Source organism: Vibrio sp. R11-SG3-ISO3-SZ, assembly GCF_059834345.1.
Genome location: NZ_JCBDGX010000078.1, coordinates 1 through 53,623, shown reverse-complemented (window position 1 = coordinate 53,623; position 53,623 = coordinate 1). Strand labels below are relative to the sequence as shown.

At 49.0% G+C, this 53,623-nt stretch carries 50 protein-coding genes; 24 read left to right on the top strand and 26 right to left on the bottom strand.

What is annotated here, in order from left to right:
* Nucleotides 1-7 precede the first annotated feature (7 nt).
* Nucleotides 8-643 (top strand): M15 family metallopeptidase, encoded by a 636-nt coding sequence (locus AC6R1O_RS10250; protein WP_500656935.1) that lies wholly within the window; start codon nucleotides 8-10, stop codon nucleotides 641-643.
* Nucleotides 644-650: 7 nt separating this feature from the next.
* Entirely contained in the window at nucleotides 651-920 is a 270-nt protein-coding gene (locus AC6R1O_RS10245; protein ID WP_500625983.1) for a DUF2897 family protein, read from the top strand.
* 104 nt (nucleotides 921-1,024) lie between these two features.
* Here the strand turns inward: AC6R1O_RS10245 and AC6R1O_RS10240 are convergent, their stop codons facing one another.
* Complete coding sequence (locus AC6R1O_RS10240) at nucleotides 1,025-1,801, bottom strand: Zn-ribbon-containing protein (RefSeq protein ID WP_500633864.1); 777 nt, start codon at nucleotides 1,799-1,801, stop codon at nucleotides 1,025-1,027.
* On the bottom strand, nucleotides 1,788-2,351 hold the full coding sequence (gene syd, locus AC6R1O_RS10235) for a SecY-interacting protein (RefSeq protein ID WP_500630642.1): 564 nt from the start codon (nucleotides 2,349-2,351) through the stop codon (nucleotides 1,788-1,790). Before syd ends, AC6R1O_RS10240 begins: the two co-directional genes overlap by 14 nt.
* Nucleotides 2,352-2,433: 82 nt before the next feature.
* On the opposite strand from syd, the gene queF reads away from it, so the two are divergent.
* The 5 genes from queF to xni all read left to right on the top strand — a co-directional run bounded on the left by queF (nucleotide 2,434) and on the right by xni (nucleotide 9,652).
* Entirely contained in the window at nucleotides 2,434-3,279 is an 846-nt protein-coding gene (gene queF / locus AC6R1O_RS10230; RefSeq protein WP_500625980.1) for an NADPH-dependent 7-cyano-7-deazaguanine reductase QueF, read from the top strand.
* A 42-nt stretch (nucleotides 3,280-3,321) separates the two neighbouring features.
* Nucleotides 3,322-5,592, top strand: a complete 2,271-nt coding sequence (locus tag AC6R1O_RS10225) for a tetratricopeptide repeat protein (protein ID WP_500633865.1) — start codon at nucleotides 3,322-3,324, stop codon at nucleotides 5,590-5,592.
* A gap of 111 nt (nucleotides 5,593-5,703) precedes the next feature.
* Nucleotides 5,704-7,269 carry a diguanylate cyclase gene (locus AC6R1O_RS10220; RefSeq protein ID WP_334555224.1) on the top strand — a complete coding sequence of 522 codons (1,566 nt, stop codon included), beginning with the start codon at nucleotides 5,704-5,706 and terminating at the stop codon, nucleotides 7,267-7,269.
* A 171-nt stretch (nucleotides 7,270-7,440) separates the two neighbouring features.
* The gene (gene ppnN, locus AC6R1O_RS10215) at nucleotides 7,441-8,802 is read left to right on the top strand and encodes a nucleotide 5'-monophosphate nucleosidase PpnN (protein WP_334555223.1); all 1,362 of its coding nucleotides are present in this window, start codon (nucleotides 7,441-7,443) and stop codon (nucleotides 8,800-8,802) included.
* A gap of 70 nt (nucleotides 8,803-8,872) precedes the next feature.
* Nucleotides 8,873-9,652, top strand: coding sequence for a flap endonuclease Xni (xni, locus tag AC6R1O_RS10210; protein WP_500633866.1), 780 nt, complete (start codon nucleotides 8,873-8,875; stop codon nucleotides 9,650-9,652).
* A 49-nt stretch (nucleotides 9,653-9,701) separates the two neighbouring features.
* Here the strand turns inward: xni and rlmM are convergent, their stop codons facing one another.
* From rlmM to pomA, 7 genes are all read right to left on the bottom strand, one after another.
* Nucleotides 9,702-10,793 (bottom strand): 23S rRNA (cytidine(2498)-2'-O)-methyltransferase RlmM, encoded by a 1,092-nt coding sequence (rlmM, locus tag AC6R1O_RS10205; RefSeq protein ID WP_500633867.1) that lies wholly within the window; start codon nucleotides 10,791-10,793, stop codon nucleotides 9,702-9,704.
* Nucleotides 10,790-11,188, bottom strand: a complete 399-nt coding sequence (locus AC6R1O_RS10200) for a DUF423 domain-containing protein (protein WP_500633868.1) — start codon at nucleotides 11,186-11,188, stop codon at nucleotides 10,790-10,792. Before AC6R1O_RS10200 ends, rlmM begins: the two co-directional genes overlap by 4 nt.
* On the bottom strand, nucleotides 11,178-11,801 hold the full coding sequence (locus AC6R1O_RS10195; RefSeq protein WP_500630648.1) for an alpha/beta fold hydrolase: 624 nt from the start codon (nucleotides 11,799-11,801) through the stop codon (nucleotides 11,178-11,180). The genes AC6R1O_RS10200 and AC6R1O_RS10195 overlap by 11 nt, the downstream gene beginning before the upstream one ends.
* Nucleotides 11,794-12,702 (bottom strand): transcriptional regulator GcvA, encoded by a 909-nt coding sequence (locus AC6R1O_RS10190; RefSeq protein ID WP_334555218.1) that lies wholly within the window; start codon nucleotides 12,700-12,702, stop codon nucleotides 11,794-11,796. The genes AC6R1O_RS10195 and AC6R1O_RS10190 overlap by 8 nt, the downstream gene beginning before the upstream one ends.
* Before the next feature lie 411 nt (nucleotides 12,703-13,113).
* On the bottom strand, nucleotides 13,114-14,562 hold the full coding sequence (gene thiI, locus AC6R1O_RS10185; protein WP_334555217.1) for a tRNA uracil 4-sulfurtransferase ThiI: 1,449 nt from the start codon (nucleotides 14,560-14,562) through the stop codon (nucleotides 13,114-13,116).
* Between the two features lie 221 nt (nucleotides 14,563-14,783).
* Nucleotides 14,784-15,731: a flagellar motor protein MotB gene (locus AC6R1O_RS10180; protein ID WP_500625972.1), complete on the bottom strand. Its 948-nt coding sequence runs from the start codon at nucleotides 15,729-15,731 to the stop codon at nucleotides 14,784-14,786.
* 9 nt (nucleotides 15,732-15,740) lie between these two features.
* Nucleotides 15,741-16,505, bottom strand: coding sequence for a flagellar motor protein PomA (gene pomA, locus AC6R1O_RS10175; RefSeq protein ID WP_334555215.1), 765 nt, complete (start codon nucleotides 16,503-16,505; stop codon nucleotides 15,741-15,743).
* 216 nt (nucleotides 16,506-16,721) lie between these two features.
* Between pomA and xseB the strand changes: the two genes are divergently transcribed.
* The 3 genes from xseB to dxs are packed head-to-tail and all read left to right on the top strand — an operon-like array spanning nucleotide 16,722 to nucleotide 19,773.
* On the top strand, nucleotides 16,722-16,964 hold the full coding sequence (gene xseB, locus AC6R1O_RS10170) for an exodeoxyribonuclease VII small subunit (RefSeq protein WP_500625971.1): 243 nt from the start codon (nucleotides 16,722-16,724) through the stop codon (nucleotides 16,962-16,964).
* 20 nt (nucleotides 16,965-16,984) lie between these two features.
* Nucleotides 16,985-17,869, top strand: a complete 885-nt coding sequence (ispA, locus tag AC6R1O_RS10165; protein WP_500633869.1) for a (2E,6E)-farnesyl diphosphate synthase — start codon at nucleotides 16,985-16,987, stop codon at nucleotides 17,867-17,869.
* 20 nt (nucleotides 17,870-17,889) lie between these two features.
* Entirely contained in the window at nucleotides 17,890-19,773 is a 1,884-nt protein-coding gene (gene dxs / locus AC6R1O_RS10160) for a 1-deoxy-D-xylulose-5-phosphate synthase (RefSeq protein ID WP_500633870.1), read from the top strand.
* Between the two features lie 123 nt (nucleotides 19,774-19,896).
* Here the strand turns inward: dxs and truC are convergent, their stop codons facing one another.
* Nucleotides 19,897-20,631, bottom strand: a complete 735-nt coding sequence (truC, locus tag AC6R1O_RS10155) for a tRNA pseudouridine(65) synthase TruC (RefSeq protein WP_500633871.1) — start codon at nucleotides 20,629-20,631, stop codon at nucleotides 19,897-19,899.
* Complete coding sequence (locus AC6R1O_RS10150) at nucleotides 20,628-20,942, bottom strand: YqcC family protein (protein ID WP_500633872.1); 315 nt, start codon at nucleotides 20,940-20,942, stop codon at nucleotides 20,628-20,630. The genes truC and AC6R1O_RS10150 overlap by 4 nt, the downstream gene beginning before the upstream one ends.
* 76 nt (nucleotides 20,943-21,018) lie before the next feature.
* On the opposite strand from AC6R1O_RS10150, the gene AC6R1O_RS10145 reads away from it, so the two are divergent.
* From AC6R1O_RS10145 to AC6R1O_RS10135, 3 genes are all read left to right on the top strand, one after another.
* Nucleotides 21,019-22,062 carry a DUF3549 family protein gene (locus tag AC6R1O_RS10145; protein ID WP_500633873.1) on the top strand — a complete coding sequence of 348 codons (1,044 nt, stop codon included), beginning with the start codon at nucleotides 21,019-21,021 and terminating at the stop codon, nucleotides 22,060-22,062.
* A 12-nt stretch (nucleotides 22,063-22,074) separates the two neighbouring features.
* Nucleotides 22,075-22,374 carry a DUF3301 domain-containing protein gene (locus tag AC6R1O_RS10140; protein WP_500628853.1) on the top strand — a complete coding sequence of 100 codons (300 nt, stop codon included), beginning with the start codon at nucleotides 22,075-22,077 and terminating at the stop codon, nucleotides 22,372-22,374.
* Between the two features lie 731 nt (nucleotides 22,375-23,105).
* Nucleotides 23,106-23,387 (top strand): hypothetical protein, encoded by a 282-nt coding sequence (locus tag AC6R1O_RS10135; protein WP_500633874.1) that lies wholly within the window; start codon nucleotides 23,106-23,108, stop codon nucleotides 23,385-23,387.
* An 82-nt stretch (nucleotides 23,388-23,469) separates the two neighbouring features.
* Here AC6R1O_RS10135 and sucD read toward each other — a convergent pair whose 3' ends face one another.
* The 8 genes from sucD to sdhC form a co-directional block, all read right to left on the bottom strand.
* Nucleotides 23,470-24,342, bottom strand: a complete 873-nt coding sequence (gene sucD / locus AC6R1O_RS10130) for a succinate--CoA ligase subunit alpha (protein ID WP_334555206.1) — start codon at nucleotides 24,340-24,342, stop codon at nucleotides 23,470-23,472.
* Entirely contained in the window at nucleotides 24,342-25,508 is a 1,167-nt protein-coding gene (gene sucC / locus AC6R1O_RS10125) for an ADP-forming succinate--CoA ligase subunit beta (RefSeq protein WP_334555205.1), read from the bottom strand. Before sucC ends, sucD begins: the two co-directional genes overlap by 1 nt.
* A 206-nt stretch (nucleotides 25,509-25,714) precedes the next feature.
* A complete protein-coding gene (gene odhB / locus AC6R1O_RS10120) occupies nucleotides 25,715-26,923 on the bottom strand; it encodes a 2-oxoglutarate dehydrogenase complex dihydrolipoyllysine-residue succinyltransferase (protein ID WP_334555204.1) in 1,209 nt (402 codons plus the stop codon).
* A 28-nt stretch (nucleotides 26,924-26,951) separates the two neighbouring features.
* Nucleotides 26,952-29,777: a 2-oxoglutarate dehydrogenase E1 component gene (gene sucA, locus AC6R1O_RS10115; RefSeq protein WP_500633875.1), complete on the bottom strand. Its 2,826-nt coding sequence runs from the start codon at nucleotides 29,775-29,777 to the stop codon at nucleotides 26,952-26,954.
* Between the two features lie 96 nt (nucleotides 29,778-29,873).
* Nucleotides 29,874-30,584 (bottom strand): succinate dehydrogenase iron-sulfur subunit, encoded by a 711-nt coding sequence (locus tag AC6R1O_RS10110; RefSeq protein ID WP_334555202.1) that lies wholly within the window; start codon nucleotides 30,582-30,584, stop codon nucleotides 29,874-29,876.
* A gap of 14 nt (nucleotides 30,585-30,598) precedes the next feature.
* On the bottom strand, nucleotides 30,599-32,365 hold the full coding sequence (gene sdhA, locus AC6R1O_RS10105) for a succinate dehydrogenase flavoprotein subunit (protein ID WP_334555201.1): 1,767 nt from the start codon (nucleotides 32,363-32,365) through the stop codon (nucleotides 30,599-30,601).
* The gene (gene sdhD / locus AC6R1O_RS10100; RefSeq protein WP_334555200.1) at nucleotides 32,366-32,710 is read right to left on the bottom strand and encodes a succinate dehydrogenase, hydrophobic membrane anchor protein; all 345 of its coding nucleotides are present in this window, start codon (nucleotides 32,708-32,710) and stop codon (nucleotides 32,366-32,368) included.
* Nucleotides 32,704-33,096 (bottom strand): succinate dehydrogenase cytochrome b556 subunit, encoded by a 393-nt coding sequence (gene sdhC, locus AC6R1O_RS10095; protein WP_500633876.1) that lies wholly within the window; start codon nucleotides 33,094-33,096, stop codon nucleotides 32,704-32,706. The genes sdhD and sdhC overlap by 7 nt, the downstream gene beginning before the upstream one ends.
* A gap of 394 nt (nucleotides 33,097-33,490) precedes the next feature.
* Between sdhC and AC6R1O_RS10090 the strand changes: the two genes are divergently transcribed.
* Nucleotides 33,491-34,780, top strand: a complete 1,290-nt coding sequence (locus AC6R1O_RS10090) for a citrate synthase (RefSeq protein WP_500630659.1) — start codon at nucleotides 33,491-33,493, stop codon at nucleotides 34,778-34,780.
* A 71-nt stretch (nucleotides 34,781-34,851) separates the two neighbouring features.
* On the opposite strand, the gene AC6R1O_RS10085 is transcribed toward AC6R1O_RS10090, so the two are convergent.
* Nucleotides 34,852-35,610, bottom strand: coding sequence for a Nif3-like dinuclear metal center hexameric protein (locus AC6R1O_RS10085; protein ID WP_487903179.1), 759 nt, complete (start codon nucleotides 35,608-35,610; stop codon nucleotides 34,852-34,854).
* A gap of 85 nt (nucleotides 35,611-35,695) precedes the next feature.
* Here AC6R1O_RS10085 and AC6R1O_RS10080 point away from each other — a divergent pair, with 85 nt between their 5' ends.
* Nucleotides 35,696-36,445 carry a DUF1853 family protein gene (locus AC6R1O_RS10080; RefSeq protein ID WP_500633877.1) on the top strand — a complete coding sequence of 250 codons (750 nt, stop codon included), beginning with the start codon at nucleotides 35,696-35,698 and terminating at the stop codon, nucleotides 36,443-36,445.
* A 166-nt stretch (nucleotides 36,446-36,611) separates the two neighbouring features.
* On the opposite strand, the gene pgm is transcribed toward AC6R1O_RS10080, so the two are convergent.
* The gene (gene pgm, locus AC6R1O_RS10075) at nucleotides 36,612-38,258 is read right to left on the bottom strand and encodes a phosphoglucomutase (alpha-D-glucose-1,6-bisphosphate-dependent) (protein ID WP_500633878.1); all 1,647 of its coding nucleotides are present in this window, start codon (nucleotides 38,256-38,258) and stop codon (nucleotides 36,612-36,614) included.
* A 110-nt stretch (nucleotides 38,259-38,368) separates the two neighbouring features.
* Nucleotides 38,369-38,908, bottom strand: coding sequence for a replication initiation negative regulator SeqA (gene seqA, locus AC6R1O_RS10070; protein ID WP_334555194.1), 540 nt, complete (start codon nucleotides 38,906-38,908; stop codon nucleotides 38,369-38,371).
* 105 nt (nucleotides 38,909-39,013) lie between these two features.
* On the opposite strand from seqA, the gene AC6R1O_RS10065 reads away from it, so the two are divergent.
* From AC6R1O_RS10065 to fldA, 3 genes are all read left to right on the top strand, one after another.
* The gene (locus AC6R1O_RS10065; protein WP_500630661.1) at nucleotides 39,014-39,778 is read left to right on the top strand and encodes an alpha/beta fold hydrolase; all 765 of its coding nucleotides are present in this window, start codon (nucleotides 39,014-39,016) and stop codon (nucleotides 39,776-39,778) included.
* A gap of 92 nt (nucleotides 39,779-39,870) precedes the next feature.
* Entirely contained in the window at nucleotides 39,871-40,092 is a 222-nt protein-coding gene (locus tag AC6R1O_RS10060; RefSeq protein WP_053440537.1) for a DUF2788 domain-containing protein, read from the top strand.
* A gap of 62 nt (nucleotides 40,093-40,154) precedes the next feature.
* Nucleotides 40,155-40,688 carry a flavodoxin FldA gene (fldA, locus tag AC6R1O_RS10055; protein ID WP_500626425.1) on the top strand — a complete coding sequence of 178 codons (534 nt, stop codon included), beginning with the start codon at nucleotides 40,155-40,157 and terminating at the stop codon, nucleotides 40,686-40,688.
* Nucleotides 40,689-40,746: 58 nt separating this feature from the next.
* Here the strand turns inward: fldA and AC6R1O_RS10050 are convergent, their stop codons facing one another.
* On the bottom strand, nucleotides 40,747-41,250 hold the full coding sequence (locus tag AC6R1O_RS10050) for a DUF4442 domain-containing protein (protein ID WP_334555191.1): 504 nt from the start codon (nucleotides 41,248-41,250) through the stop codon (nucleotides 40,747-40,749).
* A 203-nt stretch (nucleotides 41,251-41,453) separates the two neighbouring features.
* Between AC6R1O_RS10050 and fcrX the strand changes: the two genes are divergently transcribed.
* On the top strand, nucleotides 41,454-41,903 hold the full coding sequence (fcrX, locus tag AC6R1O_RS10045; RefSeq protein ID WP_334555190.1) for a ferric iron uptake transcriptional regulator FcrX: 450 nt from the start codon (nucleotides 41,454-41,456) through the stop codon (nucleotides 41,901-41,903).
* 120 nt (nucleotides 41,904-42,023) lie between these two features.
* Here fcrX and glnS read toward each other — a convergent pair whose 3' ends face one another.
* A complete protein-coding gene (gene glnS, locus AC6R1O_RS10040; protein WP_500633880.1) occupies nucleotides 42,024-43,694 on the bottom strand; it encodes a glutamine--tRNA ligase in 1,671 nt (556 codons plus the stop codon).
* Between the two features lie 269 nt (nucleotides 43,695-43,963).
* Nucleotides 43,964-45,451, bottom strand: coding sequence for an N-acetylglucosamine-specific PTS transporter subunit IIBC (gene nagE / locus AC6R1O_RS10035; protein WP_487903173.1), 1,488 nt, complete (start codon nucleotides 45,449-45,451; stop codon nucleotides 43,964-43,966).
* A gap of 516 nt (nucleotides 45,452-45,967) precedes the next feature.
* Here nagE and nagA point away from each other — a divergent pair.
* The 4 genes from nagA (at nucleotide 45,968) to asnB (ending at nucleotide 51,876) form a co-directional block, all read left to right on the top strand.
* The gene (nagA, locus tag AC6R1O_RS10030) at nucleotides 45,968-47,104 is read left to right on the top strand and encodes an N-acetylglucosamine-6-phosphate deacetylase (protein ID WP_500633881.1); all 1,137 of its coding nucleotides are present in this window, start codon (nucleotides 45,968-45,970) and stop codon (nucleotides 47,102-47,104) included.
* A gap of 2 nt (nucleotides 47,105-47,106) precedes the next feature.
* Entirely contained in the window at nucleotides 47,107-48,321 is a 1,215-nt protein-coding gene (gene nagC, locus AC6R1O_RS10025; RefSeq protein ID WP_334555186.1) for a DNA-binding transcriptional regulator NagC, read from the top strand.
* A 76-nt stretch (nucleotides 48,322-48,397) separates the two neighbouring features.
* Nucleotides 48,398-49,987 carry a cation:proton antiporter domain-containing protein gene (locus AC6R1O_RS10020; protein ID WP_500633882.1) on the top strand — a complete coding sequence of 530 codons (1,590 nt, stop codon included), beginning with the start codon at nucleotides 48,398-48,400 and terminating at the stop codon, nucleotides 49,985-49,987.
* A 224-nt stretch (nucleotides 49,988-50,211) separates the two neighbouring features.
* Nucleotides 50,212-51,876, top strand: coding sequence for an asparagine synthase B (gene asnB, locus AC6R1O_RS10015; RefSeq protein ID WP_500656934.1), 1,665 nt, complete (start codon nucleotides 50,212-50,214; stop codon nucleotides 51,874-51,876).
* Between the two features lie 104 nt (nucleotides 51,877-51,980).
* Here the strand turns inward: asnB and rfaH are convergent, their stop codons facing one another.
* On the bottom strand, nucleotides 51,981-52,472 hold the full coding sequence (rfaH, locus tag AC6R1O_RS10010; RefSeq protein ID WP_500628873.1) for a transcription/translation regulatory transformer protein RfaH: 492 nt from the start codon (nucleotides 52,470-52,472) through the stop codon (nucleotides 51,981-51,983).
* A 216-nt stretch (nucleotides 52,473-52,688) separates the two neighbouring features.
* On the opposite strand from rfaH, the gene AC6R1O_RS10005 reads away from it, so the two are divergent.
* Nucleotides 52,689-53,555, top strand: a complete 867-nt coding sequence (locus tag AC6R1O_RS10005; RefSeq protein WP_500633883.1) for a TraB/GumN family protein — start codon at nucleotides 52,689-52,691, stop codon at nucleotides 53,553-53,555.
* The last annotated feature ends 68 nt before the right edge of the window (nucleotides 53,556-53,623 follow it).

The window sequence follows — 53,623 nt, the reverse complement described above, 5'->3', positions numbered from 1 at the left end:
CGATCACCTGGAAGAGGTGTTGGTGGGAGAAAAAGCGTTTCTGGTGCACCCGAACGCCACACACGCCTTGCTGACGTTAAGAAAAGCGGCACTTGAGGCTGGATTTGACCTGTGCGTTGCGAGCGGTTTTCGGGATTATGATCGGCAAAAAGCGATTTGGAATCGAAAAATGAGCGGAGAGGCTGCCGTGCTCGACAGCCACAGCCGTCCGCTCGACGCTCAATCGCTCACCATTGCAGAGCGCATCCATATCATCATGCGCTGGTCAGCGGTGCCAGGCGCGAGCCGCCATCATTGGGGTACGGATTTCGACGTGTATGCACGTAACTTACTTCCTCGGCATACTTCTCTAAAACTGGAACCTTGGGAATATCACACCGGTCACCAGCAACCTTTCTATCTGTGGCTTAGTCACACCCTGCAGGACTACGGTTTTTTCTTCCCCTATCACACCGATCGTGGCGGTGTCGCTCCCGAGCCTTGGCACATCAGTCACCGAGCGACTGCAGATACTTGCCTTAGCCACCTCACCCCAGCCTTGCTGACTGAGCAGTGGCACGATCCCGAGCTACTGGGAAAAGAGTACCTGATCTCAAACGTCGATACGCTGTATACTCAGTTTATCACCAATATTAGCGCGTAGGCTTGCAATGGAACTGTTCACTAACCCTTGGTTTATCATCATTCTGGTCGTCTGTTTTATGGTCGGCAACATCGCGGCACTGCGCTATGTCTCCTACTTGAAACTCAAACCAACTAGCAAAACGCAGCCAACAGACGCAGAGCAAGAGCGACGCAGCGATGAAGCGCTACTCAAAGAGCTACTCGAAGAAAGCGAGGAAAGCACGCCAGAGGGCAGCGACCCAATGACCAATAATAGTGCCACTAGCAACACCACTCACCCGCAGAACAAAGACTAAGCTACCTCCCTAATTCTGAACATCTCCAATTCAGATCATCTCCGATTCAGAGCATTACGCGGAGCCATCTCCGCGTATCAGCCAAGTCGGTTTAGCCCGGCGATCTATTTGATATGATCCCACGACATGTTTGAGACCAATCGGCACTCGTCGCATTTAAAATGAAACACGTCATGAAGCGGCTCGTCTAAGCGCCAGTCGCCACCACACTTGGGGCATAACCTAGCCTGCTCAGTCGCGAGGCTCTCGCCTCCGACGCGATACTGATAGTAGTAAGTGGGGATTTGCGTGATGTACTCAATCCGGCCGCGCAAATCCCAGCCACGCTTAAATAGCACGCTGTCCACGTCACCAATCTCATGCAAGGCCGCATGTTCAGCGCGGCACGCACCGGCCATTTGCAGCTCATCGCACGCTTGCCATTCCGTCTGCCATTTGATCACCGCTTTATGATCGCCATTGAGCGTTGGGCCATTGCGGTATAAAGGGATAGGCAGCAAGGTATCGCCACTACGAAGCGGCGAGCAAGTATGCACATACGTGGTGTAGAGCACCTGCCAGCTTGGCGCACTGTCATCGGCGGCCTCTTCCGAGTTAATGTCTCGGCCCAATAGACGCATTTTTGGGGCCAGCAGCGCCGCCTCAGCTAGGCGCTTGAGACACACTTTGACAAAGTCGGAGTGGTGTCTTGGGTGTAAGCTCTCTTTCTCTGGGCAGACGACACGGACAAAAAACTCGCCATCGCCCATCACGATAGGGAACTCTCTGCCGAGCACCTGACCGTTGTAACGTAGCGCATCCATCAGACCGTTAATGGCTTTGTCGACCGCACTGATGGTGGTGTTATCAAAACACTCAAACTGTAACTCAACTACGTACATCGCTTGATACCACCGGCTCTAACTGGGAAAGAAATTCATCAATACTTGGTGCGAGGACGTCTCGCTTTGCCGTGCCGAGGCGCTCAAGAATCACGTTCCCCGTCAAATTGCAGATCGAGACCACATCGAGCTCCGCCTCTGTTGCTCCGATAAACACCGTAGGTTTGAGTTTTAAACGACGCTGGGTAACCAAATGCCCCAGAATGTTCTCTTGCAGGCGCTCAAAGTCGTCATCACTCCACACTTGCAAGAGCGTCAAGTCATTGCCTTGCCAGGTCACGTCCATATCGGCGCTGTATTGAATACCGTAAAAGATTTTGATGTCATCGTGAAGGGTCAGCTCAATCGCTTGTTCAACGTTGGAAAAATCCGCTTGACGCTCTCTCGGCTGAGCTTGCCACCAGACTGTGTCCTCATCCTTGTGTACAACACAGGGTGAGACCAAGTCCGCCAACTCTGCGCTTTTCGGCAAATGACCTTGACGGTCAAGGTAGGCTTGGCGGTAGCGGTCACTCAACGAGAGTAACGCCTCAGCTGCGATATCTTGCATTCAAATCTCCAACATCAATGTTCGCTTTTAGGGGCGGGATTGCGTAAAATTCTCGCCATTCTAATGGAAAATGAACAAAAGTATGAGCAAATATTCTGATGCCAAAGAGCTGGCTGGCCTAACCCTTGGACAAAAAACCGACTACGCCAACCAGTACGACCCAAGCTTGCTTCAACCGGTCCCGCGCAGCCTCAACCGCGACGATCTTCAGCTGGGTGACACCTTGCCATTTATGGGCTGCGATCTTTGGACTTTGTATGAGCTCTCATGGCTAAACAGTAAAGGGCTGCCTCAAGTTGCGATTGGTGACGTCGCCATCCCTGCCACTAGCGCCAACTTGATTGAGTCGAAGTCGTTCAAGCTCTACCTTAACAGTCTTAACCAATCCCGCTTCGACAGTTGGGATGAAGTCGAACGCACGTTGACCCGCGATCTTTCGGCCTGCGCAGGTGAAACCGTATCCGTCACCCTGCACAGCGTTGAGGACTATACCGACAGCGTGATTGTGACCATGAATGGCGAGTGTATCGATCACCAAGACATCGAAATCACCCACTACGACTTTGATGCGAGCCTGCTGGAAAATGCCACGCTCGCGGAGGACGTGGAAGAGAGCCTCCACAGCCATCTATTGAAATCGAACTGTTTGATCACCAATCAACCTGACTGGGGCAGCGTCGAGATTCAATATCAGGGCAAGCAAATCGATCGCGAAGCACTGCTGCGTTACCTTGTCTCTTTCCGTGAGCACAATGAGTTTCACGAGCAGTGTGTGGAACGAATCTTTACCGACATCATGACCTACTGCCAACCAGAGAAGCTCACGGTCTATGCCCGTTACACGCGCCGTGGTGGTCTTGATATCAACCCATATCGCTCGAATCAATACCCAGAACCGTTGCACAACCAACGCATGGCGCGCCAATAACATTCGCTCCACTTAATTTGGTCAACAAGGATAGCTACCACCATGATTTCACTTCGCTGGCGCTCGATTGTCTTTGCGTTTGTTTTGCTGATTTCTCGCCCGTTATGGGCCAACACGATCTACTCATCCGCCGTGTTGAACGAGGCCAGCGGCGTGGTGGATGTCGTGCCAGCGCAAGCCCGTCAGTTGGTGCAAAATTTCTTAGAGCAGCGTGATTTAATTGGTCAGACGGAGCAAAGCCCGAACGCTTTATCCCGTGATGATTCTGAGAGCCGCACTCGCTCACCAGGTAGCACCATTGACGCTCTGCGAATTCTGTCAAAAGCCGAATACAATCTGCACAACCCAAGAAACGCGCTCCTGCACCTTGAGCAAGCGGAAGAATTAGCGGCAAAATACCAACTCCCCTATCTGCTGCTTGACGTGCGTATTGATGAAATTCAACTGCGTTGGCAAATCAGCGCTGATGGCGCCGCTGCCCGTGAAGGGCTCGAGTTGGTCGAGCAAGAAATCAGTCAAATCGCCAATCCACAGCAATTTGCTCGCGGATTGCAATACCGCACAGCCATGTTGCGCGCCGCGATAGCGTCACAGGAAGGGAAATTGGATCTCGCCAATCAACTCTACCTGCAAAGTAAAGAGTATGTGGACAACTCCAATTCGGACCGTACGTTTATCCGCTTTCACACCACCTATGGCCAGCACTTACTCGCGCATAAACAGTACAACCAAGCGCTCTCCGAGCTTCTTGCCAGTTATTGGAAAGCGATTGAAGTGGACTCAGGGCAACAATTGGCAGAGGTCAACCAAGTGCTGGGACAACTCTTTTTTGAGCGCCGAGTGCTGGATAAAGCGGCGGACCACCTCTCCCAAGCAGCGGATTTTTATGACAACTTTGACTCATCACCTCGATTAGCCCCCTTGCTCAAACGTATGGGCGATATCTACTACCAGCAAGGGAAATACAACTTGGCGTTGGTGCACTACTTCAACGCCATGGACCATGAAAAGATGCGCACCAATATCGAAAGTGTCATCGACATTCGTCTCTCGCTCGCGACCACTTATCTAAATTTGGTCAACTACCCACTGGCAGAGCAATATTTAGAGCGCGCGCAAGATCTGTTGCAGTACACAGATACCCCACGTCTAAAGGCACACGCTCTGTTGCTTGAAGCCGGTTTGGCACGTCATCAAAAGCTCGCAAAAGTGGTGTTGGATCGCGCCTTCAAAGCGCTCTCTATCGGTGAATCGCTCAATGACATCACCATTCGTAAACACGCGTTCCAACTGCTCTACTACGGCTATGAACTGAGTGGGGAATACAAAGAAGCGTTAGAGTTTATGAAACAATTTAACTCCCTATCCATTATTGAGCAGCAGCAACTCGACATCATAAGCGAAGACGCGTTTCGCCAACAAAAAGAGTTCGTCGAGCAATCGCTTCATCTAGCGGGCCAAAAAGAAGAGCTGATTGAAACCCACGCCGAGTACCTCAAATTTCAGAAAATCACAGTGACGCTGTTTGTGGTGTGCGCGCTGCTCTTTATCTTCTTAATACGTCGAGGGCATGTCATCAATGTTCAACGTGAGGAGTTGGATCTGCTCAACGAGCTGATCTACACCCATTCACGTTCTGGCTTGAAAAACCTACGCATGTTGAACGCGAAACTACCGGCGTCATTGGAAGAGAGCAGCCACAAATTTGAGAAATGGCATGTTGGCGAGCTGATTCATGAACCACTCAATGACCGCCTGCGCTTCGTCATGATTGACGTCCCCTTCCTGCGTAACATGTATTTGCAACACGGCTACGCAGAGGGGTTAAAACTGGAAAAAGCCTTTGGTGACTATCTGCACAGCCGAATTGAATCTCCGGCGCGTATGTATCACTTTTCCGATGCCAACCTCCTCTACATTGAGCCAGCCAGCGAAGAGAACCGAGATCCTGAACGACTGTTTGAACGCATTCAGCAGTGGATCTGTGAGTTTGAGCCTCAACGCTCGCTTAACCGCATCGTACGAATTGGTATGGCGGATTACCCCTTCCTACCAAGGGCTTATACGGCCGTGAATGATAAAGAGTTGATTGATGTGTTGTTGATGTCCACCAGCACGGCGCGTACCTTAAGTATGAAAGAACACAGTAGTCAGTGGGTTTACCTCAAGGCGATTGAGAATGCTCCGGCAGCGAGCCTTGCAACTGGTAACATACGTAAAGCGTGTAAACATTCCATTAATCAAGGGTTAATAAAGGTCCATTCATCGTTCAAGAATGAGGACAGTATCAAAAAACTATTAAAAGATGAGTAAAACCTGGGCAAACGACGTCGGTATGTCGTGACGGGCGGATTTATTTTGATATTATCGTTAAATTCGTTATTAAGGTTAGGCTTTTCCTATCCGTCTTAAGTTTAGATTTTCATGGGCGTTCTTGAGCAAGATCTTCAGTCACAGCTGTACAATCTGAAATCTCAATTGGAACAAGTCCGATTGAATCACAGAGATACCTCGTTCAAGTTTCAACGAGAACAAAAGGTATTGAAGCGAATCGTCGCGTCCCTAAGTAGCGCCTATACTTATGAGAACCCTAGGCTTCAAGATGGCTTGATAGAACTGCGTCGAGCCTTAGAACAGCAGCAAGATGTCACTACCATGATACCGAAGCTCGCCGTTCTTGAACGCCTGCTTAAACAGCAGAGCATAGCGATGGACAAACAGAGCGACAATTTAGACTCGAAAATCAAAGCAAGCGGTGAGACCCTGCTACGCTTGACAGGTTTGCCTGCCAAGATTAAGCGTGATCTACGCGATTTACTCAGTTATTCCAACGGCATTGAGCGGCCAAAAGCAGAACAAGCTTTGACTCTACTTGGCCTCTACGAACGCTCCATCAAAATCATTACTTCCAACCCTGACACTTCCATCAATCAAATCGCCAACAGCTCGGATCGCGAACTGCTTTTGCGCCTTTCGGATGAGCTGCAACACCTCATCACTGAATTGGATTTTGAAGGTGAGTCAGGGGATCTCTTAGCGGATATCCGTGCCAAACTGCTGATTGGCGTCTCTTCACATGTATTGCTTGAGCTCACCTTACAAACGCTCAAGCTGGTCATCGAAGGCACCAAGTATGAGCGCAAGACCTCTGAGCAGTTTTTAGAGCAAGTGAACGCTTCTCTCGCGACGACACTCAAAAGTAGCGCGCAAAATACGCAGCAGTCGGAAAGCTACTTTGAGCAGCGCAAAGAGATGAACATCGAGCTCTCCGAGTTACTGGGCAGTACTCAATCTAAGGTCAACAACGCGCAGTCGCTCGATGATCTCAAGCAAGATCTCAATCCACTGTTGAGTCAGCTCAATGCATTAACCGAACGGTTACACTTAGCGGAGCAGCGTGAGCAAGCCCTCATCGAGCGGATGGAATATGGCAATAATCAGTTGGAAGCGCTGTTCGAAGTGACGCAAGATTACCGTCGTCGACTTGAAGATCAAGCGCAGCGCATGTTGCTTGACCCGCTGACCAAGGTCTACAACCGCACCGCCTTTAACGATCGTTTAGAGCTTGAATATCGCCGCTGGATTCGCGCGCAACATAATCTTCGCGTGGTGATGTTTGATATTGATGGTTTTAAGGTCATCAATGACAGCTTTGGGTATTCTGCGGGCGACAAAGCACTCAAGATCATTGCACGCACCATTAAGAGCCAGTTGAATAGCACAGACACTGTCGCCCGTTTCTCAGGCGAAGAGTTCATCATTTTACTGCCTGAATCCGATGACAACGCCAGCTTTAAGCTCATCCAAACTGTTCAGTCTCAGGTCTCGAAGCTGCCATTCAAATTCCGCGACCAAAACCTCTCTATCACCTTGTCGGCGGCCAGCACCTCCTTCAAAGAGTCCGATACACCAGAAGAAGTACTCGAACGCCTAAACCTTTCACTGAAAGAAGCGAAATCCGTCGGAAAAAGCCAACTGGTTTGGAAATAACCCACCCCCTCATTTCTCAGCTTGATATAAACATATCAAATACTTAGCCTTTATTATCTGTTAAAGCATGCTAAGCTAGTAGTAACTCAGTTATTCACTCCCTCTCCATTTTCCACTGAGCACTAACAATAATAAATCACCGCATGAAACAATTCTGGTTAAGGAGACTTCATGATCACACATATCAGCCCAGCCGGTAGTATGGACTTACTGTCTCAACTTGAAGTTGAGCGCCTTAAAAAAACGGCCTCGAGTGATCTCTACCAACTGTATCGCAACTGCACACTGGCGGTGCTTAACTCCGGCAGCCACACGGACAACTCAAAAGAGCTACTCGACAAATACAAATCCTTTGATGTCAATGTATTACGCCGTGAGAGAGGCATCAAACTCGAACTCATTAATGCTCCAGAGCACGCCTTTGTTGACGGGGAAATCATCAAAGGTATTCAGGAGCATCTCTTCTCTGTGCTGCGCGACATTGTCTATGTCAACATGCACTTAGCGGACAATCAACGTCTAAACCTGACCAATGCCAGCCACATTACCAACTTGGTGTTTGGCATTTTGCGTAACGCCGGAGCCCTAATCCCCGGGCTTGAGCCTAACTTAGTCGTCTGTTGGGGCGGCCACTCTATCAATGCGACGGAGTACCAGTACACGCGCGAAGTGGGTAACGAGCTTGGTCTGCGTGAAATGAACATCTGTACCGGCTGTGGTCCTGGTGCGATGGAAGGCCCCATGAAGGGGGCTGCGATCGGTCATGCCAAACAGCGCTACTACGAGCAGCGTTATCTTGGCCTCACTGAGCCATCGATCATTGCTGCTGAGCCGCCAAACCCGATCGTCAATGAACTGGTCATCATGCCGGACATTGAAAAGCGCCTCGAAGCCTTTGTGCGTATGGCGCACGGCATTGTGATTTTCCCCGGCGGCGCGGGCACAGCGGAAGAGCTGCTTTACGTGTTAGGCATTATGATGCACCCAGAAAACGCCGATCAGCCGCTGCCCATCGTACTGACTGGGCCAAAAGAGAGTGAAGAGTACTTCCGCTCCATTGACCAGTTTATCGGTGCCACGCTAGGTAAAGCTGCACAACAACACTACGAAATCGTGATTGATGATCCCGCGCGTGTGGCGCAAATCATGAAACATGGAATGAGTGAAGTGCGTGCTCATCGTAAAGAAACCGGCGATGCATACAGCTACAACTGGTCACTTAAAATTGAGCCTGAGTTCCAACTGCCCTTTGAACCGACCCACGACAACATGGCGAGTTTGGATTTGCACCTCAATCAACGACCTGAAAACCTCGCCGCTTCTCTGCGTCAAGCATTCTCGGGCATTGTGGCGGGTAATGTTAAGGCAGAAGGTATCCGTGAGATTGAACGCCACGGCCCGTTCGAACTCGATGGCGATAGTGAGCTGATGAAAAAGATGGACAGACTATTAAAAGACTTTGTCAGCCAAGACCGGATGAAACTGCCCGGAGGCAGTGCCTACGAACCGTGCTATCGGATTAAGACCGCCTAGCAATCTATCACTCAATCATTACAATAAGGGCCTTAGAGCCCTTATTTTATGCCGTTTTGGTAACGCTGTTATGTCTATACACCTTGTGATCATCGATGCCCTCAATTTGATTCGCCGAGTCCACTCAGCGCAGCCCGATGCGTCAGACATCGCACGTACCGCTCAAACCACCTCGCGCACTTTAAGTCGCATCATCAACGAAAGCCAACCCACCCACATTATTGCGGTGTTTGATCATCACCTGCAAGAGCGAGGCTGGCGCGCCGAACGGTTGCCTGAGTACAAACAAAACCGCAAACCGATGCCCGAACCACTGCAAGAGGGCCTAGAGAGCATTCAAGAAGCATGGTGGCAATTGGGGGTGGATTCGCTGTTATCTGAAGGGGATGAAGCGGACGATCTGGTCGCTACACTGGCGATGAAGGTCGCGAGTCACGGCGAAAAAGTGACCATCATTTCCACCGATAAAGGCTATTGCCAATTGCTCTCTCCCACCTTGCAAATTCGCGACTATTTTCAGCATCGTTGGTTGGACGCGCCATTTATCGAACAAGAATTTGGTGTCAAACCCGAGCAACTGGCCGACTACTGGGGATTGGCTGGCATTAGCTCAAGCCAAGTGACTGGGGTTCCGGGCATTGGCCCGAAAGCCGCCAAAGAGATCCTGACCCAATTTGCCAACATCGATGAGGCCTACGCCAGCGAGAGTTTAGCGCCCAAATATCGTAAAAAATTGGACGAGCATATTGAGCAAGCCAAACTGTGCCGCCAAGTTGCCGCGCTGAAAACCGATATCGAGCTTGGATTCAACTTACAAGATTTGCGCTATTCACCGCCCGAAAAAGGATAAAAAACAGCCCTGACAATGCAGGGCTGTAACTTGACCTTAATCGGTTAGCTTAGTGCGGCGAGATGTTCGATAAACACTGGACGTGTACGGTGATCTCTTCTCGATCATGATACAAGTGCTTCGCTTGCAGCTTGAATTTGACCTTGTTTTCAATCAAGAAAATCTTCAAGTTTTCAATATCTTCCAACACTTCATCGTAGCGCCCTTTCATCGGCAGCTTTAAATTGAAGATCGCCTCTTTCGCCCAGCCACTGATGATCCATTCACCCATCAATTGCGCCACGCGTGACGGTTTTTCAATCATGTCACACACGAGCCAAGTGACGTTTTTACGCGCGGGTTCGAACTTAAAACCATCTTCTTGATGGTGTTTCACCTGCCCTGTTTCCATCAAGCTGTCCGCCATCATGCCGTTATCAACCGCATGGACAAACATCGAACGCTTGACCAGTTGATAGGTCCAACCGCCCGGACACGCACCTAAGTCCACACCCCACATGCCAGAGGCAAGACGCTCGTCCCACTCTTCTTTTGGGATAAAGACATGGAACGCTTCTTCAAGCTTCAACGTCGAACGACTAGGCGCATCAGCAGGGAACTTAAGACGCGGGATGCCCATAAAGAATTGGGAGTTGTTGCTAGGTAACGAGTAGCCAACAAAACAGTGCCCCGGCGCTACAAAGCAGAGGTGCAATACTGGTTTTTTCGGGCTCTCTCTATCGAAAAGAATGCCTTTGCCGCGCATCGCTTGGCGCATCGGTACGGTAAATTTTCGGCAGAACTTGAGTAGCTCTTTGGCCTCATTGGTGTCTGGCGTCTCAATTCGGATATCGCCGCAACGAGGAAAATCTTCGACCTCAGCCAGAGATTGCAAAATCGGCGTGATACGATCTTCACGAGGCAGCTCGTCAATTTCTACCGCCACCGCAAACATCTGACGGGCAAAAATGAGCGACTTAAAGTCGAGCTCTTTGACCAACTTCTCGGCATCGCCCTCTTGATAGCATTCAAACAGCACGTATCCCGAATTCTTTTTCAGGCGAGGGAAACCATACACTTCCAACTGGGTGGCGCGATCTTGAATTTCTCCGGCACACTCTTTCTCAAACCCAGAACGGCAATAGAGCATTAACTGTTTCACTGATTCACCTCGTTACTTTGCAGTGCGGCGACAACAAACAGCGCCCAACCAATCAAAAACATCACTCCACCGAACGGAGTGATCGGGCCAAACCATTTGATGCCCGTGATCGCCAGTGCGTATAAGCTGCCGCTAAAACAAAAGATGCCGATGATAAAGCAAATTGCCGCACGTGCGAAATTTTTTTCTCCGGCGGAAAATGACGTCAACCGAAGGAAAAGCGCACAGAGGATGATCGCGACAGCGTGGAGGAATTGATAATGGACGCCGGTTTGAAACACCTCCAGCAGATAAGGCGGCAGCATGGCTTTTAAACCATGGGCAGCAAAAGCGCCTAATGCGACACCAAGACCGGCAAACATGCCACCCAAGGCAAGTAAGTAGTTACTTTTCACTGTAGACTCCTTGAATAAACTCGGCCAACTTCTCGACCGCTAAGGCGATATTGCTTTGCTCAGTATGCCCAGAGCGTTTGCGAGGTTTAAAGCTATGATCGCCATCTGGAATGAACACAAGCTCGGTACATGACGACAAAGAGAAATTCACGCACTCATCTTTTGAGCCGAACGCATCACGCTCACCTTGCAAAATCAAGGTGGGTTTGTGGATAGTGCTTAGGTGGTCGCCCTTAAAGTTCTCTGGCTTGCCCGGCGGATGAAAAGGAAACCCCAAACATGCCACCGCGCGCACCTTATCGTCATCAGCCAATAAACTCGCCATGCGTCCTCCCATCGACTTACCGCCGATCACCACAGGGGAAGCGGCATGTTGCTCAAGTACCTGTTGATAGGCTTCCAGTAACTTGGGCGCTCTGTCTGGCGGGCGGCGCTTGCCATCTTGTTCGCACTTTTCCATATAGGGAAAATTAAAACGAATCACTTGAATACCGTGACTCGCGAGCCCCTTGGCGACGGCATCCATGAACGCATGATCCATTCCCGCCCCCGCGCCATGAGCAAAAATAAACACAGGATCATGGCTATCGCCGTCAATACGTCGATTATTCATCCAGCAATACCTCTTGTTCTTTGTGCGCCTTGGCCAGCATCCAATCACGGAAAGTGGCAATACGCCCCATATCCGCCTGCTTCTCATGGCAGACCACATAAAAGGCGTTCTTGGAGACCAATACCTCATCGAATGGGGCAATTAAGCGTCCTGCCTCCAACTCTGGTTGGGCAAGAACGTTGTTACCCAAGGCGACCCCTTGGCCGTGAGCAGCCGCCTGCAGCACCATGGTTGAGTGGCTAAAGATGGGGCCGTGGTTGACATTGACGCCTTCAATGTCATGCTCTTTCGCAAACTGCTTCCAATCTTTGCGCGAGGTATCGTGAAGTAGAGTATGCTGCTTGAGGTCACTTAATGTTTCTAATGGTTTGTTACCTAAAAGTAACGACGGGGAACAAAGTGGGATTAAAAATTCTTGGTAAAGTTTGTCTGCTCGAAGCCCGGGCCAATTACCGCGCCCGTAGTAAATGGCCACATCGACATCATCGGTCAGAGACCCCTCATCCATATCAACGGCTTTAATACGCACGTCGATATCTGGCTCTTGCTGGTTAAAGTCCGCCAGTCTTGGAACAAGCCATTGGATCGCAAAGCTCGGCGGTAAGCTGATGGTTAGGGCACCTTTCTCACTTCTTTCCAGAACTTTATCTGTCGCTTCGGCCAGTGAAGAGAAGATATCTTTGATATCAAGGAAATAACTTTGACCTTCCTCGGTGAGCAGTAACGAGCGATTTCGGCGACGAAACAGTTTCAAGCCGAGAAACTCTTCCAGCGCTTTAATCTGGTGGCTCACTGCCGCTTGAGTCACAAACAACTCTTCGGCAGCACGGGTAAAGCTCAAATGACGTGCGGCGGCCTCGAACACTTTTAATGAGTTCAAAGGGGGCAATCTTCTGGACATTAGGGTCGCCTCTATATGGATTAGTTTTTTTAATCTGAAACATTATAAATTGTCCATTGCCTGACGACTAGAGAAATTCTATATTTCTCACCGCACCAAGAGCCTGAACGGCTTGATATTTCGGTATCAATTGGCTTCTTGTTGCGATGTTGTGTTTGCAAACTCGAATTTCGAGTTCGGTAGTATTCTACCCGCTTTGATAACTATCAAAGCGCATACTTCCTGTATTTATTTTGACCTGTCTGTCAAATTTTTTAGCACCGCCTTATGGCGGTGTTTTTTTATGCCCTGTATTCGTGTTCTTCAGACAATAACGGCTTAACGCTTCCTTATCTGCTCATTTACCCAGTCAAACAAAAACGCGCAGCGTGAGACAACTCAGGCTGCGCGTTTATAGGGTTTAAAAAACCACTATGGGCGATAGACTTTGACGTTACTAAAGCCTTGCTCTTGCAGGTAGAGCGCTTGTAAGCGACTCATCACCCCACGCTCACAGTAAAGCAGATACGTGTGCGACTGATCGAGATCGCCAAATTGCGTGGCTAGCTTGTAGAACGGGATGTGCTTAACCTCAACACCCTCTATTTCTAATGGCTTATCGTCTTCCTCTTCTGGACTACGAATATCCAAAACCACTGCGTGATCTTCCACCGCTTGAACTTGCTCAACTTCAGGCGCCGCTTGCTCTGTCTCTTTCGCAATATCTCGGATATCCATTTGACGCGCTTCGCGCACCACTTGCTCAAGAATATCAAAGTTGAAGTTGGCCTCTTCCGCTTCTAGCTTGCCTTTCACCGCTTTGACGGTTGGCTTTTTAGAGATCACCCCACAATATTCTGGCATGGTCTTAGCGAAATCTTCGGTGCCGATGTTACGCGCTAGGTTGATGATGTCTTCTTTGTCCCAGTTGATCAGCGGACGAAGAATCAAGGTATCGGTCACGCCGTCAATATGACGCAGGTTGGTTAAGGTTTGGCTTGATACTTGGCCAAGCGCCTCACCTGTGACCAAGGCCTGAATACCAAACTTCTCAGCGATCATACCGGCTGCGCGCATAAACATACGCTTTAGCACCACGCCCATTTGACCATCGTCGACCTTTTCCAAGATCTCTGCGACCACAGGTTCAAAATCGACCGAAATAAAGCGCACTTTGGCCGACGAGCCGTATTTGTTCCACAAGTAATAAGAGACTTGTTTAACGCCGATTTCATGCGCCGGACCGCCCAAGTTAAAGAAGCAGTAATGCACTTTTGAGCCACGCTTGATGTGCAGGTAGCTAGAAACACCGGAATCAAAACCACCTGAAATCAGGCTCAGCACATCTTCTTGCGTCCCTAATGGGAAGCCGCCCAAGCCTTTGTGGCGTGCGATCACTTGGTTAAGTTTGTCGCCTGCGACTTCAACCTTGACTGTCACATCTGGGTTTTGCAGCTTAACGCTGGCACTTTCCACCGCTTGGTTAAGGCCACCACCGACATAGCGTTCCAGTTCGATAGAGGTGAAATCATGCTTGCCACGACGCTTTGCGCGCACCACGAACGTCTTACCTTCAATGTTGGGGCGATTAAGTTCTAGCACTTGCTCGTAGATGTCGTGCAAGTCTTTAAACTCTGACTGCTTAACCTCTAAGACATGATGAATGCCCGGCGTGTGCGTCAACACTTCGATGGTTTCGTTGTAGTACTTATCAGACTCGGAGGTCACTTCGATGTGATCACGACGGTTAAATACCGCTACAGACTCCGTTCGGCTTTTGATAATGTTGCGAATATTACACTCTAGAATCTTGGTGAAGCGCTTGCGCACCGATTCACTTTTTACGAAGATTTCTGGATGGGGCTTAACGATAAATTTCATAGTTCACTTCACAAGTTCTGTTTCGCACATAAATAGAGGTTAGCCTTAACGCGTTGCGCTGGCTAAGGGCGCAGGATTATACACGAATGAGTGCGCATAAAAAAGACGAGCCATCGCTCGCCTTTTGACCATTCTCGATGACGCTAAGTTTCCGCCTCTCGAATCGCGCTTTTATCCCAACTGTTTTTGCCCTGACTACTTTTGCTTACTTTTGCTTTAGCTTAGTTGTCCAGTACAGGCACTTCATCGCTGAGCAGGGCTTCCCCTTGCAAGATGCTGATTTCAACTCGGCGATTGCGTGAGCGCTGCGCTTCGGTGTCATTAGGTCCGAGCGGCTGAGTATCCGCCATACCACGCACTTCTAAACGGCTATGGTCAAACCCTCTCACACGTTCCATTTCCTGTGCTACTGATACCGCACGCTGAGCGGACAGATCCCAGTTCGAGCGGTAGAGCTCCGAATCCAACCTTTGGTTGTCCGTATGGCCAGAGACGCGCACCACACCAGGAATGTCTTTAACAAGATCCGCTATCTGGCGCACTAAAGGACGGAACTTAGGCTGCAAGAAGGCAGAACCTTCAGGGAAGGCACCTTTTTCACGAATTCGGATATCGATTTGTTGGCCAAGATTTTCTACCTCAATCGCCCCTTGCTCAATTTCACGTTCTAGCGCTTTCTTGATACTTTCCATCAAGGTTTCAAGCTCTTGCGACTTCTCTGCCGATTGCTGTTGTTCGTTGTCTGATTCAGAGTTCTGGTTGTCTTGCGTTGACGTGTCGGGTGATTTACCGCCAGTCAGCTTGCCTTTGTCACGTTGGGTTCCCCCGGCGCGATCGGACTCGCCTTCATGAAACTCCAGCGTTTGCTGAGTGATGTCGATGGTTTGCTGCATGATGACGTCAATCGGCGTTGGTTCAGGTCGACCTGGTCTGAACTCTTGAGCAATGATGCTGGTCCCCTTCGGGATGTCTTTCACTTCCAAGCGGTTCTGTACACCAAACGCAAACTTCATTGATCCCGCGATCTGTTTGAACTTCAGTACGTCCATTTCAGAGAATGACAACAGCAGTACGAAGAAACACATGAGCAGCGACATCAAGTCGGCAAACGTCCCCATCCACAAGGGCAAACCAGGTGGCGGACATTTGCAATCGTTCTCATCGTCCATCTTTATTCCTTACTCGTTATCGACGTCAAGGGCACGCTTACCTTCATTGAGGTAATTTTTCAGATAGCTGTCGATAACACGAGGGTTTTGACCGTCTTGAATAGCCAGTACGCCATCCATGATCAAGCGACGGTTTAACTTCTCTTGCTCTCGGCGTAGGGAGAGTTTGTCGGCAATTGGGAAGAACACCATGTTAGACAAGATCGCACCGTACAGCGTTGTCAACAACGCCACCGCCATAGCAGGACCGATCGCTTTAGGATCGTCCATGTTCGACAGCATCGCCACCAGACCGACCAAGGTACCAATCATGCCCATCGCCGGCGCTACGTCACCAAAGGCGCGAAATACGCTGGTACCAAATTCATGTCGTTCGTCCGTCAAGGAGATGTCTTTTTGTAACGCGGCGCGCACGACATCGGCGTCATGACCGTCAACCAATAAGTCGATGCCCTTTTGCATGAAACTGTTGGTGATTTCCATCTCTTCGAGTGCAAGGAAGCCACCTTTACGAGCAGCGTCAGCCATTTCGACCACTTTAGCGATGAGATCTTCTGGCTCGTCCACCTTGAACATGAAGGCTTTGCCAGCAATCTTCGCCGCGCCAAAGAATTGCCCCATGGTAAACTTCATCAGTACAACAAAGGTCGAACCGCCGACCACGATCAATATCGATGTAACATCGATAAACATCATGATGCTTCCGCCAAGTATCATTGCCATGATGACGAAGGCAAATCCGCCAAGCAATCCCAAAAGCGTTGCTAAATCCACAAAGCACTCCTCATGCTAACTCCAAGCTTCTACCAAATTATATCGGCAACATGTTCAGATCTTTAGTTTTTTATAAGTTGCGCGTCACAACATCCATCTTTGCTTGACCAGAGTCACCGCGCAAGCTCGATTTTTCTGACAAATTTACTCGGTTAAATTTGACCATCATTGGCGGCTAAGGTAACTTTCGTCCATCTTTACAAATGTAGAAAAGTTATGGCGAGCAAGAAACCCGAAAATATGACATTCGAGGCAACAATTGAAGAACTGGATACAATTGTTGCAAATTTAGAGAATGGCGATTTGTCGCTCGACGACGCATTAAAGAAATTCGAACGCGGAATCACTCTTGCTCGTGCTGGTCAAGCTAAATTGAGCGATGCAGAACAACGTGTCAGCCTGCTACTTCGTAATGACGATGACGCGCCGCTCGTTGATTTTGATGCCCAGCCTGAATAACGGTTTTAGAAGATTCTCCTATGATTGAGGCCTTAACCTCTCTTCAACAGCGCAACAACGCTCAGCTGCAAGCTTGGCTCGATAGCTACCCACACCAGCATCTTCCGCTACTGGAGGCCATGCGCTATGGCTTACTGCTCGGCGGAAAACGCGCGCGACCTTTTTTAGTGTACATCACCGGCCAGATGCTCGGATGTGAGTTGGAATCATTGGACACGCCCGCAGCGGCGGTGGAATGTATCCACGCTTATTCCTTGATTCATGACGACCTACCCGCGATGGATGACGATGAGCTTCGCCGTGGCCAACCGACTTGCCACATTAAGTTCGACGAAGCGACCGCTGTGCTCACGGGTGATGCATTGCAAACGCTCGCCTTTACCATTTTAGCGCAAGGCCCATTACACCCTGAGGCCGAAAGTCTACGTATAAAGATGGTACAGGAGTTGGCGAATGCCTCGGGCGCCAATGGCATGTGTTTAGGCCAAGCGTTGGATTTAGCAGCGGAAAACCGCGCTGTGTCTCTTGAGGAGCTCGAAACCATCCATCGGAATAAGACGGGGGCACTGATGAAGTCTGCAATTCGTCTTGGCGCCCTCGCCGCCGGTGAACGAGGGGTCGAGGTACTGCCACATCTTGATCGTTACGCCGATGCCATTGGGCTGGCGTTTCAAGTCCAAGATGACATTTTGGACATCATCAGTGACACGCAAACGCTCGGCAAACCGCAAGGCTCAGACCAAGCGCTCAACAAAAGTACCTATCCCGCTTTGCTAGGATTAGAGGGAGCTATCAACAAAGCTCACACTCTGTTTAATGAGGCGCTTCAAGCATTGGAAGTGATCCCCTACAATACAGAATTACTGGAAGAGTTCGCCCGATATGTCATCGAGCGCAAGAACTAACACTATAAGCGCGCATAACTATGACTCTTGATATTTCAAAGTATCCGACACTTGCACTGGCTGACACGCCGCAGGAGCTACGCTCGCTGCCGAAAGATGTGCTGCCAGCGTTGTGTGACGAGCTACGCACCTACTTACTCAACTCGGTGAGCCAATCGAGTGGTCACCTTGCCTCCGGCCTTGGTACGGTGGAACTCACGGTCGCTTTACACTATGTCTACAATACGCCATTTGACAAGTTGATTTGGGACGTGGGTCATCAAGCTTACCCGCACAAGATTCTGACGGGTCGCCGTGAGCAAATGCCAACTATTCGTCAAAAAGACGGTCTGCACCCCTTTCCTTGGCGTGAAGAGAGTGAGTATGACACCCTCTCTGTCGGACACTCATCCACATCGATCAGTGCTGCGCTCGGCATGGCGATCAGCGCTGGGCGTGAAGGGAAAGATCGTAAAGTCGTTAGTGTAATTGGTGATGGTGCCATCACCGCAGGTATGGCGTTTGAAGCTATGAACCACGCCGGTGACGTTCACCCTGACATGCTGGTGATCCTCAACGACAATGAAATGTCCATTTCAGAAAACGTTGGTGCACTTAACAACCATCTTGCGCAAGTGTTGTCTGGCAGCTTGTACACCTCGATTCGTGAGGGGGGCAAAAAAGTCCTCTCTGGCGTGCCGCCGATTAAAGAACTGGTTCGTCGTACCGAAGAGCATCTAAAAGGCATGGTGGTACCAGGGACTCTGTTTGAAGAGCTGGGCTTTAACTACATTGGTCCTGTTGACGGCCATGACGTTAATGAACTAGTGAAAACGCTGAAAAACATGCGTGAACTCAGTGGGCCGCAGTTTTTGCATATCATGACCAAAAAAGGCAAAGGTTATGAACCCGCAGAAAAAGATCCCATCGGTTATCACGGTGTGCCTAAATTTGATCCAAGCCACAGCTCGCTGCCAAAAAGCAGCGGCGGTAAGCCGACATTCTCAAAAATCTTCGGTGACTTCCTGTGTGACATGGCGGCCATCGACCCGAAATTGATGGCCATCACGCCAGCCATGCGCGAAGGCTCTGGTATGGTGCGCTTCTCTAAAGAGTTCCCCAAACAGTATTTCGACGTTGCGATCGCAGAGCAACACGCTGTGACCTTAGCAACGGGCATGGCGATTGCGGGCAATCACCCTATCGTCGCGATCTACTCGACCTTCTTGCAGCGCGGTTACGATCAACTGATTCATGACGTCGCGATCATGGATTTGCCCGTCATGTTTGCCATCGATCGCGCTGGTCTGGTGGGCGCTGACGGTCAGACCCACCAAGGGGCGTTTGACTTAAGCTTTATGCGTTGCATTCCGAATATGGTCATCATGGCGCCGAGTGATGAGAATGAATGCCGACAAATGCTTTACACCGGCCATCAGCATCAAGGTCCTAGTGCCGTTCGTTATCCGAGAGGCAGCGGCATGGGCGTTGAGATTGAAACCGAGTTCACGGCACTGGAGATCGGTAAAGGGCGAGTGGTTCGTCAATCTCGCCACTCTCAAGAGGGCCCGAGTGTCGCTATCTTGAGTTTTGGTACCTTCCTTGCGAACGCACTCGAGGCGGCTGAGGGCCTAGATGCCACAGTTTCTGACATGCGCTTTGTTAAACCGCTTGATGAAGCTCTGATTCGTGAACTGGCAGCGCAACACGATGTGCTGGTTACCATTGAAGAAAACGCGATTGCCGGCGGCGCAGGTGCAGGCGTGATTGAGTTCATGATGAAGAATAAGCTACTCAAACCTGTGCTTAACCTGGGTTTACCGGATGAGTTTATTGCTCAAGGTACACAAGAAGAGTTGCATCAAGAGCTTGGCCTAGATGCAAAGGGCATAGAGCGCGCGATTCGCGATTATCTTGCTTGCTAAGCGCGTACTTTACCATTTCACGCACTTGCCCTAACAATTCAAGCCATAACAATTCAAGTCATAACAATTCAAGTCATAAAAAGAGCGCAGACCCAGTCTGCGCTCTTTGCGTTTGTGTTCTCATCAATCCGTTAAGCGTTCGAGCGGCCAAGACATCGACGCCATGATCCTCAGCCAACACTCATCGACTGGCGCAACGATGGTGATGGGCTCTTGGGTATAAGGATGAACAAAACTCAACCGCGAGGCATGCAGCATCAACCTGTGTGCATCAAAGACGTCACGAAACAATCGATTATGCTTACCATCACCATGTGTAGTATCACCGACGATAGGGTGCCTCAGGTGGGCCATATGGCGTCTAAGCTGGTGCTTGCGACCGGTAAGAGGCTTTAACTCCATTAACGCGTAGCGAGACGTAGGGAACAGTCCTGTGGAATAAGGCACCTCCGCTGTTGCCAGTGGACGATAATCGGTAATGGCCTCTTGCGCTTCCTTTTCTTGGCTCGCGAACTTGTCGGCGATTTTATCCAACTCTAACTTAAGCGCGTAGTCGAGGCGAGCCGCCTCATGAATCCAACCGCGCACAACGGCATGGTACGTTTTCTCCATTTGATGTTCAGCGAACATCGGCATCGCCTCTGCTGCCACTTCACTGGACAACGCAAACATCAGCACGCCCGATGTTGGTCTATCTAAGCGATGAAGAGGAAATACATGCTGACCAATTTGATCGCGAAGCGTCTGCATCACAAATTGCGTTTCGTGCTTATCCAACCAGCTGCGGTGTACCAACATACCCGCAGGCTTATTGACCGCGACAAAATACGCATCTTGGTAAAGAATCTCTAGCGTCATTGACACACCTCATCCACCTGTCTTATCAGTTCAAGCAACGGCTGATAGTCGCTGTTTGACTGCCAACACTGCTCAAAATAGGGCGCGATAGCAAAACCGCTCGGAAGAGGCTCACCGTTCTCGATCATTGCGGTCATTTTGTCGACAAAGATCCATTGAAGCCAAGCTTCAGGAGCAAGCTTATCCATCGCAAAGGGCTGTGCGATCACAAGTTGTGACTCATCAGGTCGAGTATGTTGCCAAAGTTGTAATGCTTGCAGTTGCGCTTGAATAGACGCAAACAAGGTGAGCAATTGTTGTTGCTGTGTCATAAACCTAAACGTGAAACCTTGAAATTAATGATAAGAGTACCATTTATAGAGGAAAGAAAGTTAGGACAATTCATCGATGGATACCATTCACTCACTCACTGACCTGCTGAAAAACAGCCATTGCGACTACCGTGTCTTCGATTTAGGCCGTCGCATCAGCGTCATTGATGCTCAGACATTTTCTGATGTGGAACAAGGACAGAAACCCTACCCTTACCCACTTCAACGTAAAGCACACCTCGCGATCGCCTATTGGAATGAACACAAGCAACCTTGGATTTGGTTTTTAAAATTCGAGTTGGATGAGCGCGGCTTGTTTCAACAATCGGACATTGGCCAATTTATTAAATACGTCATCGAGGCGATGGGCTCACGCTTAAATCAAGAGATGAGTGAGGAGCAGCAACAGAAGCTATCCAACAACCCCTATACGTTCAAACCCAGCGATGACAAAATGGCGGTTTTCCATAGTCAAATTCGTGCCGAGCTCGACCTTCCTTGTAGTCAGTACTATGAACACGCGCAACACTATTTCTCAGGTGGATTAGGCTTTGAACAATGGCAGACTGTCGGGCTTCAAGGCATCAGTGATATGTGCGCACGTCTAGGACGTGACCAAAATGGCGTGCATATACGTAAGTCCCTCACATCGCTGCCTAGCCAGCCCCTGTATGCTCTGCTTGGGGTGCTCGAACATACGTCACCACTACCAAGCAAATTAGCCGAGCGACTCAGTGAAATGGCGCACAAGGAGATGGAGGCCAAAACGCCGGATCTGTTTTTGCTCTCCGCACTGACTCGTGCGTTATCGGGCAGTCACCATCAACTGAGTCACCGCTTGGTTAAAACCCTCTTAGCCTCTCCGCGGCTCAGTCATCAAGAAGTGCTCATCGCTATTGCTGGCCGCTGCTGGCACTGGCTGTCAGATCAAGACATCGCAGAGCAGTTCTTGCTGCGACTGGCGCAAACTGGTAATCAAACACTCTTTAATCAGCTGTTTGCCGATCTGGTGATGCTCCCTGAGCTGCGTATGGTCCTGCTGCCGTTGCTCCACACCAGCCCCTCCCCTGAGTTGGCTCAAGCGCTGCTGAACCTTCAGAAAGCGACCAAAGCCGAGTAGAAAAGAGGGCGTATGATTGACAACTTGCTGGCCATCCTGGCACTGAGCTTTGGCTGTTTTATTTTTTGGCAACATCGTCGTCAGGCCGAGATCGCCAAAGCAATCGCCATACGTAAGTGCGACCAATTAGGCTTACAGCTCTTAAGTGTGGCGCTAGATGGACACAAACTAAAAACGCCACAAGGTCAGTGGCGTTGGCATACGATTTACCTGTTTGAATTTTCGTCGCTTGGTGACGACTGTTATCAAGGAACGATCACCATGCAAGGGTTTCACCTGCGTGATATCTGGTTAGAGCCACATCGCCTGTAGGCGCACAAAGGATTAAACACGCAGGGCCGCTAGACTAACGTCCGTAGGCAAAAGCATCGATAGGAAAAAGCATGGAATAAGAAAAGCCCCGATACTTGCGTATCGGGGCTATAGTCTTACTCGCAGCAGTCCGGCTACAAAAGGTGCTCCATGCATCTTCCTTAATAGTGACTGTGATCCGTCAGTCTCTTCCTACTTCGCCATCCTAGCGGTGTCCTGTTTGTCCTTTGTGCTAACCTTCCCCGTTAGCGCTCATCACTTGTTCCGTGAGCGGTGTCCTTGGCATCTTCCTGATGCTGTCCTGCCTCATCCTAGAGGGGTCCATTTCGTTCCTTGATCGCTAATGTCCTATCAGCGAAACCGTGTCCGTACGGCTATCCTAGCATCCTGCGCGATTGTCCATCCTGGCCAATCTCTCTTCATCCTGAAGAGTGCAATCCGTGCTGTTTCCTGTTCCGTGTCAGCATCCTTCCGACAGGGATTAATTTACGTGATTGACGATTTTGGACAAGTCTGATGATCATTTCTTTTATGTTTACAACTCATAAACAACACAAATAATCAAATACTATCAAACAGTTATATTTCACTATTGATATAAGAGCTAGCAAAATGACGAATTTTTCTCACACTCTTTGTGCGATATCTCGCACACGCAATTACCAAATTTTCTATTCGTTTTCTTCATCGTCGACGAGTATCATGTGATCGATTACACACAAGGAGTCACTATGCTTACTCAGGATGTTAGCCAAGAGCTCAAACAAGTATTAGAACAACTCAGCCAAGAAGGCAAAGAGCCGACGGTTGCCTTGGTCAAAGCCCGGCTTTCTACTCCCATTCCCATGCCAGCGCTGATCACAACGATTAAAAGCTGGAAATCGTCACAGCGCGTACCAAAAGTTGAAGTCGCGGCAAAGCCGCCGCTTGAAGAAGATCGCGTTGCTCAACTTGAGCAGCAAGTACGCGAGCTCACCGCCCGATTAGAGGCCATTGAAGCGAAGCTAGGCTAATAATCCAACGAGCCCGACAAATAAAAAGGCTTGGCATTTCACTGCCAAGCCTTTGTTTGTATACGTTAGCGTAATGCTAAGATTACCAGCCCGTCACTTCGCGGAGACCTTTACCGATCTCAGCCAGTGATTTCACCGTCTTAACACCTGCCGCTTCAAGTGCAGCAAATTTATCTTCCGCTGTTCCTTTACCACCTGAAATGATCGCACCCGCGTGGCCCATACGTTTGCCAGGAGGCGCAGTGACACCCGCGATGTAAGAAACAACTGGCTTAGTGACATTTTCTTTGATGTACGCCGCCGCTTCTTCTTCCGCAGTACCGCCGATCTCACCGATCATTACAATCGCTTCCGTTTCAGGGTCTTCTTGGAACAATTTCAGGATATCAATGAAGTTTGAACCTGGAATTGGGTCGCCGCCGATACCCACACATGTTGACTGACCAAAGCCTTCGTCTGTCGTCTGCTTAACCGCTTCGTAAGTAAGCGTGCCAGAACGAGACACAATACCGACTTTACCCTTCTTATGAATGTGACCCGGCATGATACCGATCTTGCATTCGTCAGGAGTAATAACGCCTGGACAGTTTGGACCAATCATGCGAACGCCGGTTTCTTCCAACTTCACTTTCACGTCGATCATGTCCGTGGTTGGGATGCCTTCGGTAATGGTAACGATAAGCTCAATACCCGCGTCGATCGCTTCTAAGATCGCGTCTTTACAGAACGGTGCTGGTACATAAATCACAGTGGCTGTTGCGCCTGTCGCCTCAACCGCTTCACGTACGGTATTGAATACCGGTAGGCCGAGGTGAGTTTGGCCACCTTTGCCCGGAGAAACGCCACCGACCATTTGCGTGCCGTAAGCAATCGCTTGTTCAGAGTGGAAAGTGCCTTGACCGCCGGTGAAACCCTGACAAATTACTTTGGTGTCTTTGTTAATTAGTACAGACATTATTTGCCCTCCGCAGCAGCAACAACTTTCTGAGCTGCGTCGGTGAGCGACTCAGCTGCAATGATATCAACATCAGAATTCGCAAGCACTTCACGACCGAGATCGGCGTTTGTACCTTCTAAACGAACCACAACCGGTACGTTTACACCTACTTCTTTAACCGCACCGATGATGCCCTCTGCGATCATGTCACAGCGCACGATACCACCAAAGATGTTGACGAGTACGGCTTTAACATTGTCATCAGATAAGATGATCTTAAAGGCTTCAGCAACACGCTCTTTCGTCGCGCCGCCACCCACATCTAGGAAGTTTGCAGGCTTGCCACCATGTAGGTTAACGATATCCATCGTACCCATCGCTAGGCCAGCACCATTGACCATACAGCCAACGTTACCATCAAGTGCAACGTAGTTAAGCTCCCACTGAGCAGCGTGTGCTTCACGCTCATCTTCTTGTGAAGGATCGTGCATTTCACGCAGTTTAGGCTGACGGTAAAGTGCGTTGGAGTCGATGTTAATCTTACCGTCTAAGCAAAGCAGGCTGCCTTCACCGGTAATCACCAACGGGTTGATCTCAAGCAGAGCAAGATCATATTGAGAGAACATAGTGCCAAGACCCATAAAGATCTTCACAAATTGTTTAATTTGGTCACCTTCAAGGCCAAGTTTGAAGGCAAGTTCACGACCTTGATAAGCTTGAGGGCCAACCAATGGGTCAATCGCCGCTTTGTGGATCAGTTCTGGCGTTTCTTCTGCCACTTTCTCGATTTCCACACCGCCTTCGGTTGAGGCCATGAATACGATTTTACGACTTGCACGGTCGACGACTGCACCAAGGTAGAGTTCATTGGCGATGTTAGACGCTTCTTCCACCAGAATCTTAGTAACCGGTTGGCCATTCGCATCAGTTTGGTAAGTCACTAGGTTCTTACCTAGCCACTTTTGCGCAAACTCTTTTACGCCGTCTTTGGTTTCGTGCAGTTCTACACCGCCCGCTTTACCACGTCCACCCGCGTGAACCTGACATTTGACTACTTTCTTGGTTGTCGAAATTCGACCGGCTGCTTCGTACGCTTCTTGAGGCGTGCTGCACGCGTAACCTTTAGGTACAGGCAAACCGAATTCTGCAAACAGCTGTTTGGCTTGATATTCATGCAAATTCATTTTGATATTCCGTTTATGTTCCCTTAAGGGATTATTATTTCCATAACGTCGCAGCGAACTGCATTACGTCTGTAGGGTCTTCTCAAATCAACCGCATATCTCGTTACCGACACTGCGATTCAAATGAAGGCCAGACAGTTGAGCGAGTCTAGCCTTTGAAACTTTAGACGTCTAGCTATCTAAGACAGCTAGACGTTTCAGCGATATTAAACGTCTAATAACAGACGTGCTGGATCTTCCAGTAGCTCTTTGATGGTCACTAGGAAGCCAACGGATTCACGGCCGTCAATCAGACGGTGGTCGTATGAAAGCGCGAGATACATCATCGGCAAGATCTCGACTTTGCCATCCACCGCCATTGGACGATCTTGAATTTTATGCATACCCAAGATTGCTGACTGAGGTGGGTTGATGATTGGCGTTGACATCAATGACCCAAATACACCACCGTTAGTGATAGTGAAGTTACCGCCCATCAATTCGTCGACCGTCAACTTGCCATCACGACCTTTAATCGCAAGCTCTTTGATGCCTTTCTCGATATCGGCAAAGCCTAGGGTGTCACAGTCTTTCAATACTGGTGTCACTAGGCCACGTGGCGTCGATACCGCCATGCTGATGTCGAAGTAGTTGTGGTAAACGATATCGTCACCATCGATTGACGCGTTCACTTCTGGGAAACGCTTCAACGCTTCCGTCACCGCTTTAACGTAGAAAGACATAAAGCCAAGGCGAGTGCCGTGGCGCTCTTCGAACTGATCTTTGTACTGTTTACGCAGGTCCATGATAGGTTTCATGTTCACTTCGTTAAACGTTGTCAGCATCGCGGTGTTGTTCTTCGCTTCCAGTAGACGGTTAGCCACTGTCTTACGAAGACGCGTCATAGGCACACGTTTTTGGCTACGTGCCGCTGCTGGCGCTTCAACGGCTGCAGGCGCTGCCGCTTGAGGTGCTGCTTTCGCGTTCGCAAGGTGCGCTTCAACATCTTCACGCGTGATGCGACCACCTACTCCCGTGCCTTTGACTTGACTCGCTTCAAGGCCATGCTCACCGAGTAGGCGACGCACTGCTGGGCTAAGTGCATCGTTGCTTTCTTCGCTCAATGATGCCTTGTGACGCTTGTCTGGTGACGCTTCTGACGCTTCTGTTGTGTCAGTCGTTGGCTCGCCGGCGACCGCACCTGGCTTAAGTTTGGCAAGGAGCTGCTTCGAGAGCACGGTTGCGCCTTCGACTTCAATAATGGCTTCGAGTACACCCGCTTCTGGCGCTGGGACTTCTAGAACCACTTTGTCCGTTTCAATATCCACCAACACCTCGTCACGCTCTACAACGTCACCAGGTTGTTTGTGCCACGTCGCGACCGTAGCGTCAGCAACAGATTCAGGTAAATCTGGAACCAGAATTTCAATTGTCATATCGGTTTCTTCCTTTAACTTCTAGTTCTTAATCCGAAGTTTTTGTATTCACGTTTAGCGCGTCTTCAACTAGCGCCTTTTGCTGTTTCAAGTGTACTGACATATAGCCGACCGCAGGAGATGCTGACGCAGGACGGCCCGCGTATTTAAGATCTGCGCCTTTCGGAATAGCAGCACGGAAGTTGTGTTGACTGCAGTACCAAGCCCCTTGGTTTTGTGGCTCTTCCTGACACCAGACAAAATCTTCCACGTTGGTGTATTGTTCGATAGCGGCTTTCACCTCTTCCAGCGGGAATGGGTAAAGCTGTTCGATGCGAACAATCGCGACGTCGTCTTGTTCATTGCTACGACGCTGCTCAAGTAGGTCAAAGTAGACCTTACCGGAACAGAACACGACACGTTTCACTTTGGCTGGCTCTAAGTTGTCGATTTCGCCAATTGCCGCTTGGAATGTGCCATCGGCCAATTCATCCATAGTAGACGTACACAAAGGATGACGCAGCAACGACTTTGGAGACATCACAATCAGAGGACGACGCATCGGGCGAACCACTTGACGGCGAATCATGTGGTATACCTGAGCTGGCGTAGACGGCACTACCACTTGCATGTTTTGCTCTGCACATAGCTGTAGATAACGTTCTAGGCGTGCAGAAGAGTGCTCTGGTCCTTGACCTTCATAGCCGTGCGGCAACAACATCGTCAAACCACACAAACGGGCCCACTTCTGTTCACCAGACGAGATAAACTGGTCAATCACGACCTGCGCGCCGTTGGCAAAGTCACCAAACTGCGCTTCCCATAGCGTCAGGCCGCCCGGCTCAGCGGTCGCATAGCCATATTCAAAGGCAAGCACGGCTTCTTCAGACAGCACCGAGTCAAATACCTGGAACGGGCCTTGTTTGTCGTGGATGTTAGACAGTGGCACATACGTGCTGGCGTCCGCTTGGTTGTGCAGTACTGCATGACGGTGGAAGAAGGTGCCGCGACCTGAATCCTGACCGGAGATACGAATACGCTTACCATCGTCAACCAAGGTGGCATAGGCTAAGGTTTCAGCCATACCCCAGTCGACCGCTTTCTCACCGCTTAACATAGCTTGACGATCGTTGTAGAGCTTATTCACTCGGCTCTGGAGCTTGTGGCTCTCTGGGTACTGACAAATACGTTTGCCTAGTTCAAGCAGACGCGCTTTATCAAAGGTATTGCTCCACGGCATATCCCACTCGTGGCCAAGGTATGGAGACCAATCCACTGAGTGCAGAGCCATCGGGCGCCACTCTTTGACCACAACTTCACCACGATCAAGTGCATCACGGTATTCGTTGACCAGTTGCGTGGCCACGTCGATACCGAAATCACCGCGCTCCATCAACACATCGGCGTAGAGCTTACGTGGTGTGGGGTGCTTCTTAATTTTTTGATACATCAGCGGCTGAGTCGCGTTCGGCTCGTCCGCTTCGTTGTGACCGTGACGACGGTAACAAACCAGGTCAATCACCACATCGCGTTTGAATTCGTTACGGTAGTCAAGGGCGATACGCGTCACAAACGCCACCGCTTCTGGGTCGTCTGCGTTGACATGGAAGATCGGTGCTTGGACCATCTTAGCGATGTCCGTACAGTACATGGTTGAGCGCGTATCTCTTGGGTTAGACGTCGTAAAGCCGACTTGGTTGTTCACCACGATACGAACCGTACCACCCACTTGGAAGCCGCGTGCTTGAGACATGTTGAACGTCTCTGCCACGACACCTTGACCGGCAATCGCTGAGTCACCGTGAATGGTGATTGGCAAAACAGTACTGCCGTCTTTATCACCTAAACGGTCTTGACGTGCACGTACTGAGCCCATGACAACTGGGTTGACGATTTCAAGGTGAGACGGGTTAAAAGCAAGCGCGAGGTGGACATCACTACCTGGGGTAGCGAAGTCAGCAGAGAAACCTTGATGGTATTTCACATCACCCGTTCCCCATGTTTCGTCGTGTTTGCCCGCGAATTCATCAAACAAATCTTGTGGCTTTTTACCGAGCACGTTGACCAACATGTTCAAACGGCCACGGTGCGCCATACCAATCACGACTTCACGCATACCGCTTGATCCTGCGTGACGAATCAGCTCTTTGGTCATAGGGATTAGGGCATCCCCACCTTCGAGTGAGAAACGCTTCGCGCCAGGGAACTTCGCGCCAAGGTAACGCTCTAGGCCTTCCGCTGCGGTAAGCTCGTCAAGGAATGTTCGCTTCTCGTCTTGGCTGAACGTCGGCTGGCCGACGACCGACTCGAGACGTTGTTGAATCCAACGCTTTTGCTCGGTGTCGGTCATGTGCATGTATTCAGCACCCACTGAACCACAGTAGATTTTTTTCAGCGAGGAGTAGATGTCTTTCAACGGCATGGTCTCTTGACCAATAGCAAATGAACCTACGTTGAAGGATTCTTCTAGATCGTCTTCTGTGAGAGAGTGGAAAGCAGGATCAAGCTCAGCCACAGGTGGGCGCTGCCATAATCCTAGGGGGTCTAATTGAGCCGCTTCGTGTCCACGAAAGCGGTAAGCATTAATTAACTGAAGTACTTTTACTTGTTTAGCGTCGACATCTGGATCACTAACTTGGACATTGTAATGCTTTGTTTCTTGAGCGAGTCGTCGGAAGTAGTCACGGACACGCGAATGTGGCTGTTCAACCACTTCGTTGTCAGGCTTAGGCAAGCCATCGAACACGCGTTTCCACTCCTCACTTACCAGATCGGGATCACTTAGATACAGTTCGTAGAGGTCCTCTACATACGTTGCATTGGCGCCAGCCAAGTGTGAAGACTCGAGCCATGCCTTCATCACGCCGTTGTGCATATTTTCCCTTAACCAGTAGTTTTCACGTTTGCTTCGGTCTGCGCCGAGCTAATAAGAGCCGGTCACGACATTATGACCGGCAATTTTTATTGTCCATTAAACCGAGCGGTTCACGAGCATGGTCTTAATGTGACCAATCGCTTTCGTCGGATTTAACCCTTTCGGACAAACACTTACACAGTTCATGATGCCGTGGCAACGGAAAACGCTAAATGCGTCATCAAGATTTGATAAGCGTTCATCTGTCGCCGTATCGCGGCTGTCAATCAGCCAACGGTAAGCGGCAAGTAGGCCCGCAGGGCCTATAAATTTGTCAGGATTCCACCAGAAAGACGGACAGGATGTCGTACAACATGCGCACATAATACATTCGTACAATCCATCCAAATGGGCACGTTCATCAGGAGATTGTAGGTTCTCTCTTGATGGGGGAAGTGCGCCGTCGTCAATCAAGAATGGCTTAACTTTCGCATAGTTATCATAGAACTGCGTCATGTCAACGATTAGATCACGCACGACAGGCAATCCCGGCAGTGGACGGATGACAATCTTGTCACCTTGCAATGCCGACAGCGGTGTAATACAGGCTAATCCGTTTTTACCATTCATGTTCAGACCGTCAGATCCACAGACACCTTCACGGCATGAACGGCGAAATGCAATCGTAGGATCTTGCTCTTTCAGAAGAATCAGAGCATCCAACACCATCATGTCAGAGCCTTCGTCGACCTCTAGAGTGTAGTCCTTCATATAAGGTTTGCTGTCTACATCTGGGTTGTAGCGGTACAAAGAGAAGTTTAGTTTCATGATTCAATCCTCCCTTAGTATGTACGTACTTTCGGCGGGAATGCTTCACGATGAACAGGTGTCATGTTGACATCACGCTTGGTCATCGCTTCGGTTTCCGGGTTATAAATTGAGTGACATAGCCAGTTGTTATCATCACGCTCAGGGAAGTCAAAACGGGCATGCGCTCCACGACTTTCCGTACGGTAGTTCGCTGCAACGGCAGTGGAGAACGCCGTTTCCATGAGGTTGTCTAGCTCTAAACACTCGATACGCTGGGTGTTGAACTCAGAAGATTTGTCCGCAAGGTGTGCGTCTTTTAAACGCTCACGAATGACTTTAAGCTCTTCGAGACCCGTTGCCATCGCGTCGCCTTCACGGAAGACAGAGAAGCTGTTTTGCATACACGTTTGCAAATCTTTGCGGATCTGAACTGGGTCTTCACCACCTTTACTGTTCTCCCAACGCATAGTGCGCGCCAGTGACGCTTCGATGTCAGACTCTGTCGCTGGGCGTGCTTCTGCTTGAGCCGCCAAAGTCTCGCCAAGGTGTAGACCCGTCGCTCGACCAAAGACCACCAAATCAAGCAGCGAGTTACCCCCGAGACGGTTAGCACCGTGCACAGATACAGAGGCAATTTCACCACAAGCAAACAGACCTTGAACTTCAACATCGCTGCCATCTGCCAGCTGTTTGATCGCTTGACCGGACACTTGAGTTGGTACGCCACCCATCATGTAATGACAGGTCGGGATAACAGGGATAGGCTCTTTAACCGGATCGACGTGAGCAAAGGTTCTAGAAAGCTCACAAATGCCTGGTAGACGCGATTCAAGCACATCTTTACCCAAGTGATCCAACTTGAGTTTGATGTGTGGACCCCATGGACCGTCACAACCGCGACCTTCACGAATCTCAATCATCATTGAGCGCGCGACCACGTCACGACCTGCTAAGTCTTTCGCATTCGGCGCATAGCGCTCCATAAAGCGCTCACCATCTTTATTAAGAAGATAACCACCTTCACCGCGACAACCTTCTGTAACCAGAACACCCGCGCCGGCAATACCAGTTGGGTGGAACTGCCACATTTCCATGTCTTGCATTGGCACACCAGCACGAAGCGCCATACCCACACCATCACCTGTGTTGATGTGTGCGTTAGTCGTTGAGGCATAAATACGCCCCGCACCACCTGTCGCAAGTACCGTAGCTTTAGATTTGAAGTAACAGATTTCACCCGTTTCCATGCAAATAGCGGTACAACCCATGATGGCGCCGTCTTGGTTTTTCACCAAATCAAGCGCGTACCACTCAGAGAAAATGGTGGTTTTGTGTTTGACGTTTTGCTGATACAGCGTGTGCAATAACGCGTGGCCCGTACGGTCAGCAGCAGCAGCAGTACGAGCGGCTTGTTCGCCACCAAACTCTTTCGACTGACCGCCGAAAGGACGTTGGTAAATGCTGCCATTGTCGAAACGAGAGAATGGCAGACCCATTTTCTCTAGTTCGATGACAGACTCTGGTCCGTTTTTACACATGTACTCAATGGCGTTTTGGTCGCCAATATAGTCCGACCCTTTAACGGTGTCGTACATGTGCCATTGCCAATCGTCTTTATGCGAGTTACCGAGCGCAACGGTAATACCGCCTTGCGCTGATACGGTATGAGAACGAGTTGGGAAGACTTTGGACAGCAAAGCACACGTCAGGCCTTGCTCTGAAATTTGCAGTGCAGCACGCATACCTGCACCACCAGCGCCGATTACTACGGCATCAAATTCACGAACTGGAATAGACACTTACGCACCCCACAATACAAATAGACCAGAGAAGAAATAACCCAATAGAATCGCGATCACACCCAACTGAAGCGCACCACGTAACTTGGCGCATTTGATGTAATCGGTCAGCACCTGCCACAAACCAATCCAACCGTGGATTAGGACAGACACGAGGGCGAGCATGGTGAATACTTTCGTAAACGTACCACCAAAGAACTGAGTCCAGGATATGTAAGAGATATCGGTGAAGGCACAAAAGCTCACCAGATAAATCGTATAGAGTGTCATGATGATGGCCGTAGCACGAATGAGTAAGAAATCGTGCACACCGTTACGACCAAAGGATGAGATGTGTTTTACCATACCATTACCCCCGCAAGTAGAGACAACACGGCTGTTGCTGCGAATGCAACCTTAGCGCTCATCGCGCCAGATTCCAGCTCTTCGAAATGACCCAAATCCATCAACAGGTGACGAATACCGCCTGCAATGTGATAGGCCAATGCCGTCAGAATGCCCCATAAGATGAACTTCACGAAGAAGCCATCGACGATGTCAGCGGCTTGCGCATAACCGACAGGGGATGATAAGGAAGTGTTTAATAACCAAAGTAAAATCCCGACCGCGACAAACGTAATCACACCAGAGACCCGGTGTAAAATCGATGCGATTGCTGTGATCGGAAAGCGAATGGTCTGCAAATCTAAATTAACAGGTCTTGACTTTCTTTCTTTCACGGGCTTGCTCACTCAGCTCCATTGAGCATTTATTGTTATGGATGAAATTTGGTTGCAAACCCACAAAAGCTAACATTTATTTAACACCCAACAGGTAATATACCCCAACTGAATTGTAAAATAATTGTTAACAACAAGATTCGAAACGTCACCTCACATTTGTTTCAGACCTTGAATTTATTAGGTTTACACCAAAATTTACAGCGTCACTATACGGCTCGCAACATTCTAATACAATTGATGTAACAATTTTTGCTACACAGAACAGATTTTTAACCTTACAGCTTCAAAAAATCAAAACAAGTGCACACATCAGAGTAGAAGAATTGACTTTAATACGGAAGACACGTACAAAAATGTCACACAAACATCCTGGATGGATTAATAATAAACAAAGGAGATTGTTATGGCAGATAAGAAAGCGACCCTTCATGTCGAAGGTCAAGCGCCGATCGAGCTGCCAATTATGGAAGGTGCCCTAGGTACTCCTGTAATTGACGTTCGTAAACTTGGAGCAAATGGATTCTTTACTTTTGACCCTGGTTTTCTTGCCACTGCATCTTGTGAATCTCAAATCACCTACATCGACGGCGGCAAGGGTATTCTTTTGCACCGCGGTTACCCCATTGATCAGCTCGCTAACAACGCTGATTATCTAGAAGTATGTTACATACTTCTTTATGGTGAAGCCCCAACACGTGAACAATATGAGCAATTCAAAAAGACAGTAACCCGTCATACGATGGTTCATGAGCAAATCGCTAGCTTCTTCCACGGCTTTAGACGTGATGCTCACCCAATGGCCGTCATGTGTGGTGTGGTCGGCGCTCTTGCCGCCTTCTACCACGACTCACTGGACATCAACAACGACGAACATCGCGAAATCACAGCGTATCGTCTACTTTCGAAAATGCCAACATTGGCGGCCATGTGCTACAAATACTCGATTGGCCAGCCATTCATTTATCCACGGAATGATCTCAGCTACGCAGAGAACTTCCTACACATGATGTTCGCAAACCCTTGTGAAGAGTACGAAGTGAACCCTGTTGTCGCCCGTGCGATGGATAAGATCTTTACTCTGCACGCTGACCACGAACAAAATGCGTCAACCTCAACAGTGCGTCTTGCTGGTTCTTCTGGCGCGAACCCGTTTGCTTGTATCGCGGCAGGTATCGCCTCATTATGGGGCCCTGCGCATGGTGGTGCGAATGAAGCCTGTTTGAAGATGCTCGAAGAAATCGGCAGCGTTGACAACATCCCAGAGTACATTGAACGCGCGAAAGACAAAGACGACCCATTCCGTCTGATGGGCTTTGGTCACCGTGTTTACAAAAACTACGACCCGCGTGCAACCGTGATGCGTGAAACTTGTCACGACGTACTTAAAGAACTCAACATTCAAGACCCATTGCTCGATGTCGCGATGGAGCTAGAACGTATTGCGCTATCCGATGAGTACTTCGTTTCGAAGAAACTGTACCCGAACGTCGATTTCTACTCAGGCATCATTCTTAAAGCGATTGGCATTCCTGTCTCGATGTTTACCGTTATCTTTGCGCTTTCTCGTACTATTGGTTGGATCGCACACTGGAACGAAATGCACAGCGACCCACTCAACCGTATCGGCCGACCACGTCAGCTCTACACTGGTGAAGTGCAACGCGACTTTCAGCCTATTCATGAACGTGAATAGCCTGTCATAAGAAACACAAAGGGTTGAGATCGTCTCAACCCTTTTTTGTTTTTTTGAGTATTCGCGCCCAGTTATACTGGATTATCGATGTCGATAAATTCAACCTCTAAGCCGTGCTGCGCGGCTAACCACTCCCCTAGAGCTTTCACCCCATATCGCTCAGTCGCATGGTGACCCGCGCTAAAATAGTGAATACCCCGCTCTCGCGCTGTGTACGTCGTTCGCTCTGAAATCTCACCAGAAATAAACGCATCCAGACCTTGGTTGGCAGCCAGCTCAATGAAATCCTGACCACCTCCGGTACACCAGCCAATGGTTTCAATCACACTGTCGCCGCTTTCAGGCAGAATATGCAGTGGCGGGCGATTGAGTGCTGCATCAATCTTGTGTGCTAACTCAGCGCCTGTCATAGGACGCCTTAAACGACCAAACATGGCGACGGATTGAGGGTGCCCTTCCAGTCCACCTTCTACATCGATATCCAGTAACTTGGCAAGCTCAGCGTTGTTACCAAGCTCCGGATGAATATCAAGAGGTAAGTGGTAACCGTACAAATTGATGTCATTTTTGATCAAGGTTCGAATGCGCTTTCCTTTCATCCCTCGAATGGGTTCTGGCTCACCTTTCCAAAAATAACCATGATGTACGAGTAGCGCCTGCGCACCTCGCTCGACCGCTTGCTCAATCAGGGCTTGCGATGCGGTGACGCCCGTCACGACCTTAGTGATCTCAGCTGCGCCTTCCACTTGTAAGCCATTCGGCGCGTAATCTTTGATTTGCTCTGGCGATAACTTTTGATTGAGGATTGCTTCGAGTTGTAAGTGATTCATGACCACATTCCACATTATCGGTTGTTTGCTCAGCGGCCAGTGTATGTCAAGCTAGTCCGCAGTGACAACCAAGCCCTAAAGAAAGATGACACAATTCACCCGATTCTATCAATGGCTGACCGCTACGCCGCCCTTGTTCGAGCTAACCCCGCCGTTTTGCTCACTCACGACCCTAAACCCCACCCCTTTGGACTCGCTGCCCTATACTGGCAACGCACGTTTGGGGTTCGTTTATCAATATTTGGTGACTCAAGCCTTAAACAACAGCAAGCGCTATGACGTCATGTTGGATGAATTGCAAATTCAAAGCCCAGAGGGAAGAACCTTGGGCGCGATTGATTTGATTGTTTATGACCACCAAACCTCTCAGCATCAGCACTGGGAGCTGGCCATTAAGTTTTACTTACTCCACAACGGCCGATGGTATGGGCCGAATGCACACGATCAACTGGATAAAAAACTCGACAGAATGCTCAATCACCAACTATTGATGAGCCAAACGGCGGCGTTTGTTGAGCAATACCCACAATATCAAACACTGGAGAGTAAGTTGTTACTTCAGGGCCGCCTCTACATCAATCCATTTCAGCCTGAGACCATTCCTAGCCACTGCCTAGGTTATGCGCTTAACCCAAGTCAAATCAGTGGCTACTGGTGCTATGCAAGCCAATGGGAACAGATCAATAAGCCACTGTTCTCTTTGGATAAGCATCAATGGGCGGTGGGCAACCGCGAGATGGGAGAGCCCGTGACGCTCGACTCAGAGCGATTTGTCCATGCACAAACGCAAGACGGAGAGTTTTGGTTTATTGTTCCTGATACTTGGCCAAACTGACGTCAAACGCAGAGTGACGATGGCTCTCACAACCCGACAGCAAGTCGCTAAGTGAAAGATAACGTGGAATATCATATGGCAGGTAATAAAGCAGCACAAACAAAAAAGGCTACCCGAAGGTAGCCTAGTTTGGTGTCTCCTGTGACTGAAAACGAGAGCGTCGCTATTATAGCCCTGCGTCAGCAAACACTTGATTCACGATCTGCTGTGCTTCCGCTTCAATCTGCTTAAGATGCTCAGCCCCTTTGAAACTCTCACAGTAAATCTTGTAGATCTCTTCCGTACCGGATGGACGAGCCGCGAACCAACCGTTATCGGTCGTGACTTTGAGACCACCAATGGCCGCACCATTGCCTGGCGCATGCGTCAAGCGAGCAGTGATAGGATCGCCCGCCAAGGTTTGCGCACTGACCATTTCCGCAGATAGCTTTTTCAACACCTCTTTCTGTGGCCCATTTGCGACCGCTTGAATTCGGTTGTATTGAGACTCGCCATGCTTTGCCGCCAACTCTTCGTAGTACTGCTGTGGATTCTTGCCGGTGACGGCAGTGATCTCAGCGGCAAGCAAACACAAGATGATGCCATCTTTATCTGTTGACCAAGGTGTCCCATCTTTACGTAAGAATGACGCGCCAGCACTCTCTTCGCCGCCAAAGCCAAACTTACCTTCATACAGGCCATCCACAAACCATTTGAAACCGACAGGTACTTCACACAGCTCACGTCCTAAATCCGCCACAACACGGTCAATCAAGGCGCTTGAGACCAAGGTCTTGCCCACGGCGACATCTTGTTCCCATCCTTCACGATGGCGGTAGAGGTAATCAATGCAGACAGCTAGGAAGTGGTTAGGATTCATAAGCCCTTTTGGCGTCACGATGCCGTGGCGATCGTAGTCAGGGTCGTTGCCAAACGCGAGATCATATTGATCTTTCAGCGCGAGCAGCCCCGCCATAGCGTACGGTGATGAGCAGTCCATACGAACCACACCGTCTTTGTCTAACGACATAAACTGGAACGAGGGATCAATCGCTTCGCTAACTAAAGTGAGGTTAAGGTTGTAAGTGGATGCGATTTGACGCCAGTAATCAATACCACTGCCACCGAGTGGATCAACGCCGAGGGTCAAATTCGCTTTTTGAATCGCTTCCATGTCAATCACATTGACTAGGTCGTCCACATACGGTTTCACCAAGTCGACTTCAGAAAACAGTTCAGAGGTTTTCGCTTCTGCCAACGGCATGCGCTTCACGCCTTGTAAACCCTCTGCGATCAACACGTTCGCGCGATCCTGAATGGCTTTGGTTAGGGCATCTTCTGCTGGGCCGCCATGCGTCGGGTTGTACTTAATTCCGCCATCTTGCGGTGGGTTGTGAGAAGGCGTGATCACAATACCGTCCGCTTTTTGCTCATGCTGGAGGTTGTAACTCAATATCGCATGAGAGACGCCAGGCGTCGGCGTGTAGCCGTTGTCTTGCTGCGCAATCACCTTGATGCCATTGGCAACAAGCACTTCAACCACCGTTGAGAACGCTGGCTCTGACAACGCGTGTGTGTCCTTACCGACAAACAATGGCCCGGTGGTGCCTTTCTCGGCACGCACTTCTGCGATGGCTTGGGCAATCGCCAAAATATGATGCTCGTTAAACGTAGATTTGTCTGCACTACCACGATGGCCTGACGTACCGAACTCCACTTTATGATCTGGGTTGCTCGCTTCAGGTTGAAGTAAAAAGTAGTTTGCCACTAAGGCAGGGATATTATGCAGATCTTGCTGCTGAGCCTTTTGTCCCGCTCTCGGGTGCATAGCCATGTCGACATCCTTTCTTAAATTGGGAAGAAAACAAAAAACCTCATAATACTTGAAGTTATTCGTGCATTATGAGGTTTAAATCCGATTTCTTTGACGGTGATTACAAGTTTCTAAATCGAGTTAATCACTTTCTCAATCAGATCGGCGGGGAAATTCATGCGAGCCATCAATTGCTCAACCATTTGGCGTTTACGGCTCGTGTTGTTGTTGGTGATCACCCAAAATGGCGTGCCAGGAATCGCCTTAGGCTTGGTCGTATTGCCACTTTCTAACAAGGTCGCTTCATTGTCAGCGAAATAGACACGTTTACGACCTTTCACTTGTGTTGCTTCTGAAAAACCAGTTGGGTCGATTCGATGAAGAGTAGAGAGTACTAGCATAAAGCGGTCAATCGCTTTCTTCAGCCCTGCAAACTCATCGGAAATCAGCAGTGAGCGCATCGCTTTGACGCTATCCACACGCTCTTCAAACACAGCGTCTTTACTGACAACCACGCCTTTCTTTGCTGTGGGCGTTGTTGCGAGCGACTCCGTTTGCTGGCGGTCAGCGTTTAGTAAACGACGGAGAATATCAGAAGCACTCTCCCCAATATGCTGGGTCTGACTTGCGATGTAACGGTATAGATCCTCATCAACCTCAATTGTTTTCATTCGCTTTTCACAATCTCTATGTTTAAACTCTTGGGGATTATAGCGAGATCTTCGCGCAGACTCTACGTTAAACCCACACGAATAAACAAAAAACGAAGTTTTAAAATGTCACCATTGCTCAACTACAAACTTGAAGGACAAGGACCCACCGTTGTTCTGCTTCATGGCTTATTTGGTAACTTGGACAATCTCGGTTTACTGGCGCGCGATCTGCGTGAAGACCACCAAGTGCTAAGTGTTGATCTTAGAAATCATGGCCAGTCTTTTCACAGCGACGAACACAATTACGATGTGTTGGCCAGTGATGTCCTGCGTTTGCTCGATCATTTGAGCATTGAAACCGCGATCGTCGTAGGGCACTCGATGGGCGGTAAAGTCGCCATGGCGCTGGCCGGATTGGCCCCAACTCGAGTACATAAGCTGATCGTGCTCGACATGGCGCCAGTGCGATATACACAAGCAAGACATGATAATGTCTTTAAAGGACTAGAAGCCGTACTCGCAGATCGGCCACAATCTCGTCAGCAAGCCCTATCCCTTCTAGCGCAGCACATTGACATCGGTGGCGTCAGGCAGTTTCTGAGCAAGTCGCTGTATAAAGAAGGCGATCATCTCGCGTGGCGCTTCAACGTAACGAGCCTAAAAAACAATTACTGGGATATTTTAGGCTGGCAATCCTTATCCCCAGTAGATGTCCCGACCCTCTTTCTCAAAGGAGGCGAATCGGATTACCTTACCGCCGAGCATCAACCAGCGGTTCAGGCGCAATTTCGCCACGCTAAAGCACACGTTATTGCCAATACAGGTCATTGGTTGCACGCAGAAAAGCCCGCTGAAGTATTGCGCGCGATTCGCAAGTTTATTGGCTAGCCATCGAATACGCGTTCAATCTCTCCTGACCGTTAACTTTACGAGTTAACAATGGTATAGTGCAGCGCAAGTAATTTGGCATAAGGGATTCCATGCTTTACGACTATATGAACATGCTTGAGTCGATAGGTCTCGACTTGCTTTTTGCGTCTATCTTTTTTCTCATCGGTATGGCGATAAAAGATGTACTCAAAGCGGGAAATGTCCCACCATTTGGTCGTCGAATTGTATGGTTAGTCCTATTCCTGGGCTGCGCTGGCTTTATTGCCAAAGGCATCATTCAGCTTAGCTGGGAAGGTGGTGGTCTGGGGTAACAGGCCAAACGCGGTTCGCCATTTGGCCCGCCACAACACGTAAAAGTAAAGGTAACGAATCTATGGCAAGTGTAGGTATCTTCTTTGGTAGCGACACAGGTAACACTGAAGCTGTTGCGAAGATGATTCAAAAGCAACTGGGTAAACAACTGGTTCACGTTCAAGATATTGCCAAAAGCAGTAAAGAAGACATTGATAGCTTCGATCTTCTGCTTTTGGGTATTCCTACTTGGTACTACGGTGAAGCACAATGTGACTGGGATGACTTTTTCCCAGAGCTAGAGCAAATCGATTTCTCGACCAAGTTAGTTGCGTTATTTGGTTGTGGCGATCAAGAAGATTACGCAGAGTACTTCTGCGACGCCATGGGCACAGTACGTGATATCGTTGAAGCAAAAGGCGGTACGATTCTCGGTTACACCTCAACCGATGGTTACGAGTTTGAAGCATCAAAAGCCCTAGTTGAGGGTGACGATAGCCAATTTGTCGGTTTGTGTATCGACGAAGATCGCCAACCAGAATTGACTGAAGACCGCGTTAACAACTGGTGTAAGCAAATCCATGAAGAGATGTGCTTAGCTGAGTTGGAAGACTAAGCTGACCTTTTAAAAAAACCTCCATCTTTGGAGGTTTTTTTGTACTTAATCCAGTCTGTTATGCCGATTGAGGCGCCTGTTCCTCATCCCTAAACTTCGGTTTTTTACGTACATACAACTTACGTTGTACTTCCGATACCACCATACCGTTGCTGTCTTTTACATGCGTAATGAACTCTGGAAAGCACTTGTCGCCCCCTGCGGTTTGAGTCAGGATATCATCAAGCATCTGCTGAGAAATCAAGAAATCGGCGTGCAAGTCACTTTGTCCCGGCTTGATGAAGTTGATGCTCGCTTCTTTGTCCCACACGTAATATTGCTTGCCCAAAATCCCCATCAGCATTAACGAATAGACGGGATCGGTCAGGGAAAAAATGCTGCCCCCATATTGGGTACGATTGGCATTCTTGTTCCACCAGCGTAACTTGAGCTTCATCTTCACCTCACGAAAGTCTTCACTGATCGACACAATACGAATCCCAGCCCCCCAAAACGGTGGCCAAATATTAAGGGCAAACTTCACAACACTGGGTTTATAGATCTTTTCAAGTAGCGTAGACATCCGTGAAATCCTAAACTGTTTACATTGCCAAAACGTTAACAAACTGTAACTCATTAGACCAGTACTATAAGTGACCGCTCGCTAGTTTATGATAAAACATGAGTAACCCTTTGAGATTCGGGTTTATTGTTATTAACGAGTACCCTATAATGATTGGAATATTGGATTCTGTTTAATGCCGCAGAACATCAACAGGAAAGTATATGTCAGATAACAACCAAGCGCTGAAGGATGCCGGTCTTAAAGTCACTCTTCCGCGACTCAAAATTTTAGAAGTATTACAGCAACCAGACTGCGCGCACATCAGTGCTGAAGATTTGTACAAGAAACTCATCGATCTGGGTGAAGAAATCGGTCTGGCTACTGTTTACCGCGTTTTAAACCAATTTGATGATGCTGGCATTGTGACCCGTCACCACTTTGAAGGTGGAAAATCAGTCTTCGAACTGAGCACTCAACACCATCACGACCACTTAGTGTGTCTAGACTGTGGTGAAGTGATTGAATTTTCAGACGAAATCATCGAAGAGCGTCAACGAGAGATCGCCTCTCTGTACAATGTCCAGCTGACCAACCACAGCTTGTACCTATACGGTAAGTGTGGCGATGGCAGTTGTAAAGACAACCCTGACGCGCACAAACCTAAAAAATAACAGTAGATCAGTGCAAAAGCTAACTAGGCACTGTCTCTTTTCTGCTGATTAAAAAAATGCCAGTCATCAAGACTGGCATTTTTTATCGCTCACTGGCGACTCTAATAGGATTCGTTGCGCTTACTGAGCTTCAATCTTAGCCCAAGTATCACGCAAGCCAACGGTACGGTTAAAGACCAACGCCTCTGGCTTAGAGTCTTTCGCGTCCGCGCAGAAATAGCCCATACGCTCGAACTGGTAACCTTTCTCCGCTTCAGCGTTGGCTAGGCTTGGCTCAACAAACCCATTCATCACCATCAGTGAATCAGGATTGATCGTCTCAGCAAAGTTGTCCGCTGCGGCTGGATTTGGCACAGTAAACAAGCGATCGTAAAGGCGAATTTCAGCCGGTAAGCCCTTATCTGCTGATACCCAGTGAATCACACCTTTCACTTTACGGCCATCCTCAGGATTTTTGCCGAGTGTTTGGTCGTCGTAGCTGCAGTAGATAGTGGTGATATTACCTTGCTCGTCTTTCTCGATACGCTCAGCCTTAATGACGTAAGCACCGCGAAGACGCACTTCTTTACCAAGAACTAAACGCTTGTACTTTTTGTTGGCTTCTTCACGGAAGTCTTCACGCTCAATCCAAACCTCACGAGTAAACGGCACTTGGCGCTCACCCATCTCAGGCTTGTTAGGGTGGTTGGCGACCGTTAATGTCTCTACGCGCTCTGGCTCAAAGTTCTCGATAACCACTTTAACAGGGTCCAGTACCGCCATCGCACGTGGTGCGTTTTCGTTCAGGTCATCACGAATACAAGACTCAAGCGAGCTCATTTCGATCATGTTGTCTTGCTTGGTCACACCAATGCGCTTACAAAACTCACGAATAGAGCCCGGCGTGAACCCTCGGCGACGTAAACCAGAGATGGTTGGCATACGAGGATCATCCCAGCCGCTCACCAACTTCTCTGTCACTAGTTGACTTAGCTTACGCTTAGACATTACCGTGTATTCAAGATTCAGACGACTGAACTCATACTGGTGTGGCTGACTGTCAATCGTGATGTTCTCTAGCACCCAGTCGTACAGACGTCGGTTGTCTTGGAACTCCAACGTACACAAAGAGTGAGTGATCCCTTCAAGAGCATCAGAGATACAGTGTGTGAAGTCGTACATTGGGTAAATGCACCACTTGTCACCGGTCTGGTGGTGAGTTGCAAATCGAACGCGGTAAAGCACAGGATCACGCATCACCATAAACGACGAGGCCATATCGATTTTGGCGCGTAGACAAACCGTTCCCTCTTCAAAACCACCCGCACGCATTTTTTCAAATAGCGCGAGGTTCTCTTCAACACTGCGGTCACGATATGGGCTAGGTTTGCCCGGTTGAGTCAACGTACCACGGTACTCACGAATCTGCTCAGGACTTAGCTCTTCAACATACGCTAAGCCTTTGTTAATTAATTCAACCGCGTACTCGTAAAGCTTGTCAAAGTAGTTGGATGAGTAACAAATCTCACCATCCCACTCAAAGCCTAACCAGCTCACATCATTCTTAATCGACTCAACGTATTCGACGTCTTCTTTTTCTGGGTTCGTGTCATCAAAACGCAGATTACACTTGCCCTGATAGTCTTGAGCAATACCAAAGTTTAAGCAAATTGACTTAGCGTGACCGATATGAAGGTAGCCGTTTGGCTCCGGCGGAAAACGAGTATGCACGCTAGTGTGTTTACCATCCGCTAAATCTTTATCAATGATTTGGCGAATGAAATTCGATGGACGAGCTTCAGCTTCACTCATCTATAGCACCTCAATTGTTTTAGTATTGTTCAGAAAAATTTCTCTAAAGGGAAAAGTCCTTTAGGGCATATAGCGGGTAATGATCCACAATTCTAAGCGGATACACAACAAGAACAGGTCTTTTCTTGAGAAATAATAAGTGTTGATAAACGATGCCCGATAAAGCGCGCAGTTTTCAACCAACATAGCCCGGTCCAAACGAGATTTTGGGCCGCAAAAGAAAGAGCCTCCCAATGGGGAGGCTCCGTTTTAATTGTCTTTAGACTCGATTAAGAAGGCAGTTGCACTGGCGTCAGATCTTCATCGGCTGGAATGTTTTTCATTTCGCCGGCAATGATTTCCGCAAGTGGGCCAAGGATAACTTGAAGGTTGTTCGCGCCAAGTTTAACCACACCCATTGCTCCTAGGTTTTTCAACACTTTCTCATCAACAATGCTGGTATCTTTGATAGTCAGACGTAGACGAGTGATACAAGCGTCGATGTTAGTTAGGTTCTCATGGCCACCTAGTGCTTTTAGGTACTGTTTAGCCAACTCAGATGAGTTCTCAGAACCTGAAACTTCAGTAGCTTCGTCGTCTTCACGACCTGGTGTTTTTAGACCAAACTTCAGAATAACGGTACGGAACACTGCGTAGTAGAGACCGAAGAACACAAGACCTTGTACAATCAGCATGTACCACTTAACCGCCAGTGGGTTACGCGTTGATAGTACCATATCCACGAGACCAGCCGAGAAGCCGAAGCCTGCAATCCACTCCATTGATGCAGCGATATAAACAGAGATACCTGTTAGCAACGCGTGCAATACGTACAGTAGCGGAGCTAGGAACATGAATGAGAACTCTAGAGGCTCAGTCACACCTGTGAAGAAAGAAGCAAAGCCTGCTGCGATCATGATAGACGCGACTTTTTCTTTGTTCTTCGCTTTAGACGTGTGGTAAATCGCTAGCGCTGCACCAGGTAGACCAAACATCATGATTGGGAAGAAGCCCGCTTGGTACATACCCGTTACACCTGGGATTGCCGTACCTTCAGCGATGGATTTCGCACCACCTAGGAAGTTAGGAATATCGTTGATGCCCGCCACGTCGAACCAGAATACTGAGTTCAATGCGTGGTGTAGACCGACAGGGATAAGTAGACGGTTAAAGAATGCGTAGATACCAGCACCGACTTCGCCCAAACCTTGGATACCTTCACCAAAGCTCACTAGACCGCCGTATACTGATGGCCATACATACATCAATACGAACGATAGGAAGATACCTGCGAACGATGTCATGATAGGTACAAGACGCTTACCGGAGAAGAACGCGAGCGCTTTGTGCAGCTCAACATGTGAGAAGCGGTTGTAGATTTCTGCCGAAATGATACCCACTAGGATACCCACGAACTGGTTTTGAATACGACCGAATGCCGCAGGGACTTCGCTTGCATCAATACCTTGGATTTGAGCAACGGCACCTGGAGAAAGCAGTTTCGTCACTACGTACATCATGACGAGACCAGCCAGAGCAGCGGCACCGTCTTTGTCTTTAGATAAACCGTAAGCCACGCCCACAGCAAATAGCCATGACATGTTATCGATAATAGCGGCACCAGCCTGAATCAAGAAACCAGCAAGTGCGCTGTTTGCGCCCCAACCGTTTGGATCGATCCAGTATCCAACACCCATTAGTATTGCTGCAGCAGGTAGCGTGGCGACAGGCACCATTAACGCTTTACCTACTTTTTGGAAATAACCAAGAATATTCACCTTAAGTTCCCCCTATAGGATTTTTAATTGGTCGAGTAACTTTTTTTAGTTGCTCAATTTAGTCCTTGTCAGTTTATGATATTAATTTTGCTCCGCAAATTAAAAGCTCATCATTTGTGATCATAATCACCAGATACAGGGGTATTTCGAGGTTTTTGCTAGCCAGATCATAAAACTTATTTTACAATGCGAATAAATGAGATTTATCGGCTAGTATCAGTGCATAAGTCAGAGGCGGAAACATAGTAAAAACTCATGGATAACATGATGTTATTACGACATTTAAAGAGAAAGACAAACAGAAACTCGCCCTGACACTGTCTTAGGACAGAATTCAAAACTGAACCAAGTCAGCGTAAAATGACGCTTCGGCTGGTAAAGATATTTCGCGATCTAATTGAAGTTTTCAAATAAAGTTGTCGGATCAATTCATTGCTCTTCAGTTTGATCTATAAAAGAATGAGAAATGTGACCCTAACTCGTTGACGGGTCTATACCTATAAGGATTTGCTGACCATGTATGCGCTAACCAACTGCAAACTCTACACCGGCAGTGACGTTCTAACGAACCACGCTGTGATTGTGAACCAAGGGCTCATTGAGGCAGTTTGCCCCGAAGACACTCTGCCACAGACGATCAAAACCATCGACCTAAAAGGCGCAAACGTCAGTCCAGGTTTTATCGATCTGCAACTGAACGGGTGTGGCGGCGTAATGCTGAATGACGAAATCACAGCGCAGACTATGCAAATCATGCATCAAGCCAATTTAAAATCGGGCTGTACCAGTTACCTGCCGACTCTGATTACCTCTTCCGATGAAGACATGCGCTCCGCCGTCGCGGCGGCTCGCGAGTATCACGCTCAATATCAAAACCAATCTCTCGGTCTTCACCTTGAAGGGCCTTATCTCAACGTAGCGAAAAAAGGCATTCATAGTGTCGACTATATTCGCCCTTCCGATGACAGCATGATTGACTTTATGTGTGACAACGCCGATGTCATCGCTAAAGTCACACTCGCGCCAGAGCACAATGACGCCGCTCATATTGAACGCTTAAGTGCAGCCGGCATCGTGGTCTCGATTGGTCACACGAATGCCACCTATGCACAAGCTCGTCAAAGCTTCGATTCAGGGGTGACGTTTGCCACTCACCTCTTCAATGCCATGACCCCAATGGTTGGCCGAGAGCCAGGGGTGGTCGGTGCGATTTATGACACGCCAGGTGTTTACGCGGGCATCATTGCAGACGGCTTCCACGTCGATTACGCCAACATCCGAATTGCGCACAAAATTAAGGGTGAAAAATTAGTATTAGTGACCGATGCCACAGCTCCTGCAGGCGCTGACATGGATTACTTTATTTTTGTAGGTAAGAAAGTATATTACCGGGATGGCAAGTGTGTCGATGAACATGGCACACTAGGCGGTTCAGCCTTAACCATGATTGAAGCAGTTCAAAACACGGTTGAGCACGTCGGTATCGCTCTGGACGAAGCCCTTCGCATGGCAACCCTTTACCCTGCGAAAGCAATCGGTGTAGACAATAAACTGGGTCGAATTAAAAAAGGCTTAGTGGCAAACCTCACCGTATTCGACCGCGACTTCAACGTCCAGGCGACGGTAGTAAACGGACAATACGAGCAGAATTGAGAATGAATGGCGGACAAATAGGTAACGTAGATCTAGTAAAGCAGCTCAACAGCGCAGCAGTGTATCGGCTGATTGACCAACAAGGGCCAATCTCTCGCATCCAGGTGGCCGATGTCAGTCAGCTCGCGCCCGCCAGTGTTACCAAAATCACCCGCCAACTCTTAGAACGTGGTTTGATTAAAGAAGTCGCTCAGCAAGCCTCAACCGGAGGACGCCGTGCGATTTCTCTTACCACAGAAGTGGAGCCCTTCCACTCTGTGGCTGTCCGTATCGGCCGAGACTATTTGCAATTTAGCCTCTATGATCTCGGCGCTAAAGAGCTCGCTAGCGATTATCAAGAGTTTTATTACACCACCCAAGACGAACTGGCAGAAGGTTTGGAGTCTCAACTTAAAGCCTTTATCCAAAGTCAGCAAAGCCACATCAATCAGTTGATCGCCATCGGTATATCCTTACCCGGTCTCGTCAATCCTGAAACCGGTGTGGTCGAGTACATGCCGAATATTTCAATCAACAACTTTACCCTAGCAGAGATGATTCGCGATCGTTTCCACGTCGAATGCTTTGTCGGTAACGATGTCAGAGGGATGGCGCTGGCTGAGCACTACTTTGGCGCCAGCCAAGATTGCCAAGACTCAATTTTAGTCAGCGTACACAGAGGAACGGGCGCGGGCATCATCGTCAATGGACAAGTGTTCCTTGGCTTCAACCGCAACGTTGGCGAAATTGGCCACATTCAAATCGATCCTCTCGGGGAGCAGTGCCAATGCGGGAACTTTGGCTGCCTCGAAACGGTGGCGGCAAACCCTGCCATTGTCGAGCGCGTCAACAAACTCATCAAACAAGGGTATGAGTCTACCTTAACCACACTCGACAGCATCACTATTGCGGATGTCTGTGAACACGCCAACTTAGGCGACGAGCTGGCAAAACAGAGCCTGGTTCGAGTCGGCAACCAGTTAGGTAAAGCGATCGCAATTACCATTAACTTGTTTAACCCGCAAAAAATCGTGATTGCCGGTCAAATCACCCAGTGTGAAGAGATCCTCTTCCCAGCCATTCGCCGCAATGTTGAAAATCAATCCCTCACGACCTTCCATAAAGATTTGCCTATCGTGGCGTCACAGATTGATAAGCAACCGACACTAGGCGCCTTTTCAATGATCAAGCGTGCTATGCTGAACGGTGTTTTGTTACAAAAATTGTTAGAAGATTAACGTCTTATCACTTGAAGTTAGATAGAATACCGGGCTACTAGACGTAGCCCGTTTTTATAGGATTATTTACACCGCTATGGAACTCGTACTGATCTCCGCCGCGTTTCTCGCCGGCTTTCTCGCGCTCAAGTGTAACCTGCCTCCCTTGGTAGGCTTTCTGCTGGCTGGTTTTGGCCTGCACGCCTTGGGGTTTGAATCGAATGACACCTTGGTGCTGCTGGCCGATCTGGGTGTCACGCTGCTGCTGTTTACCATCGGACTTAAGCTCGACATCACAACCTTACTCTCCAAAGAAATTTGGGCCGGCGCAACACTGCACAATCTTCTGTCTACCGCGATTTTTTCTGTTGCGCTTTTTTGCTTTAAATTTCTTGGGATCAGTTCCCTGGCGAGCATGGAGGTGGAGCAAATTGTCCTGCTGAGCTTTGCACTCTCCTTCTCAAGTACCGTATTTGCAGTGAAATCATTGCAAGAGAAAGGGGAAATGAACGCGACCTATGGCACCTTGGCCATCGGTATTTTGATCATGCAAGATATCTTTGCCGTGGTGTTTCTCACCGCTTCAACCGGCAAGCTGCCTGAATGGTATGCCGTAGCACTGTTTGCCTTACCGCTGCTTCGCCCCCTATTCTATAAGGTTCTAGACTGGGTTGGCCACGGCGAAATGCTGGTTCTGTTCGGCATCTTCTTTGCGCTAGTGGTGGGCGCGGGGCTGTTCGAACTGGTGGGCATGAAGCCTGATTTAGGGGCACTGATCTTAGGAATGCTACTGGCTGGTCATGCCAAAGCGTCTGAGTTAGCAAAGTCCCTATTTAACCTCAAAGAGCTGTTTTTGGTCTGCTTTTTCCTCAACATTGGTCTGTCTGAGCAGCCAACACTAGCCGGATTTGCTCTAGCTATCCTCTTCTTGCTGTTGCTGCCGTTAAAAGGCGCGCTCTATTTCATTATCATCAACGCCTTTAAATTCCGCGTCCGCACTTCTCTACTCGCCTCGCTCTGTTTGTTTAACTTCAGTGAGTTCGGCCTTATCGTCGGCGGCCTTGCATTTAAAATGGGTTGGATGAGCGGCGATATCCTGGTGGCGCTTGCCCTTGCGGTCTCCATCTCTTTTGTGATTGCGGCACCTATCAACCGCTACGGCCATGCCCTCTATCAACGCTCAAGCCGCTGGCTCAAGGAGCACGCCGCAGAATCGCTGCATAGTCGAGACCAGCGCATTAATCCTGGCCATGCTCAAGTTCTGATTTTAGGCATGGGTCGAATTGGCACCGGTGCCTATGATGAGATTCGAGCTCGTTACGGCAAGATCAGTCTGGGTATCGAGGTGCGTGAAGATGCCGCTCGCCAGCACAAAGCGCAAGGGCGTAACGTGATCGCCGGAGACGCAACCGACCCCGATTTTTGGGAGCGTATTTTAGACACCGCCAACGTCAAACTCGTGCTACTGGCAATGCCGCATCACCAAGGAAATCAGATCGCGCTGCAACAGTTACAACAACGCCACTTTAAAGGGCAGATCGCGGCAATTGCCGAGTATTCAGATCAATTGGATGCTCTCGTTGAGCAAGGCGTCGATGCCGCCTTTAACATATACAATGAAGCTGGTAGCGGTTTTGCGCGCCATGTGTGTGAGCAGCTAAAACCGCAATTTAGCTCTATCCGCTAGCACGCTTGCTCGTCAAGGTGACAGGCTACCTCTCGAGGTAGCCTTTTTTATTTTGAACAAAAAACAGCCAAAACCTAGATCTCATTTACAATAACAACCATTTAATTAGATATTTTTTAACAGCAAAGCCTCTTTGATATTTTTTTTATCAATCTTGGTTGCATTTTTTAATCAGAATGGCAAATTGAAGTTAACAGATTAAACGAAATTCAAAGGGAAGTAGTATGTGTTCGATTTTTGGTATTTTAGATATAAAAAGTGATGCGTCCGCTTTGCGCCCTGTGGCGTTGGAAATGTCTAAAAAGCTGCGTCACCGTGGTCCAGACTGGTCCGGTATCTACTCATCAGATAACGCGATCCTTGCGCATGAGCGCTTGGCAATTGTCGGTCTGAACAGTGGGGCACAACCGCTCTACAGCCCAGATAAAAAACACATCCTTGCCGTCAATGGTGAAATCTACAACCACAAAGAAATTCGTGCTCGTTACGAAGGTAAATACGATTTTCAAACCGACTCTGACTGTGAAGTTATCCTCGCTCTTTACCAAGACATGGGGGCGGACCTACTGGAAGAGCTAAACGGTATTTTTGCCTTCGTTCTTTATGATGAAGAGAAAGATCAATACTTAGTTGGCCGAGATCACATCGGTATTATCCCGCTTTACCAAGGCTACGATGAGCACGGCAACTATTACGTTGCATCGGAAATGAAAGCTTTGGTGCCCGTTTGTCGCACCGTAAGTGAATTTCCACCGGGCAGTTACTACGGCAGCAGCGATACAGAGCCTCAACGCTACTACATCCGCGATTGGAATGAATTTGCCGCCGTTGAAAACAACACCACCAGCAAAGAAGAGCTCACTGAAGCGCTAGAAGCCGCGGTTAAACGTCAGCTCATGACCGACGTGCCTTATGGCGTACTTTTGTCCGGGGGTCTCGATTCGTCCATCACCTCCGCCGTGGCGAAACGTTTTGCCGCCATGCGTATTGAAGATGATGAGCAGTCTGAAGCTTGGTGGCCACAACTGCACTCGTTTGCGGTCGGCTTGGAAGGCGCACCTGACCTCAAGGCTGCTCGTGAAGTGGCAGAGCAAATTGGGACCGTTCACCATGAGATGACCTACACCATCCAAGAAGGGCTTGATGCGATTCGTGATGTGATTTACCACATTGAGACCTACGATGTGACGACTATACGTGCGTCAACCCCGATGTTCTTAATGGGACGTAAGATCAAAGCTATGGGAATTAAAATGGTGCTCTCGGGCGAAGGTGCCGATGAGATTTTCGGCGGATACCTCTACTTCCATAAAGCACCCAACGCAAAAGAGTTCCATGAAGAGACCGTGCGCAAGTTACTCGCTCTGAACATGTTTGACTGTGCTCGCGCAAACAAGTCCCTTGCGGCTTGGGGTGTGGAAGGTCGCGTGCCATTCTTGGACAAAGAGTTTATCGATGTCGCGATGCATCTCAACCCGAAAGATAAAATGTGTGGTAACGGTAAGATGGAAAAACACATCTTGCGTGAGTGCTTCGAACACTACTTGCCAGAATCAATTGCATGGCGTCAGAAAGAGCAGTTCTCGGATGGCGTGGGTTACAGCTGGATCGATACGCTAAAAGCGGTAGCGGAAGAGAAAGTCACAGATCAGCAGATGGAAACCGCTGCGTTCCGTTTCCCGTACAACACGCCAACCACCAAAGAAGGCTACGTCTATCGCGAAATCTTTGAAGAGTTGTTCCCACTTCCTTCAGCAGCTGAGTGTGTACCTGGTGGTCCATCGGTGGCGTGTTCATCGGCAAAAGCGATTGAATGGGATGAGTCGTTCAAAAACTTCGCAGACCCATCAGGTCGCGCAGTGAAAAGTGTGCACAACGAAGCTTACTAAATCACGCTAGAGCGCTAACGACAGCCTAGTGACAAAAAGGCTCCCCAGTGAAACTGGGGAGCCTTTTTTACCAATCGAACTCACTAAACTGGACATCTTGCTGACTAAACATCGAAATCTTGGTTGCCCACACTCACTTCGACGTGTTGATTGAGAAGCTTGACCAATAAAATCGATCGCAACTCCCCATCTGATTCTTTAAAGATGGCCTCAACCCCAGCAAACGGGCCCGTTAACACCGACACAGGCTGCCCAGCTTTAGGGATCCCTTGGTTGTCTTGTGGCTGCATCGATTCCATCGACTTTAACCCTTCAATCAAATCTGGTGAAACCACTTGAGGCATTGCGCCCCTGCGGACAAAATCCACCACACCGCGCGTCGAGCGTATGGTGGTAAACGCCGGTCCCTGTTGTGGGTCAAAGCAGATAAATACATAACACGGGAAAAGGGGTTCTGGCTTGGTTTGTCGCTTACCTCGGCGAATCGCAGTTCGTGTGATCACGGGGTAATAACACTCAACCTTCTGATTTTCTAAATGCTGTTGAGCGCGTTCTTGTTCGCCACGTTTGCAATAAAGTAAGTACCACTGCTTCATCTTAGTTCGCCAATCTATCGTTTTGCGCCATCCTACCATTCTCGTGACCATGGGGGAATTCGTGAGCGTTTGTCATCACCTTAGTACTGGGTTTTGTCTGTATGCTTTCGCCTCAGGGAACATGGTATTGTGCTCTCTGCTCTCGATGAGCAAAATTATGCTATAACCTAGTCACAGTCCGAGCCAGTTGTTGGCCTTCCCACTAGGATACTTCGAATGCATAAATGGCTACTCTCTTGTGTTACTTTGTTCTGCAGCGCTTTACAAGCGGAGCCCCTTTACTGGCACGCCAGTAAAGGGGCGTTAGATTTTCATATCATTGGTTCGGTTCACGTCGGTGACGACAGTATGTACCCACTCCCGTCCCCTATCAGCGTAGCACTCGAACATAGTGACGGATTGATCGTCGAAACCGATATCCACAACGGTCAAGCCGTCAGCTACCCGCAACAGACGATCAGCAGCGCAGAGATCTTATCCGCCGAACAAAAACAAGAGCTCTCTGGCATTGCCAATTTGCTGAGCCTCAATGAAGCGCAACTGCTTGCGTCGCCTCCTTGGGCTAGTGCGCTGACCATTCAAATGCGCCAAATTGAGTACCTCGGATTTCAAGCCAGTAAAGGCGTCGATACCTACCTGCTGACCCAAGCGAACAATCTTAATGTTCCGGTGCTCTCTTTAGAAAGCATGCAATTTCAAATCGATATGCTGGCAAGCGATCCTGACGTAGGCCAAGAGATGCTGACTAGCATGATCGAGGACTTTGATCACTCTGAACACATGGCAAAATGTTTAATCAAAAGTTGGATCGCGGGTGACAAAGCGCAGCTCGAAGAGTTTGCTCAGTTAACCAAGATGTCACCCGACTTTGAGCAAGCATTTTTAATTGACCGAAACCTCGACTGGGCGACCAAACTCAGCAGCCCAAACTGGCTACCCAACTCCGAGGGCAGCTACGTGGTTGTGGTGGGCGCATTGCACCTGGTCGGAAAGCACAACTTGATTGAACTGCTGCAAGCTCAAGGATTCGAGATTGAGCAACTCGCCCAAACCACCCCCGCTGGCTGTGAATTTAAGTATTAATGGAGTAAGAGGCGATAAACCACTCGTCTAGACGTAAAAAGCCCCGCTATTGCTAGTGAGGCTTTCGG

Bases quoted from the DNA above. Each gene is read 5' to 3' on its own strand.
- sucA (WP_500633875.1), bottom strand. From the start codon at position 29,777: ATGCACAACGGCGTGATGAAGGCATGGCTCGAGTCTTCACACTTGGCT.
- AC6R1O_RS10020 (WP_500633882.1), top strand. From the start codon at position 48,398: ATGGAACTCGTACTGATCTCCGCCGCGTTTCTCGCCGGCTTTCTCGCG.
- xseB (WP_500625971.1), top strand. From the start codon at position 16,722: ATGGCGAGCAAGAAACCCGAAAATATGACATTCGAGGCAACAATTGAA.
- AC6R1O_RS10135 (WP_500633874.1), top strand. From the start codon at position 23,106: ATGCTTACTCAGGATGTTAGCCAAGAGCTCAAACAAGTATTAGAACAA.
- AC6R1O_RS10225 (WP_500633865.1), top strand. From the start codon at position 3,322: ATGATTTCACTTCGCTGGCGCTCGATTGTCTTTGCGTTTGTTTTGCTG.
- AC6R1O_RS10060 (WP_053440537.1), top strand. From the start codon at position 39,871: ATGCTTTACGACTATATGAACATGCTTGAGTCGATAGGTCTCGACTTG.
- AC6R1O_RS10240 (WP_500633864.1), bottom strand. From the start codon at position 1,801: ATGTACGTAGTTGAGTTACAGTTTGAGTGTTTTGATAACACCACCATC.
- thiI (WP_334555217.1), bottom strand. From the start codon at position 14,562: ATGAAATTTATCGTTAAGCCCCATCCAGAAATCTTCGTAAAAAGTGAA.
- nagC (WP_334555186.1), top strand. From the start codon at position 47,107: ATGAATGGCGGACAAATAGGTAACGTAGATCTAGTAAAGCAGCTCAAC.
- queF (WP_500625980.1), top strand. From the start codon at position 2,434: ATGAGCAAATATTCTGATGCCAAAGAGCTGGCTGGCCTAACCCTTGGA.
- dxs (WP_500633870.1), top strand. From the start codon at position 17,890: ATGACTCTTGATATTTCAAAGTATCCGACACTTGCACTGGCTGACACG.
- AC6R1O_RS10080 (WP_500633877.1), top strand. From the start codon at position 35,696: ATGACACAATTCACCCGATTCTATCAATGGCTGACCGCTACGCCGCCC.
- xni (WP_500633866.1), top strand. From the start codon at position 8,873: ATGTCTATACACCTTGTGATCATCGATGCCCTCAATTTGATTCGCCGA.
- nagA (WP_500633881.1), top strand. From the start codon at position 45,968: ATGTATGCGCTAACCAACTGCAAACTCTACACCGGCAGTGACGTTCTA.
- sdhD (WP_334555200.1), bottom strand. From the start codon at position 32,710: ATGGTAAAACACATCTCATCCTTTGGTCGTAACGGTGTGCACGATTTC.
- fcrX (WP_334555190.1), top strand. From the start codon at position 41,454: ATGTCAGATAACAACCAAGCGCTGAAGGATGCCGGTCTTAAAGTCACT.
- ppnN (WP_334555223.1), top strand. From the start codon at position 7,441: ATGATCACACATATCAGCCCAGCCGGTAGTATGGACTTACTGTCTCAA.
- AC6R1O_RS10140 (WP_500628853.1), top strand. From the start codon at position 22,075: ATGATTGACAACTTGCTGGCCATCCTGGCACTGAGCTTTGGCTGTTTT.
- AC6R1O_RS10065 (WP_500630661.1), top strand. From the start codon at position 39,014: ATGTCACCATTGCTCAACTACAAACTTGAAGGACAAGGACCCACCGTT.
- rfaH (WP_500628873.1), bottom strand. From the start codon at position 52,472: ATGAAGCAGTGGTACTTACTTTATTGCAAACGTGGCGAACAAGAACGC.
- AC6R1O_RS10195 (WP_500630648.1), bottom strand. From the start codon at position 11,801: ATGAATAATCGACGTATTGACGGCGATAGCCATGATCCTGTGTTTATT.
- glnS (WP_500633880.1), bottom strand. From the start codon at position 43,694: ATGAGTGAAGCTGAAGCTCGTCCATCGAATTTCATTCGCCAAATCATT.
- AC6R1O_RS10085 (WP_487903179.1), bottom strand. From the start codon at position 35,610: ATGAATCACTTACAACTCGAAGCAATCCTCAATCAAAAGTTATCGCCA.
- AC6R1O_RS10245 (WP_500625983.1), top strand. From the start codon at position 651: ATGGAACTGTTCACTAACCCTTGGTTTATCATCATTCTGGTCGTCTGT.
- AC6R1O_RS10110 (WP_334555202.1), bottom strand. From the start codon at position 30,584: ATGAAACTAAACTTCTCTTTGTACCGCTACAACCCAGATGTAGACAGC.
- asnB (WP_500656934.1), top strand. From the start codon at position 50,212: ATGTGTTCGATTTTTGGTATTTTAGATATAAAAAGTGATGCGTCCGCT.
- AC6R1O_RS10190 (WP_334555218.1), bottom strand. From the start codon at position 12,702: ATGTCCAGAAGATTGCCCCCTTTGAACTCATTAAAAGTGTTCGAGGCC.
- syd (WP_500630642.1), bottom strand. From the start codon at position 2,351: ATGCAAGATATCGCAGCTGAGGCGTTACTCTCGTTGAGTGACCGCTAC.
- AC6R1O_RS10005 (WP_500633883.1), top strand. From the start codon at position 52,689: ATGCATAAATGGCTACTCTCTTGTGTTACTTTGTTCTGCAGCGCTTTA.
- AC6R1O_RS10180 (WP_500625972.1), bottom strand. From the start codon at position 15,731: ATGGACGATGAGAACGATTGCAAATGTCCGCCACCTGGTTTGCCCTTG.
- sucD (WP_334555206.1), bottom strand. From the start codon at position 24,342: ATGTCTGTACTAATTAACAAAGACACCAAAGTAATTTGTCAGGGTTTC.
- AC6R1O_RS10150 (WP_500633872.1), bottom strand. From the start codon at position 20,942: ATGACACAGCAACAACAATTGCTCACCTTGTTTGCGTCTATTCAAGCG.
- sucC (WP_334555205.1), bottom strand. From the start codon at position 25,508: ATGAATTTGCATGAATATCAAGCCAAACAGCTGTTTGCAGAATTCGGT.
- ispA (WP_500633869.1), top strand. From the start codon at position 16,985: ATGATTGAGGCCTTAACCTCTCTTCAACAGCGCAACAACGCTCAGCTG.
- fldA (WP_500626425.1), top strand. From the start codon at position 40,155: ATGGCAAGTGTAGGTATCTTCTTTGGTAGCGACACAGGTAACACTGAA.
- AC6R1O_RS10220 (WP_334555224.1), top strand. From the start codon at position 5,704: ATGGGCGTTCTTGAGCAAGATCTTCAGTCACAGCTGTACAATCTGAAA.
- AC6R1O_RS10050 (WP_334555191.1), bottom strand. From the start codon at position 41,250: ATGTCTACGCTACTTGAAAAGATCTATAAACCCAGTGTTGTGAAGTTT.
- pgm (WP_500633878.1), bottom strand. From the start codon at position 38,258: ATGGCTATGCACCCGAGAGCGGGACAAAAGGCTCAGCAGCAAGATCTG.
- odhB (WP_334555204.1), bottom strand. From the start codon at position 26,923: ATGACAATTGAAATTCTGGTTCCAGATTTACCTGAATCTGTTGCTGAC.
- truC (WP_500633871.1), bottom strand. From the start codon at position 20,631: ATGACGCTAGAGATTCTTTACCAAGATGCGTATTTTGTCGCGGTCAAT.
- seqA (WP_334555194.1), bottom strand. From the start codon at position 38,908: ATGAAAACAATTGAGGTTGATGAGGATCTATACCGTTACATCGCAAGT.
- AC6R1O_RS10090 (WP_500630659.1), top strand. From the start codon at position 33,491: ATGGCAGATAAGAAAGCGACCCTTCATGTCGAAGGTCAAGCGCCGATC.
- AC6R1O_RS10145 (WP_500633873.1), top strand. From the start codon at position 21,019: ATGGATACCATTCACTCACTCACTGACCTGCTGAAAAACAGCCATTGC.